The organism is Solwaraspora sp. WMMB762, from assembly GCF_049179115.1.
GTDB lineage: Bacteria > Actinomycetota > Actinomycetes > Mycobacteriales > Micromonosporaceae > Micromonospora_E.
This window is the reverse complement of record NZ_JBMHMD010000001.1, coordinates 3911485-3968508: the sequence shown is the minus strand read 5'-3', so window position 1 is coordinate 3968508 and position 57024 is coordinate 3911485. Positions and strand designations below refer to the sequence as shown.

General features: G+C 71.5%; 55 protein-coding genes, 2 tRNA genes, 1 other RNA gene and 2 pseudogenes (2 of these 60 cut by a window edge). 40 read left to right on the top strand and 20 right to left on the bottom strand.

The window, feature by feature from the left end; all coding sequences use genetic code 11:
- The 4 genes from ACN27J_RS17720 to ACN27J_RS17705 form a co-directional block, all read right to left on the bottom strand.
- Positions 1-2690, bottom strand: partial view of an AAA family ATPase gene (locus ACN27J_RS17720; RefSeq protein WP_421367516.1) — the 5' portion only. It extends 406 nt beyond the left edge of the window; 2690 of the gene's 3096 nt are visible here — the first part of the coding sequence; the start codon lies at positions 2688-2690; its stop codon lies off the left edge, out of view.
- 149 nt (positions 2691-2839) lie between these two features.
- Positions 2840-3058 (bottom strand): hypothetical protein, encoded by a 219-nt coding sequence (locus tag ACN27J_RS17715; RefSeq protein WP_278172148.1) that lies wholly within the window; start codon positions 3056-3058, stop codon positions 2840-2842.
- Positions 3059-3267: 209 nt separating this feature from the next.
- Positions 3268-3978 (bottom strand): vWA domain-containing protein, encoded by a 711-nt coding sequence (locus ACN27J_RS17710; protein ID WP_421367513.1) that lies wholly within the window; start codon positions 3976-3978, stop codon positions 3268-3270.
- Between the two features lie 68 nt (positions 3979-4046).
- Complete coding sequence (locus ACN27J_RS17705) at positions 4047-4622, bottom strand: MarR family winged helix-turn-helix transcriptional regulator (protein WP_421367510.1); 576 nt, start codon at positions 4620-4622, stop codon at positions 4047-4049.
- A gap of 133 nt (positions 4623-4755) precedes the next feature.
- Between ACN27J_RS17705 and ACN27J_RS17700 the strand changes: the two genes are divergently transcribed.
- The 5 genes from ACN27J_RS17700 (at position 4756) to ACN27J_RS17680 (ending at position 8491) form a co-directional block, all read left to right on the top strand.
- Entirely contained in the window at positions 4756-6276 is a 1521-nt protein-coding gene (locus tag ACN27J_RS17700; RefSeq protein ID WP_421367508.1) for an LLM class flavin-dependent oxidoreductase, read from the top strand.
- Positions 6277-6304: 28 nt separating this feature from the next.
- Positions 6305-6769, top strand: a complete 465-nt coding sequence (locus ACN27J_RS17695) for a GNAT family N-acetyltransferase (protein ID WP_421367506.1) — start codon at positions 6305-6307, stop codon at positions 6767-6769.
- Positions 6770-7037: 268 nt separating this feature from the next.
- A complete protein-coding gene (locus ACN27J_RS17690) occupies positions 7038-7412 on the top strand; it encodes a hypothetical protein (RefSeq protein ID WP_421367505.1) in 375 nt (124 codons plus the stop codon).
- Between the two features lie 69 nt (positions 7413-7481).
- Complete coding sequence (locus ACN27J_RS17685) at positions 7482-8012, top strand: SigE family RNA polymerase sigma factor (RefSeq protein WP_421367502.1); 531 nt, start codon at positions 7482-7484, stop codon at positions 8010-8012.
- Positions 8009-8491 carry a hypothetical protein gene (locus tag ACN27J_RS17680; protein ID WP_421367499.1) on the top strand — a complete coding sequence of 161 codons (483 nt, stop codon included), beginning with the start codon at positions 8009-8011 and terminating at the stop codon, positions 8489-8491. The genes ACN27J_RS17685 and ACN27J_RS17680 overlap by 4 nt, the downstream gene beginning before the upstream one ends.
- Before the next feature lie 275 nt (positions 8492-8766).
- Here the strand turns inward: ACN27J_RS17680 and ACN27J_RS17675 are convergent, their stop codons facing one another.
- A complete protein-coding gene (locus ACN27J_RS17675) occupies positions 8767-8958 on the bottom strand; it encodes a hypothetical protein (RefSeq protein ID WP_278172106.1) in 192 nt (63 codons plus the stop codon).
- A gap of 104 nt (positions 8959-9062) precedes the next feature.
- Here ACN27J_RS17675 and ACN27J_RS17670 point away from each other — a divergent pair, with 104 nt between their 5' ends.
- The 4 genes from ACN27J_RS17670 (at position 9063) to ACN27J_RS17655 (ending at position 10754) form a co-directional block, all read left to right on the top strand.
- Positions 9063-9287: a hypothetical protein gene (locus tag ACN27J_RS17670; protein WP_421367497.1), complete on the top strand. Its 225-nt coding sequence runs from the start codon at positions 9063-9065 to the stop codon at positions 9285-9287.
- A gap of 143 nt (positions 9288-9430) precedes the next feature.
- The gene (locus ACN27J_RS17665) at positions 9431-9730 is read left to right on the top strand and encodes a hypothetical protein (protein ID WP_421367495.1); all 300 of its coding nucleotides are present in this window, start codon (positions 9431-9433) and stop codon (positions 9728-9730) included.
- Positions 9731-9742: 12 nt separating this feature from the next.
- Positions 9743-9982, top strand: coding sequence for a hypothetical protein (locus tag ACN27J_RS17660; RefSeq protein ID WP_421367493.1), 240 nt, complete (start codon positions 9743-9745; stop codon positions 9980-9982).
- A 451-nt stretch (positions 9983-10433) separates the two neighbouring features.
- A complete protein-coding gene (locus ACN27J_RS17655) occupies positions 10434-10754 on the top strand; it encodes a hypothetical protein (protein ID WP_421367491.1) in 321 nt (106 codons plus the stop codon).
- Between the two features lie 184 nt (positions 10755-10938).
- On the opposite strand, the gene ACN27J_RS17650 is transcribed toward ACN27J_RS17655, so the two are convergent.
- A tRNA-Ser gene (locus ACN27J_RS17650) sits at positions 10939-11023 on the bottom strand.
- Positions 11024-11110: 87 nt separating this feature from the next.
- On the opposite strand from ACN27J_RS17650, the gene ffs reads away from it, so the two are divergent.
- From ffs to ACN27J_RS17605, 9 genes are all read left to right on the top strand, one after another.
- Positions 11111-11201, top strand: an RNA gene (gene ffs / locus ACN27J_RS17645) — signal recognition particle sRNA small type.
- 112 nt (positions 11202-11313) lie between these two features.
- On the top strand, positions 11314-13707 hold the full coding sequence (locus ACN27J_RS17640; protein WP_421367488.1) for a DNA polymerase III subunit gamma and tau: 2394 nt from the start codon (positions 11314-11316) through the stop codon (positions 13705-13707).
- A 137-nt stretch (positions 13708-13844) separates the two neighbouring features.
- Positions 13845-14153 (top strand): YbaB/EbfC family nucleoid-associated protein, encoded by a 309-nt coding sequence (locus ACN27J_RS17635; protein WP_233606442.1) that lies wholly within the window; start codon positions 13845-13847, stop codon positions 14151-14153.
- Positions 14154-14163: 10 nt separating this feature from the next.
- Positions 14164-14757: a recombination mediator RecR gene (recR, locus tag ACN27J_RS17630; protein WP_123603876.1), complete on the top strand. Its 594-nt coding sequence runs from the start codon at positions 14164-14166 to the stop codon at positions 14755-14757.
- A gap of 238 nt (positions 14758-14995) precedes the next feature.
- Positions 14996-16657, top strand: a complete 1662-nt coding sequence (locus tag ACN27J_RS17625) for an ABC transporter substrate-binding protein (protein WP_421367485.1) — start codon at positions 14996-14998, stop codon at positions 16655-16657.
- A 140-nt stretch (positions 16658-16797) separates the two neighbouring features.
- Complete coding sequence (locus tag ACN27J_RS17620; RefSeq protein WP_123605098.1) at positions 16798-17802, top strand: ABC transporter permease; 1005 nt, start codon at positions 16798-16800, stop codon at positions 17800-17802.
- 73 nt (positions 17803-17875) lie between these two features.
- On the top strand, positions 17876-18847 hold the full coding sequence (locus tag ACN27J_RS17615; RefSeq protein WP_421367481.1) for an ABC transporter permease: 972 nt from the start codon (positions 17876-17878) through the stop codon (positions 18845-18847).
- Between the two features lie 3 nt (positions 18848-18850).
- Complete coding sequence (locus tag ACN27J_RS17610; RefSeq protein ID WP_421367479.1) at positions 18851-19852, top strand: ABC transporter ATP-binding protein; 1002 nt, start codon at positions 18851-18853, stop codon at positions 19850-19852.
- Complete coding sequence (locus ACN27J_RS17605; RefSeq protein ID WP_421367476.1) at positions 19845-20936, top strand: ABC transporter ATP-binding protein; 1092 nt, start codon at positions 19845-19847, stop codon at positions 20934-20936. Before ACN27J_RS17610 ends, ACN27J_RS17605 begins: the two co-directional genes overlap by 8 nt.
- Positions 20937-20941: 5 nt before the next feature.
- Here the strand turns inward: ACN27J_RS17605 and ACN27J_RS17600 are convergent.
- The 4 genes and pseudogenes from ACN27J_RS17600 to ACN27J_RS17585 form a co-directional block, all read right to left on the bottom strand.
- A pseudogene (locus tag ACN27J_RS17600) lies at positions 20942-21352 on the bottom strand (hypothetical protein).
- Complete coding sequence (locus ACN27J_RS17595; RefSeq protein ID WP_421367474.1) at positions 21244-21954, bottom strand: HNH endonuclease family protein; 711 nt, start codon at positions 21952-21954, stop codon at positions 21244-21246. Before ACN27J_RS17595 ends, ACN27J_RS17600 begins: the two are co-directional and overlap by 109 nt.
- A gap of 96 nt (positions 21955-22050) precedes the next feature.
- A complete protein-coding gene (leuA, locus tag ACN27J_RS17590) occupies positions 22051-23748 on the bottom strand; it encodes a 2-isopropylmalate synthase (RefSeq protein WP_421372318.1) in 1698 nt (565 codons plus the stop codon).
- 512 nt (positions 23749-24260) lie between these two features.
- Positions 24261-25094, bottom strand: coding sequence for a hypothetical protein (locus ACN27J_RS17585; protein ID WP_421367472.1), 834 nt, complete (start codon positions 25092-25094; stop codon positions 24261-24263).
- 276 nt (positions 25095-25370) lie between these two features.
- Here ACN27J_RS17585 and ACN27J_RS17580 point away from each other — a divergent pair, with 276 nt between their 5' ends.
- Both ACN27J_RS17580 and ACN27J_RS17575 read left to right on the top strand, forming a co-directional pair.
- Positions 25371-26636 (top strand): aspartate kinase, encoded by a 1266-nt coding sequence (locus tag ACN27J_RS17580; protein WP_421367470.1) that lies wholly within the window; start codon positions 25371-25373, stop codon positions 26634-26636.
- A gap of 6 nt (positions 26637-26642) precedes the next feature.
- Positions 26643-27722: an aspartate-semialdehyde dehydrogenase gene (locus ACN27J_RS17575; RefSeq protein WP_421367467.1), complete on the top strand. Its 1080-nt coding sequence runs from the start codon at positions 26643-26645 to the stop codon at positions 27720-27722.
- A 116-nt stretch (positions 27723-27838) separates the two neighbouring features.
- On the opposite strand, the gene ACN27J_RS17570 is transcribed toward ACN27J_RS17575, so the two are convergent.
- Positions 27839-28039 carry a helix-turn-helix transcriptional regulator gene (locus ACN27J_RS17570; RefSeq protein ID WP_421367465.1) on the bottom strand — a complete coding sequence of 67 codons (201 nt, stop codon included), beginning with the start codon at positions 28037-28039 and terminating at the stop codon, positions 27839-27841.
- A gap of 130 nt (positions 28040-28169) precedes the next feature.
- On the opposite strand from ACN27J_RS17570, the gene ACN27J_RS17565 reads away from it, so the two are divergent.
- From ACN27J_RS17565 to ACN27J_RS17555, 3 genes are all read left to right on the top strand, one after another.
- A complete protein-coding gene (locus ACN27J_RS17565) occupies positions 28170-28493 on the top strand; it encodes a DivIVA domain-containing protein (RefSeq protein ID WP_421367463.1) in 324 nt (107 codons plus the stop codon).
- Entirely contained in the window at positions 28490-28732 is a 243-nt protein-coding gene (locus ACN27J_RS17560) for a hypothetical protein (protein ID WP_421367462.1), read from the top strand. The genes ACN27J_RS17565 and ACN27J_RS17560 overlap by 4 nt, the downstream gene beginning before the upstream one ends.
- A gap of 199 nt (positions 28733-28931) precedes the next feature.
- Entirely contained in the window at positions 28932-29147 is a 216-nt protein-coding gene (locus ACN27J_RS17555) for a flavin reductase (protein WP_421367461.1), read from the top strand.
- 277 nt (positions 29148-29424) lie between these two features.
- Here ACN27J_RS17555 and ACN27J_RS17550 read toward each other — a convergent pair.
- Together ACN27J_RS17550 and ACN27J_RS17545 are read right to left on the bottom strand one after the other, a co-directional pair.
- Positions 29425-29501 (bottom strand) — tRNA-Pro (locus ACN27J_RS17550).
- Positions 29502-29609: 108 nt separating this feature from the next.
- On the bottom strand, positions 29610-30503 hold the full coding sequence (locus ACN27J_RS17545; protein WP_421367460.1) for a metallophosphoesterase: 894 nt from the start codon (positions 30501-30503) through the stop codon (positions 29610-29612).
- Positions 30504-30528: 25 nt separating this feature from the next.
- Here ACN27J_RS17545 and ACN27J_RS17540 point away from each other — a divergent pair, with 25 nt between their 5' ends.
- The gene (locus tag ACN27J_RS17540; protein WP_278172085.1) at positions 30529-30984 is read left to right on the top strand and encodes a GatB/YqeY domain-containing protein; all 456 of its coding nucleotides are present in this window, start codon (positions 30529-30531) and stop codon (positions 30982-30984) included.
- A 161-nt stretch (positions 30985-31145) separates the two neighbouring features.
- Here the strand turns inward: ACN27J_RS17540 and ACN27J_RS17535 are convergent, their stop codons facing one another.
- On the bottom strand, positions 31146-33587 hold the full coding sequence (locus ACN27J_RS17535) for a penicillin-binding protein (RefSeq protein WP_421367457.1): 2442 nt from the start codon (positions 33585-33587) through the stop codon (positions 31146-31148).
- Between the two features lie 394 nt (positions 33588-33981).
- Here ACN27J_RS17535 and ACN27J_RS17530 point away from each other — a divergent pair, with 394 nt between their 5' ends.
- Entirely contained in the window at positions 33982-34278 is a 297-nt protein-coding gene (locus tag ACN27J_RS17530) for a WhiB family transcriptional regulator (protein WP_123603865.1), read from the top strand.
- A 53-nt stretch (positions 34279-34331) separates the two neighbouring features.
- Here ACN27J_RS17530 and ACN27J_RS17525 read toward each other — a convergent pair whose 3' ends face one another.
- The 3 genes from ACN27J_RS17525 to ACN27J_RS17515 are packed head-to-tail and all read right to left on the bottom strand — an operon-like array spanning position 34332 to position 37393.
- On the bottom strand, positions 34332-35477 hold the full coding sequence (locus ACN27J_RS17525) for an ArsA family ATPase (protein ID WP_421367454.1): 1146 nt from the start codon (positions 35475-35477) through the stop codon (positions 34332-34334).
- Positions 35478-35514: 37 nt separating this feature from the next.
- Complete coding sequence (locus tag ACN27J_RS17520) at positions 35515-36525, bottom strand: ArsA family ATPase (protein WP_421367451.1); 1011 nt, start codon at positions 36523-36525, stop codon at positions 35515-35517.
- Between the two features lie 28 nt (positions 36526-36553).
- A complete protein-coding gene (locus ACN27J_RS17515; protein WP_421367448.1) occupies positions 36554-37393 on the bottom strand; it encodes a hypothetical protein in 840 nt (279 codons plus the stop codon).
- 148 nt (positions 37394-37541) lie between these two features.
- Here ACN27J_RS17515 and ACN27J_RS17510 point away from each other — a divergent pair, with 148 nt between their 5' ends.
- The 9 genes and pseudogenes from ACN27J_RS17510 (at position 37542) to ACN27J_RS17470 (ending at position 48371) form a co-directional block, all read left to right on the top strand.
- Positions 37542-37697, top strand: a complete 156-nt coding sequence (locus tag ACN27J_RS17510; RefSeq protein ID WP_123603862.1) for a DUF4177 domain-containing protein — start codon at positions 37542-37544, stop codon at positions 37695-37697.
- Positions 37694-38155: a RidA family protein gene (locus tag ACN27J_RS17505; protein ID WP_421367445.1), complete on the top strand. Its 462-nt coding sequence runs from the start codon at positions 37694-37696 to the stop codon at positions 38153-38155. Before ACN27J_RS17510 ends, ACN27J_RS17505 begins: the two co-directional genes overlap by 4 nt.
- Before the next feature lie 88 nt (positions 38156-38243).
- Positions 38244-39140, top strand: coding sequence for an MBL fold metallo-hydrolase (locus ACN27J_RS17500; RefSeq protein ID WP_421367442.1), 897 nt, complete (start codon positions 38244-38246; stop codon positions 39138-39140).
- Positions 39137-42721, top strand: a pseudogene (locus ACN27J_RS17495) (adenylate/guanylate cyclase domain-containing protein); the annotation flags it as partial. The gene ACN27J_RS17500 and the pseudogene ACN27J_RS17495, both read left to right, overlap by 4 nt.
- Before the next feature lie 142 nt (positions 42722-42863).
- Entirely contained in the window at positions 42864-43316 is a 453-nt protein-coding gene (locus ACN27J_RS17490) for a hypothetical protein (RefSeq protein ID WP_421367440.1), read from the top strand.
- 54 nt (positions 43317-43370) lie between these two features.
- On the top strand, positions 43371-45074 hold the full coding sequence (locus ACN27J_RS17485; RefSeq protein WP_421367438.1) for a protein kinase domain-containing protein: 1704 nt from the start codon (positions 43371-43373) through the stop codon (positions 45072-45074).
- Between the two features lie 91 nt (positions 45075-45165).
- Positions 45166-46176 carry a hypothetical protein gene (locus ACN27J_RS17480; RefSeq protein WP_421367436.1) on the top strand — a complete coding sequence of 337 codons (1011 nt, stop codon included), beginning with the start codon at positions 45166-45168 and terminating at the stop codon, positions 46174-46176.
- Positions 46177-46377: 201 nt separating this feature from the next.
- Positions 46378-47328 carry a transporter substrate-binding domain-containing protein gene (locus ACN27J_RS17475; protein WP_421367434.1) on the top strand — a complete coding sequence of 317 codons (951 nt, stop codon included), beginning with the start codon at positions 46378-46380 and terminating at the stop codon, positions 47326-47328.
- Positions 47325-48371, top strand: a complete 1047-nt coding sequence (locus tag ACN27J_RS17470) for a hypothetical protein (RefSeq protein ID WP_421367432.1) — start codon at positions 47325-47327, stop codon at positions 48369-48371. Before ACN27J_RS17475 ends, ACN27J_RS17470 begins: the two co-directional genes overlap by 4 nt.
- Positions 48372-48428: 57 nt before the next feature.
- On the opposite strand, the gene ACN27J_RS17465 is transcribed toward ACN27J_RS17470, so the two are convergent.
- On the bottom strand, positions 48429-49106 hold the full coding sequence (locus ACN27J_RS17465; RefSeq protein ID WP_123603854.1) for a Crp/Fnr family transcriptional regulator: 678 nt from the start codon (positions 49104-49106) through the stop codon (positions 48429-48431).
- A 218-nt stretch (positions 49107-49324) separates the two neighbouring features.
- Here ACN27J_RS17465 and ACN27J_RS17460 point away from each other — a divergent pair, with 218 nt between their 5' ends.
- The 6 genes from ACN27J_RS17460 (at position 49325) to ACN27J_RS17435 (ending at position 54838) form a co-directional block, all read left to right on the top strand.
- On the top strand, positions 49325-50056 hold the full coding sequence (locus ACN27J_RS17460) for an adenosylcobinamide amidohydrolase (RefSeq protein ID WP_421367429.1): 732 nt from the start codon (positions 49325-49327) through the stop codon (positions 50054-50056).
- A 76-nt stretch (positions 50057-50132) separates the two neighbouring features.
- Entirely contained in the window at positions 50133-51257 is a 1125-nt protein-coding gene (locus ACN27J_RS17455) for a CapA family protein (protein WP_421372316.1), read from the top strand.
- A 92-nt stretch (positions 51258-51349) separates the two neighbouring features.
- Positions 51350-52135: an endonuclease III gene (gene nth / locus ACN27J_RS17450; protein WP_421372314.1), complete on the top strand. Its 786-nt coding sequence runs from the start codon at positions 51350-51352 to the stop codon at positions 52133-52135.
- Positions 52132-52845 carry a TlpA family protein disulfide reductase gene (locus ACN27J_RS17445; RefSeq protein WP_421367427.1) on the top strand — a complete coding sequence of 238 codons (714 nt, stop codon included), beginning with the start codon at positions 52132-52134 and terminating at the stop codon, positions 52843-52845. Before nth ends, ACN27J_RS17445 begins: the two co-directional genes overlap by 4 nt.
- Before the next feature lie 8 nt (positions 52846-52853).
- The gene (locus tag ACN27J_RS17440) at positions 52854-53597 is read left to right on the top strand and encodes an NUDIX hydrolase (protein WP_421372312.1); all 744 of its coding nucleotides are present in this window, start codon (positions 52854-52856) and stop codon (positions 53595-53597) included.
- 62 nt (positions 53598-53659) lie between these two features.
- Complete coding sequence (locus ACN27J_RS17435; protein WP_278172063.1) at positions 53660-54838, top strand: MarP family serine protease; 1179 nt, start codon at positions 53660-53662, stop codon at positions 54836-54838.
- On the opposite strand, the gene mycP is transcribed toward ACN27J_RS17435, so the two are convergent.
- Together mycP and eccCb are read right to left on the bottom strand one after the other, a co-directional pair.
- Positions 54759-56150 (bottom strand): type VII secretion-associated serine protease mycosin, encoded by a 1392-nt coding sequence (gene mycP, locus ACN27J_RS17430; protein WP_421367425.1) that lies wholly within the window; start codon positions 56148-56150, stop codon positions 54759-54761. The genes ACN27J_RS17435 and mycP overlap by 80 nt on opposite strands.
- A gap of 42 nt (positions 56151-56192) precedes the next feature.
- A protein-coding gene (eccCb, locus tag ACN27J_RS17425; RefSeq protein WP_421367422.1) for a type VII secretion protein EccCb crosses the window boundary here: on the bottom strand, positions 56193-57024 show its end. The gene runs 3284 nt beyond the window's last position; the window shows 832 of its 4116 coding nt (coding positions 3285-4116); the start codon falls outside the window, past its right edge; it ends in the stop codon at positions 56193-56195.

Sequence of the window (57024 nt, the reverse complement as noted above, 5' to 3'; positions counted from 1 at the left end):
GTCTCGGCTTCCCGCCAGTAGGCGTAGCCGGCCGGGTAGGACCGACCGAGCATCGACCAGCCACGGGCCACCGCCGCCCAGGCCTCGGGGTCGGCGGTGCCTCGGGCCCGGGCGAGCTCGGCCAGGCAGAGGTCACGCCATACCCGTACCTGTGAAACCCCAGCCTGGTCGGCTGGCGGCGGAGCCGGCTGGTCAGCCTTTGGGAGGTCCGGGCCCTCGGCCGGCACCGCCGCCTGGTCGGCCAACCGTTCGGCGTACGCGACAACCGCCGACAACCGGACCGGGTCGCGCTCGGGTTGCGTGCGCAGCAGCTCGCACTCGTCGGCGGCGGCCCGTAGCCCGACGGCGTACATCCGGGTCAGCTCCAGGACGTTGGCCTGGCCCTCCAGCACGGCCAGGCCGGCTCGCACCGCCTCATCCGCCCCGGTCAGGTCGTCGCGCCACAGGGCGAGCTCCGCCAGACAGGCGTACAGCGGTCCGACGAACCGGGGGTCGGTGGTCGGCCGGTCCACGAGTTGGACGCCGGCCAGCAGATCGGCGGCCGCGTCGAAGGACCCCTGAGCGAGCCGGATCTCGGCCAGGGTCAGCCGGGGGTAGAGGGTGCCCCGCAGCGGCCTGGCCCGCAGCACGTCGTCCAGCACCGCGGCCGCCTCGTCCCATCGGCCGAGCAGTACCAGTGTCGCGGCGGCGTTGTTGGCCAGCACGCCGGCGCCGCGGGCCTGCTCCAGACCGCGTGCGCGGGCCACCTTCAGCCCGTCGAGGGCGACCTGGACCGAGTCGGTCAGCCGCCCCACGTGCTCCAGCGCCACCGCGAGATTGCCGTACGCCCGGAACAGGTCCTCGAGGTGGTCGACCTCCTCGGCGATCCGCAGTGCCTCGCGTACCTTGGCCATGCCGTCGGCGGGCTGGTCGAGCATGGTCAACGCCATGCCGAGGGTGTTGAGCGCGCGGCCCTCCTCGGCCCGAGCCGGCACCGCCCGGGCCAGCTCGACCGCGTGGGCACCTTCCCGCGCGCCCTCGGCGTACCGGCCCTCGCGTACCTCGGCCATCGCCACAGCGGCCAGTACCCGAGCGCTCACCGCGCTCGGCGGCTGCTCGGCCAGCGCCCGCGCCGCCGCCCGGTAGGTCTGTTGCGAATCGCCGTACTCACCGGCTTCCCAGAGGTAGTTGCCGAGGCGTTCGAGCAGTTCACCCGCGTCGCGGGGGGCGGCGTCCCTCTCGGCGATGGCGGCCCGGTCCACCTCGGCGATCGCGGCGCGGATCAGTTCCAGTGCCTGCTCGACCCGACCGCCCCACCGGGCGGCGTCGGCGGCGGCGGCCAGCACCCGCCAACGCGGCTGGCCGGTGCGTCGCTGCGGATCGTCGACCCGCGACCACAGGCTGAGCACCCGCTGGTAGTGCTGTTCGGCTTCGCGGAACGCGTGGACCCGTACCGCCATCTCGCCGGCACGCACGGCGGCGGTCAGCGCCTCCGGTAGTGCTCTGGCCTCGTACCAGTGGTAGGCCAGTTCGGCCGCTGCGGTGAGATCCTCGGCGAGGCTGAACCCCGGGTCCGCGGTGAGGGCGGTGGCGAGCGCGCGGTGCAGCCCGACCCGCTCACCCGGCAGCAGTTCCTGGTAGACCGCCTCGCGCAGCAGGGCATGCCGGAAAACGTACGTGTCGTCGGCGGCGTCGATGGTGAGAACGTGCTGGGCGACGCACTGCCGCAGCGCTTTGATCAGTTGCTGGTCGGGCAGGTCGCAGACGGCTGCCAGCAGCCGGTGGCTCACTCGCCGCCCGGCGACCGCTGCGGCTCGCAGCACGTCGGCCGCGGCGTCGTCGAGCAGTTCGACCCGGGACAGCATGATCTCGCTCAGTGAATTGGGCAGTCGGGTGGACGCGGGATCGGTCAACACCCCGGAGACCACCAGTTCCTCGGCGAAGAACACGTTTCCGTCGGACAGTTCGTAGTACCGGTCCAGCAGCGACCGGTCCACCGGGTCGCCGGCCGACGCGGTCAGGAACCGGTCCAGCTCGGCGCGGGTGAACCGGGCCAGCTCCAGCCAGTGAATCCGGCGGATGAAGTCCGGTTCGGCGAGCAGTGTCCGCAGCGGATGCCGCCGGTCCAGGTCGTTGGACCGGTAGCTGTGCACCAGCAGGATCCGCTCGTCGGTCTGCGCCCGGGCCAGATAGGAGACCAGGTCCAAGGTGGATGGGTCGGCCCAGTGCAGGTCCTCGAAGATCAGTACGGTCGGCGCGTGCGCGCCGAAGTGGTCGAGCATCCGCAGTACCGCGCCGAACACCCGTAGCTGTGCGGTCGACTCGCCGAGGGGCGCGACTCCGGTGAAGTCCGACACCAGTCGGCTGAGTTCGGCGTAGGACGGGCCGCCCAGCTCGCGTACCCGCTGCTCACCGAGTTCCCGGACGATTCGGCGCAGGGCGTCGATCAACGGGGCGTACGGCACCGCGCCGGTGCCCAGGTTGATGCAGGCGCCGCGCAGTACGGTGCGGCCCGCCGAGCGGGCCTCGGCGGCGAACTCCTCGAGCAGCCGGCTCTTTCCGACGCCCGCCTCACCGCCGACGAAGACCGTCGCGGCGGCACCGCCCGCCGCCTCGGTCAGCAGCCCGGTCAGCCGGGCGCGCTCCGCGGCGCGGCCGATGAAAGATCCACCCGCTGCCGGAAACTGCGCAGATGCGTACGCCGTCGCCATGTGTCCATGGTGGCGCGAGTAATGGGGACTGTCAGCAGCCGCCGCGTGTCACATCGTATTCGGTGGCCGATGCTGACTCAGTGGTCACCGGAAAATGCCGGTCCGGTCGGCCGGAGGCGATGGTGTGCCGTTGCGCTGTGTTGTCTGGGCTAACGACAATCGTCGCGGTCGTCCGGCTCCGGAATCGATTCCACGGTACGACGGCGGTCGTCGACGTACTCGGCCAACTCGTCAGGGTCCGCACCGCCGGCCACAGCGGCCTGCCACGCCGCGCCGAACTCGGCGGCGAGTAGTTCGATCATCCGTTGTCGGGTTTCGGCTGGTAGCCCGTCATCGGGCACCGGTCCGCCGGATCGATCGTCGATCATCGAGACCTCCGTCGCGATCGTTGGCCCCGTACTCCGGAATTGGTGTGCCCCTCGGACAATGTCAATAGTTCGGATCATATCCGAACCTGACGGACAGCCGACCTTGGCCGTTCAGTGGACGGCCCGACGACAATCAAGATCACCGTACAAGATCATCGTAGCTGGTCCGAGTCGGGCCGGGCCGCCGTCGCCCGCAGCCGAGGCCACCGTCACCCGAAGTCGGCGGGGTCGAACCGCTGCACCCCGGGCGGCAGATCCGGCCCGTCGGGCAGGACCGGTCCTACGTCGCCGGCCGCGCGATAGCCGGACCGGACGACGCTGGCGACGAGCACCTGTGCGATCCCGGTGATCGTCCGGGCCGGATCGGAGCCGGGCACCATCAGGTACGACGCCATCCGTCCCGATCCGGTCGCCGGATGGGCCAGCGACCGGATGATCCGGGGATCCGCCTCATCCACGCCGCAGGCGATGACGCTCGGGCGGGCGCCGGACGAGGTCAGCTCGGCGAACGCCGCCCGCCAGGCGGACCGCAAGTCGGTGGGCCGGCCATCGCTGATGAACCAGACGGTCGGCCGGTGCGTGCTCTCTCCGCTGGCCGCGAACCGTGCCATGTCCGACTCGATCTCGTCCCGCGTGGTCGTGAACGCCGACTCGTAGCAGGTGCCGCCGCGTACGGTGAGGTTCGGCGAAACCAGCCCGGGAGCCAGCAGGTCACCGAGCGGGAGCCGGACCTCCGCGTGGTCGGAGAAGTCGATCAGCCCGAACCGTACCCGGGCCGCGACGACCGGGTGCAGCGCCAATGCGTCGACGAGCGCCGGCACGATCTCGTTCACCGCCTCCAACTTGCCGTCCGCCGCCATCGACACCGAGACGTCGACGACCAGATAGAACGGCAGCAGGCTGTTGTCTGATCGGCGCATCGATGGGCTCCTCCGTCCGCCATGCTGCAGGTCTGACGGACGGGTGTGGGCCGAGCTGGAGCTGTACCTCAGTGTGGCTGGCCGTCCGTTGGCTCGTGCGGCTGGCCGTCCGTTGGCTCGTGCGGCTGGCCGTCGGCGGCGATGTCGGACACGATCTGGCAGGTGTCGACAACCGGATCGACGGCCTGTGCCTGGTCGGCCAGCTGGAACAGCAGCGACCGCAGTGCCTCGCGATCGGTCGGCCGCAGTGACCCGAGCAGGTGCCCCTCGGCCTGCTCCAGCCGGTCCCGGGTCGCCGACCAGACCTGGTGCCCGCGGTCGGTCGCGACGATGGTCTTGTGCCGGCGGTCGTCCGGGTTGGCCCGCCGCTCGACCAGCCCGGCGCGCTCCAGATCGTCGATCAGGTAGGTCATCACCGTCTTGTCGATGCCCAGCCGACGGGCCAGCGAGATCTGACTCTGCGGCGTGGCCTCGACCGCCGCCGCCAGCACCTGATGGCCGCGCGGCCCGCCGGGCAGGTCGTGCAGCACGGCGCCGCTGCTCTTGACGTACGCCCGGAAGACCACGCCCAGCGCCCAGCCGAGGTCGCCACCGCCAGCGGCGCGGGCCGGACCCGGACCCGTGCGTTCACCGGGACGAGGCATACGCCGAGCTTATCGCCGGCTCGTCTGCACCGACTGACCATCCTCACGTCAGAAGAGTCACAGTGCCGATCGTCTGCTCAGCAGACTATCTTGTGATCCGAACGCATGACTGCTGTCGCGGGGAGCGAACGACATGGCTGACTACGGACACGACCTGCTGTTCGGCACCTTCATCACGCCGGTCGCCGAGCAGGCCGACCGGGCCCTGGCGCTGGCCCAGTTGACCGAGGAGGCCGGGCTCGACCTGGTGACCGTGCAGGACCACCCGTACCAGGCCCGGTTCCTGGACACTTGGACCCTGCTGTCGGTGATTGCCGCCCGCACCACCCGGGTCCGGGTCGCGCCGAACGTCGCCAACCTGCCGCTGCGGCAGCCGGCGATGCTGGCCCGCAGCGCGGCCAGCCTCGACCTGCTCAGCGGCGGCCGAGTCGAGCTGGGCCTCGGGGCCGGTGCCTTCTGGGACGCCATCGCGGCGATGGGCGGTGGCCGGCTCACCCCGGCCGAGAGCGTCGAAGCGCTGGCGGAGGGCATCGAGATCATTCGCTCGGTCTGGGACGCCGACGGCGGCACCGTCAAGGTCGATGGCCGGCACCACCGGGTACGGGGCGTGCACCCGGGGCCGGCGCCCGCCCACCCCATCGGCATCTGGCTGGGTGCGTACAAGAAGCGGATGCTCGGGGTCACCGGTCGGCTTGCCGACGGTTGGCTGCCCAGCAGCCCGTACGCGCCGCCGGAGCAGCTGCCGGCGATGAACGCGGCCATCGACGCGGCGGCCCGGCAGGCGGGGCGGGACCCCGGTGCGGTCCGCCGGCTCTACAACATCAGCGGTACGTTCGGCAGCGGCGACGGATTCCTCACCGGTACGCCGGCCGACTGGGCCGAGCAGCTCGCCGGACTGACCCTGGAGCAGGGCTTCAGCGGCTACCTGCTGGCCAGTGACGATCCGGACATGATCCGCCGGTTCGCCGCCGAGGTGGTGCCGGCGGTCCGCGACCTGGTCGCCGCCGGCCGGAGCGCCGCAGCAGCGGGTTCGGTTCCCGCCGCCCCGGCCGCCGCAGCCGCCGGCATCACCCCCACCCCCGACGACGGGGTACGGCTCAGCGCTGAACGCGTCTGGGACGAGTCGACCCGGCCGACCGCCCCGCCACCCGACCCGACGCTGACCTACAGTCCCGCCCAGCGGGCCGCCGGGCAGCACCTGATCGACGTACACGATCATCTGCGCGAGGAGCTGCGGACCGTGCGTGACCTGATCGACCAGGTCGCGGCCGGCACCATGACCGCCGGCGGTGCCCGAGCGCACATCAACACGATGACCATGCGGCAGAACAACTGGACCCTCGGCGCCTACTGCGAGTCGTACTGCCGGTTGGTGACCACCCACCACACCATCGAGGACATCGGCATGCTGCCGCAGCTGCGCCGCGCCGACCCGGGACTCGCCCCGGTGGTCGACCGGCTGTCGGAGGAACACCACGTCATCCACGGCGTGCTGGAACGGGTCGACCGGGCGCTGGTCGCCCTGGTCAGCGAGCCGGACCGGATCGGCGACGTCAAGGCCGCCGTCGACCTGCTCACCGACACCCTGCTGTCTCACCTGTCCTACGAGGAACGCGAGCTGGTCGAGCCGCTCGCCCGGTTCGGTGTGGGTTGACCGGCACGGGCACGGCAGGATCTCCACCATGCGGCTGAGTATCGAGCGCGCCGACTTCGCTGATCCGGAGCTCGGCGTCTTCCTGCAGGCACATCTCGACGAACTCGCGCCAACGGCGCCTGCCGAGAGCCGACACGCGCTGGATCTTTCCGGGCTGCGGGCACCGGGCGTCCGGCTGTGGGTCGCCCGGATGAGTGGCGAACTGGTGGGCACGGGTGCCCTGGCCGAGGTGGAGCCGGCGCACGAGGAGATCAAGAGCATGCGGACGGATCCGCGACGACGTGGCCAGGGCATCGCCGCGCGCGTCCTCGACCACCTCATCGAGGACGCGCGACGACGCGGCATCCGCCGTATCTCGCTGGAGACCGGAAGCATGGACTTCTTCGTCCCGGCGAGGACGTTGTACGCGAAGGCGGGCTTCGTCCCCTGCCCGCCCTTCGGCGCCTACGTCGACGATCCCAACAGCGCGTTCATGACCCGCGAACTGGCGTGACCTGAGGCGCGTTCCACCTCGCGCGGGGCATCCAACCGCTCTCAACCCGCGCTGGCCGTACGGGGGCGCGCAGGACCGGTACGCCGCCATCTCGCACGCCCGCACGCCATCACGCTATGGCCGGGTCGCAGCCGTCGACACTTCGAGGCTGCGGTTTTCGTGCGTCGACGACGATTGCGGCATGACGTGCAACCTCCCGGGGCGCAGCCGTGTGGGAAAGGGCGGAAGGGGACCGGCAGCCGCCGGTCCGACCGTCAAGGAGGCCACTTTGTCGAAGAAGCCCGTCGTGTTCGCGCTGCTAGGGGTGGCTGCCGCGCTGACCTACGCGGTGCCGGCGATAGCCGCGATGTCCTCCGAGTCATCGGGGCCGCCGCCAAGGCCGACTGTCACGGCCACGTCGGCTCCGCCGGTGTCGGCTCCGCCGGCTGAGGATCCGGCCACGGCGGTGATGGCTCCGCCGGTGGACGTGTCGGCCCCGCCGGTGGCGATTCCGGCCACGCCGCCGCCAGCGGAGGACGCGCCGATCGCGCCGACAGCTGCTCCGGCTCTGCCGGTCGACGTGTCGGCCCCGCCGGTGGAGGTGTCGCCTCCGCCTGCGGCGGCTCCGGTCCCAGCGGCGCCGACGGCAGTTCCCGCCAAGTAGCCCGGTCAGGTCCGTGTCGCGGGACCCGAGCGCAGGATCCGGCGCAGGTCCCCCTGTTCCTGAGGAGAAGTGCTGCCGTTGACGAACGGTTCGCATGAAAAGGACGCCGGGTTCAGCGAGTACGTCGCGACCCACGCAGAGCAGGTGCGCTTCACCGCGTACCTGCTCTGCGGTGACTGGCACGAGGCGGAGGACCTGGCGCAGGCGGCATTCGTCCGCCTGTACCTGGCGTGGGAGCGGGTCGACCGGACGGAACCCATCAACGCCTACGTACGGGAGATCGTCACCCGTACCTATCTGAACGAGCGGCGCAGGCTGTGGCGCAAGCTCGAGCGGCTGACCAGCGCACCTCCCGAGCCGCGGGCTGAGTCACCGCCGGCACCGGAGCAACGGATGCTGATCCTCTGGGCGCTGTCCAAGGTGCCGAGGCGGCAGCGGGCCGCGCTGGTGCTGCGGTACTGGGAGGACCTGAGCCTGGTCGAGGCCGCCGAAGCCCTCGGCTGCTCGGTCGGCACCGTGAAGAGTCAATGCGCTCGCGGCTTGCAGCGAATGCGCGAACTTCTGCCCGACGACTTGGCCGTAGGGGGGCGAAGCCAGTGAACGAATCTGACCTGACCTCAGCGTTCATCGAGGTCCGAGCGGCCGCCGCGCCGCCGCACCGGCTGACCCCACAAGCCCTGATCGCCGCCGGGCAGCGGGCACGCCGCCGCCGTCGGATCGCCGCGACGGCCGGCAGCGGACTGGCCGTGCTCGTGGTCGTGACGCTCGGCATCGGCACGGTGAACGCGTTGTCGTCCGGTCGGCACGAGGCTCCGATCGAACCGGGCTACTCGTCGCCGACTGCCGTACCGGAGCAGCCGGCGACCGCCCCGCCGGTCCCGCCCTCCACCCCGGCACCGGACCGCCCGCCGACGTCGACCCCGTCCACCCCGCCTCGCTCGCCGGCCTCGGCCCCTCCCGGCCCGGCGATCGATGTCTCTTCGTCGGCCGACCCGGCGCTGCCGGTGGAAGTGGAGCCGGGTGTCTCGTCAACGGCGGAGGAGCCACTGGCCGACCCGCCGAGCGCGTCGCCTCGCTGACCCTGCGGACAACTCCGCCGACGCTGAGACCAATAACCGAGACGAAGAGCGCGAAGCAGTGATCCACAGCGTCTCTTCGACTCGACACGCCGCGGCCTGACCAGCTGGAGTGCTGTGGATCATGGTGCCCCGTGGCTGTCGGAGTCGTAGGCGGGCTAAGTGGGCGAAGGCGCCGCTGCGGGCGTGCTCGTGGTTGACCCGCATGGCGCTGGTCCAACTCGGCGGCTATAGCTGGCCGATGTCAGCACATGGCCGACCACGCACGTCGGGAATCGTCAAAGCGCTTCTTCTTGAAACGGCCGGTTCTGTTTGATCCAGGCGACGACCTCTTCGCGTGCCCAGATCCGGCCGACGGTGAGCGTATCGAGTGGCTTCGGGAAGTCTGGCCGGTTGACGATGGTCTGGGTGCGCTGACGGCTGATGCCACCCATGAGCGCCTGGATCTCGCCCAAAGCCACCAGTCTCATGCCGCGAACGCTACTCTGTCAAGCTTAGCAATGGCAGCAACTTGTACCCGTTGCTACCGTTGACATGTTTGATGGTCGTGGCCCACTCTTGAAGCATGACGCCGATGGATGAGGATCGCTGGACTGGGCCCGGTCCAAGCGCCGCCGACGACGCTGACGTCACCCGTGAGTGCGGGACCGATGAAGCGGCCGAGGTGGCTCTCACGCTGCGGTGGAGTTTCGAGGATCTGAAGGCCGAGCACGGTGAGGTCGGTGCCCGCCGGATCCTTGCCGAGGTCCTTGCCCGGTGGCAGGCCAACGGCGGCGAGCCGGTGGCGTTCGACGACTGACGACGCGTGACCGATCGGAAAGGTCTTCCCTTGCGAGAGGAATCCATCGATGTGGGATGTCGGGGCGCTGTTCAGCGCGGCGCTGCTGGGCTTCTGCGCCGGGCTGTGGTCGTTCAAGGTCAAGTCTCGATGGTGTCCGGACTGTGGGCGTACGACGTACCCGTTGGCGGATCGGCGTGGCGGGTAGTAGTCGGCTGCTCCGTACGCCCGAGCCGAGGCCGGGTGACGTGCTGGTGGTCGGCGGTGAGGCCAGTGTGCAGTTCGCTGGTGAGCGCAGGCTGCGGTTCCGGGTCATCTCGGTCGACCCCAAGCCGACGTACGAGGGCTGGCTCTGGGTCACGGGTTACGTGATCGACAAATCCGGCGATGCCGCCGAGCGGCGGGAGATATTCGTGCAACGCCAGGGACTTTTTCGACTGCCCCGGCGCGGAGAACAACCTTGAGTGGAGAGAGCAGTGATTGTCGAGATGTTTCGTGAGCTGGTGGTGCGGTGGCGGGAGCGGCGGGACGGGCGGTCGGCGGCGTCGAAGCGGCTGGCCGGGCTGGCCCGGGAGCGTGCGGCGGCCCGGGAGCGGCGGTTGGACGGCAACCGTGGGCATCGGTGGTCGTCGGAGCCGACGATGCTCACTCCGACGCTGCGTCCGCTGATGACCTATGGTCAGCTGCTCGGCTACCGCGTACCGGCGGGGTCGTGACCTGACCCGGCAGCAGGGTCGGATGCTGATACTCCAGACGAAGAGCTGTGCGAACGCCGCTGGCCGGTCCCGTGCGGGCAGCAGCTACGAAACCTGCTGAGTAGGCTCATGAACCACTGCGCTCCATCGACGCGACACGCCGGAGACGGTCAGCTGGGACGCATCCGATCATGTGCCTGCAGCCGCCGGTGGCACGAGCTTGTCGAGCCGGCTGAGAAGGGTGGGCCTAAAGTCGACCAGTGTGGAGTGGGGCGAGTCGCGCACCAGGGTGTCGGTCTGGTTAGCCGTCGGCGGTGCGCTGCTGGTGCCGGCTGCGGCTCTCACCAGGGTGGCTGCGTACCGGTCCCTGAGCGATGACGCATCGAGGGCGGCAACCAACGCAGAGTTGTTTGATCTGGCAGCGGTGCACCATCGGACCGCGTGGTGGGCCTTGCTACTTGCGGGTATGGGCGTGACCGCCGCACTGGTCGGCCTACTGCTGCTGACCGGGCCCGGCGAGGTGGTCGCCGATCCTCGGTTGCTGGGCTGGGTGGTGGTCAGTGTGCTGATGGTTGGCTACGTCTGTTGGCTGGCGGTCCAGGCGTTCCTGCCCACCGTCGGGCTCCATGAGCTCATCGTGGCGGATGCCGCGCCGACGCAACGGCGGGTTCTCGCCCTGGTCGAGAGTGCTCGGATGTACCCCTACCCGGTGATCGGTCGCACCGGCGGACTGGCGGTGACGGCCTGGGCCGCCGTACATTTGTGGGTCGTGGCGCGACTGCCAGTCTGGTGAACCGATTCCGCCGCAGACCAGGCGGCAGGGTCACCCGCGACACGGACCATGCACGGAATGATCTTGAACGTCGGTGGCTGAGTTCGTCGTGCAGCAGCAGGCAGTGCCCAGACGAAGAGGTGTACGAACGCCGTTGGCCGGTCCCCTCAGGGACCGGCCAACGGCGTTGTGGCTGCTCAGTGAGCGGAGGATACGAGATTCGAACTCGTGAGGGTGTGAACCCAACACGCTTTCCAAGCGTGCGCCCTAGGCCTCTAGGCGAATCCTCCGCACGACACGATACAGGCTGCGGACGTGGCGGTCAGCACGGGCCGGGGTCGCCGACGGCCGCCCACCGCCCGGGGTACAGTGGGGCCAACCCCTCGTGCGGCGTGCATCTCGTGAACCTCCCCAGGGCCGGAAGGCAGCAAGGATAAGCGAGCTCTGGCGGGTGCACGGGGGGCCCTTTCGTCTCCGGGCTGGCAGGGGGACCCGCACCCCCGGGGGTGGCGGTCGCCGCCCCGCCCGCGCAGAATGGCTCCCGGCGTGGAACCTGCCTGGTCGAGAGGAGGCGGTGAGGGTGGCACTGGCGCTCTACCGCAAGTACCGGCCGAGGACGTTCGCCGAGGTCATCGGTCAGGAGCACGTCACCGAGCCGCTGTCGCAGGCGTTGCGGACCGGGCGGCTCAACCACGCGTACCTCTTCTCCGGGCCGCGCGGTTGCGGCAAGACCTCCAGCGCCCGGATCCTGGCCCGCTCGCTCAACTGCGAGCAGGGGCCGACGCCGGAGCCGTGCGGCAAGTGCGACTCGTGCCGCGCCCTGGCTGCCGACGGCGGCGGCTCGATCGACGTCATCGAGATCGACGCGGCCAGCCACGGCGGCGTTGACGACGCCCGTGAGCTGCGCGAACGCGCCTTCTTCGCGCCGGCCAGCAGCCGGTTCAAGATCTACGTCATCGACGAGGCGCACATGGTCTCGTCGGCTGGCTTCAACGCGCTGCTCAAGCTGGTCGAGGAGCCGCCGGACTACGTCAAGTTCATCTTCGCCACCACCGAGCCGGAGAAGGTCCTCGGCACGATCAAGTCGCGGACCCACCACTACCCGTTCCGGCTGATCCCGCCGGGGGTGCTGCGGCCGTACCTGGAGCAGCTCTGCTCCGCCGAGGGCGTCAAGGTCGACCCGGCGGTCTTTCCGCTGGTGGTGCGGGCCGGCGGCGGCAGCGCCCGGGACAGCCTCTCGGTGCTCGACCAGTTGATCGCCGGTGCCGGCCCGGAGGGGGTCAGCTACCCACGGGCGGTGGCCCTGCTCGGCGTCACCGACAGCGCCCTGCTGGACGAGATGTGCGACGCCCTCGCCGCCGGCGACGGTGCCGCCGCCTACGCGACCGTCGACCGGGTCGCCGAGGCCGGGCACGATCCCCGCCGCTTCGCCTCCGACCTGTTGGAGCGGTTGCGGGACCTGATCGTGTTGCAGCAGGTGCCGGACGCGGTCAGCAAGGGGCTGATCGACGGGCCGCCCGACCAGATCGACCGGATGACCGCCCAGGCTGAGCGGCTCGGCCCGGCGACGCTGTCGCGGTGCGCCGACACGGTGCACAACGGCCTGGTGGAGATGCGCGGCACCACCGCCCCACGGCTGCTGCTGGAGCTGGTCTGCGCTCGGATGCTGCTGCCCGGGGCCGAGGAGTCGACCGGGGCGCTGCTGCAGCGGATGGAGCGGATGGAGCGTCGGCTGGCAGCCGGCGTGCCGGTGGCCGCCGCTCCCGCTGCCGCGCCGCCGGTCGCCGCCGCAGCTGCACCGGCGGCGCCGTCGGCGGCACCCGCCGCACCGCCTGCCGCTCCCGCCGCACCGCCGCCCGCTGCTGAGGTGCCGGCCGCGCCGCCGGCGGTTGAGCGACCACTGGCCGCCGCGCCGGCCGTACCGCCGGAAGCGGTGATGCCCGACCCGGCCGTCGCCGAACCGCAGCCGGCCCCGGCCGCGCCGGGCGCGCTCGACGCGGCAACCGTCCGGCGGTCCTGGGACCAGATCCTCGCCATGGTCGGCAACCGGAGCAAGCGGGCCGCCGCAGTGGTCCGGGAGGCGACGGTACGCGAGGTCGACGGCGACGTGCTGGTGCTCACCTTCCGGCACAGCGTGCACGCCACCATGCTGTCCGCCTCGCCGGACCTGCTGCTCGAAGCCGTCTACGAGACGCTCGGGGTCCGGTGGCAGATCCGCTGCGAAACCGCCGGTGCGGCGTCCGGTCCGGCCCGGGCCAGCGCCGCCCGGTCGGGCCCGGTGTCGCCGGCTGCCGGCCCACCTGCCAACGGTCCGGCCACCGCCGGTCCGCCGGCCGCCACCCGGTCGGCGGCGGCCAGCGCTGCCCGCGCGGCGGCGTCGGGTGGCGGGGCTGCCGGCCGGCCGGGTGCGAGCCGCCCGGGTGGTCGCCAGCCGGCCGGCGGCGGTGACGACTCCGACTGGCCCGAACCGGCCCGACCGGGCGGCGGCAACGCCCCGCCGGTGAACGACGGCCCGTCCGGTAGTGGCCCACCGCCGGGCGGCACCCGGCAGGCCGCTAACGGCGCCCGGCCGGGTGGTGGGGGCGCGTCCACCGGCCCTGGGCCGGGACAACGGTCGGCACCGACGCAGCAGAGCGGCCCGGGGCAGCAGAACGGCCCGGCGTCGCGGTCGGTCGGTCGGCCGGCGACCGCGACGGCGGGCCGACCGGCACCGTCGGCGGGGGGCGGTGTCTGGGCCGACGGGTCGTCCGCCGAGGAGCCGCCGTACGACCCGGACTACGACGGGCCGGTGCGGTCCGGCGCCGCGTCCGGTCCGCCGCGCGGCCCCGTCTATGAGGGCTTCGACCCGGGTGACGAGCCGCTGGACGAGGTGGTGGACGAGCAGACCGCCCGGCAGAGCAGCGAGGAGCAGGCGATGCAGTTGCTGCGTCAGGCGCTCGGCGCGGAAAAGATCGGCGAGATCGATTCGCGGTGACCAAGACGGATTCGCGGTGACCAGGTGTGCGGCTTTCGTGCCGGGCGCTGCGGATTCGGCGGGACGGACTAGGCTGGCCACGGTCCGGCCACACTGATCGAAGGAGCGGTGCCGTGCGCCCCGGTGGACAGCCCAACATGCAGCAGATGCTGAAGCAGGCGCAGAAGATGCAGCAGCAGATGGCGACCGCCCAGGCCGAGTTGGCCGAGGCGGAGGTCACCGGTGTGGCCGGCGGGGGGCTGGTCACGGTGACCCTTTCCGGCGTCGGCGAGATCCGGTCGATCAAGATCGACCCCAGTGCGGTGGACCCGGCGGACGTGGAGACGCTGGAGGATCTGGTGCTGGCCGCGGTCCGTAACGGCAACGACGAGGTCCGCAAGCTGACCGAGGAGAAGATGGGCCCGGTCACGGGCGGCCTCGGCGGTCTCGGGCTACCCGGGTTCTGAGCCGCCGCAGATGTACGAAGGCGCTATCCAGGACCTGATCGACGAGCTGGGCCGGTTGCCCGGCGTGGGGCCGAAGAGCGCCCAGCGGATCGCGTTCCACATTCTCTCCGCCGACCCGGCGGACGTCACCCGGCTGGCCACCGCGCTGCGCCGGGTCAAGGACCTGGTCAAGTTCTGCACGGTGTGTTTCAACGTGGCCGAGACCGAGCACTGCCGGATCTGCCGTGACCAGCGGCGCAGTGACGACGTGCTGTGTGTGGTCGAGGAGCCGAAGGACGTCGTGGCGATCGAGCGCACCGGTGAGTTCCGGGGGCGCTACCACGTGCTCGGTGGGGCGATCAATCCGTTGGAGGGGGTCGGCCCGGACAACCTGCGGATCCGTGAGCTGATGCTGCGGTTGGGCTCGGGGACCGTCAAGGAGCTGATCCTGGCCACCGACCCGAACACCGAGGGTGAGGCGACCGCAACCTATCTCGCGCTGATGGTGAAGCCGATGGGGATCGCGGTGTCCCGGTTGGCCAGTGGCCTGCCGGTCGGCGGCGACCTGGAGTACGCCGACGAGATCACCTTGGGCCGGGCGTTCGAAGGCCGACGTTCGGTCTGACACCGGGCCGGCGAAACACACGAAACATGTAACAACTTGGTATAGCCCAATTTTGGACATATCTGGCCTATCATCGGCGCTGTAAGGTTCGATCGTCGTTGACGGGACAGTTAAGACACGATCCGGTACCAACCGCGTTCCGGCTGGTTTCCGGTCGCGCCGAACCCCGGCTAAGGTCTCGCCATCGGTGACCCCCGTCACTACGTTGTCCGTACCCAAAGGACGAGGTGAAGCACCCATGCGTGCACCCAGGCCGAAGGCCGCCATCGCGGCCGTCGCGGTCGCGGCGCTGGCCCTAGCCGGCTGCGCCGAGAGCGAGCGTGACGACTCCGGCGACTCCAGTGATGCCACCCTGGTCTTCGGCGTAGCCGGTGACCCGAAGGTCCTCGACCCCAGCTTCGCCAGCGACGGCGAGTCGCTGCGGGTGGCCCGGCAGATGTTCGAGACCCTGGTCCGTCCCGAGGAGGGCGGTACGGCGATCACACCTGGTCTGGCCGAGAGCTGGACGCCGGACGAAACCGGTACAGTGTGGACGTTCAAGTTGAAGTCCGGCGTCAAGTTCCACGACGGCACCGACTTCAACGCCGAGGCGGTCTGTGTCAACTTCGACCGCTGGTACAACGCGACCGGCCTGATGCAGAGCCCCGACGTCACCGCCTACTGGCAGGACGTGATGGGCGGCTTCGCCAACAACGAGAGCGAAGACCTGCCGGAGAGCCTGTTCAAGTCGTGCACCGTGGTCGACGACACCACCGTGGACCTGGCGTTCACCCGGGTGTCCAGCAAGATCCCGGCGGCCCTGATGCTGCCGTCGTTCTCCATCCACTCGCCGGCGGCGCTGGAGGAGCACAACGCCAGCGACGTGACCGGCAGCGCCGACGACATCTCCTACCCGGCGTACGCGTTGGAGCACCCCACCGGCACCGGGCCGTTCAAGTTCGACAGCTGGGACATCGCCAACAAGACCCTCACCCTGGTCCGCAACGACGACTACGCCGGTGAGAAGGCGAAGGTCAAGACGCTGATCTTCCGGACCATCTCCGACGAGAACGCCCGCAAGCAGGAGCTGCGCAACGGCGGCATCCAGGGCTACGACCTGGTCGGCCCGGCCGACGTGCAGCCGCTCAAGGACGACGGCTTCAACGTGCTCACCCGCCCGGCGTTCAACGTTCTCTACCTGGCGATGAACCAGCAGGGCAACCCGGCGCTGGCCGACATCCGGGTCCGGCAGGCGATCGCCCACGCGCTGAACCGTCAGGCGCTGGTCGACTCGAAGATGCCGCCGGGGGCCGAGGTCGCCACCCAGTTCGTCCCGCCGACCATCGAGGGCTGGAACTCCGGCGTCACCACCTACGACTACGACGTGGCGAAGGCCAAGGAGCTGCTGGCCGAGGCCGGCCACTCGGACCTGACGCTGCGGTTCCACTACCCGACCGAGGTCACCCGGCCGTACATGCCGAACCCGAAGGACATCTTCGAGCTGCTTGCCGCAGACCTGCGGGAGGCCGGGATCACCGTCGAACCGATCCCGCTGAAGTGGTCGCCGGACTATCTCAACGCCACCACCTCCGGTAACGCGCACGACCTGCACCTGCTCGGCTGGACCGGTGACTACGGCGACGCCTACAACTTCATCGGTACGTTCTTCGACCGGCCGAAGGACGAGTGGGGCTACGACAACCCGGACCTGTTCGCCAAGTTCGTCGAGGCCGACGGCACCGCCAACATCGAGGCCCGCTACGAGCTGTACCAGGACCTGAACGCCGACATCATGGAGTTCCTGCCGGGTGTGCCGGTCTCGCACTCCCCGCCGGCGATCGTCTTCGCTGAGGACGTGATCGGGGTGCAGGCCAGCCCGCTCACCGACGAGCGGTTCGCCACCGCCGAGTTCAAGTCCTGAAATCCACGAGTGAACTAGCAAAGATCCACGAGTGAACTAGCGAACGGAACGAGGGCGGGCGTCAGCCGCCACCCGGGCCACCAGTCCGGGTGGCGGCGGCGCCCGCCCACGCGACCCTCCACACCCCCTGCCGAGGCACCGTGTTCCGCTTCATCGTCCGACGACTGCTCCAACTCGTACCCACGCTGTTCGGTCTCTCCCTGCTGCTGTTCATCTGGCTGCACCGACTGCCCGGCGGCCCGGAGTCCGCGATCCTCGGCGAACGCGGCACCCCGGAGATGCGCGCGGCGATCCGCCGCAACCTCGGGCTCGACGAGCCGATCCTGATCCAGTACGGCCGGTTCATGAAGCGGCTGCTGCAGTTCGACCTCGGCACCTCGATCTCCACCAAACGTGAGGTCACCACCGAGTTCCTGCAGCGCTTCCCGGGCACCGTGGAGCTGACCGCCGCGGCCATGCTGATCGCGATCGGGGTCGGCATCCCGCTCGGCTACCTGGCCGCCCGCCGCCGCGGCACCCTGCTCGACCATGGATCGGTCGCCGGCTCGCTGATCGGCATCTGCGTCCCGGTCTTCTTCCTGGCGTACGTGCTGAAGGCGATCTTCGCGGTGAACCTCGGCTGGTTCCCGTCCAGCGGCCGGCAGGACCCCCGCATCGACGCCACCCGGGTGACCAACTTCTTCGTGCTGGACGGCCTGCTCACCCGGGAGTGGGACGCCTCGCTCAACGCGTTGTGGCACCTGGTGCTGCCGGGTCTCGCGCTGGCCAGCATCCCGCTGGCGATCATCGTCCGGATCACCCGGGCCAGCGTGCTGGAAGTGCTCGGCGAGGACTTCGTCCGCACCGCCCAGGCCAAGGGCCTGACCGGCCGGGTGATCCGCCGCCGGCACGTGCTGCGCAACGCGATGCTGCCGGTGGCCACCAGCATCGGCCTGCTCACCGGCGGGCTGCTGTCCGGCGCGGTACTGACCGAGACCGTGTTCGCCTTCGGCGGCATCGGAGCCTTCGTCGCCGACGCGATCAGCCAGCGGGACTACCCCGTACTGCAGGGTTTCATCCTGATCATCGCGTTGGTCTACGTACTGGTGAACCTGTTGGTGGACATCTCCTACACCTTCATCGACCCGAGGGTGCGGGTCCGGTGAGCGGGCGGCTGGTCGGTACGGGTGAACAGGACTGCGGCGAGCGCGGCGCGCAGCCGCGGACGGAGGCGGCCCGATGAGTGACCTACTGAGCCCGGGACGGAAGAAGGCGAAGCTCGACCGGCTCGCCGAGCTGTCCGCCGCGCACGACGACGAACGCGGTGTCAGCCTCTGGCAGGAGGCGTTCCGCCGGCTGCGCCGCAACCCGGCGGCGATCGTCGGCACCGTCATCCTCGGCGTCTTCCTGCTGATCGCCCTGGTCGGCCCGTTCCTGGTGCCGTACGACCCGGCGGCGCAGCTGTGGAAGGACGAGATCCGCGAGGCGCAGGCCTTCTACCCGGGCCCGCGTGCGGAGAACTGGTTCGGTGTGGACCATCTCGGCCGCGACGAGTTCAGCCGGATGATCGTCGGCGCCCGGCAGACCCTGCTGGTCGGCGTCGTCGCCACTCTGATCGGGCTGACCGTCGGCACGTTGATCGGTGGCCTGGCCGGAGCCGCCGCCGGCCTCGGCGGACGGTGGGGCCGCTGGGTGGACACCGTGCTGATGCGGATCGTCGACATGCTGCTGGCGCTGCCCAGCCTGCTGCTGGCGATCAGCATCGCGGCGCTGCTCGGGGCCAGCCTGACCACCGTCATGATCGCGGTCGGCATGGTCTCGGTGCCGATCTTCGCCCGGCTGCTGCGCGGCTCGATGCTCGCCCAGTCGAACAGCGACTACGTCCTCGCCGCCACCTCCCTGGGGGTCCGGCGAAGCAAGGTGGCGCTGACGCACATCCTGCCGAACTCACTCGCACCGGTGATCGTGCAGTCCACCCTCACCCTGGCCACCGCGATCATCGAGGTGGCCGCGCTGTCGTTCCTGGGGCTGGGCAACCCGGACGCGTCGATCCCGGAATGGGGGGTGATGCTGGCCGACGCGCAGCGCTACCTGGACGCCGCGCCCCGGCTGGCGATCCTGCCCGCGCTGGGCATCATCATCACCGCGTTGGGCTTCACCCTGCTGGGCGAGGCGATGCGCGAAGCCCTCGACCCGAAACTGCGGAAGTGAGCCATGGCGCTGCTCGACGTGGATGAACTGGCGGTCACCTTCGCCCGGCGAGGGCAGCGGACCGTGCACGCCGTCGACGGGGTGTCCTTCTCGGTCGACGCCGGTGAGGTGACCGGGCTGGTCGGCGAGTCCGGCTGCGGCAAGAGCGTCACCTCGTTGGCGATCATGGGGTTGCTGCCGGCCGGCAAGGGCGTACGGGTCCAGGGCAAGGCCGCGTTCGACGGCACCGACCTGCTGCAGCTCGATCCCCGGGCGATGCGGGACGTACGGGGCCGCGACGTGGCGATGATCTTCCAGGATCCGCTCTCCTCACTGAACCCGGTGGTGCCGATCGGGGTGCAGGTCACCGAGGTGCTGGTCCGGCACCGGGGGATGCGCGGCGAGGCCGCCCGGCTCGAAGCCGAGCACCTGCTGGACCGGGTCGGCATCCCGGACCCCACCCGCCGGTTGAAGGAGTACCCGCACCAGCTCTCCGGCGGGATGCGGCAGCGGGCGCTGATCGCAATGGCGGTCGCCTGCAAACCCCGGCTGCTGATCGCCGACGAGCCGACGACCGCGCTGGACGTGACGATCCAGGCGCAGATCCTGGAACTGCTCAAGGACCTGGTGCGCGAGTCCGGCACCGCGCTGGTGATGATCACCCACGATCTGGGGGTGGTGGCCGGCATGTGCGACACGATCAACGTGCTGTACGGCGGTCGGGTGGTCGAGACAGCCCGCCGACGTCCACTGTTCGCGGCACCGCGCCACCCGTACACGGTGGGTCTGCTCGGCTCGATTCCCCGGCTCGACGCGGGCCACGGTCGGCGACTGCGACCCATCCCCGGATCGGTCCGGGACCTGCTGCCCTGGCCGGACGGCTGCGCCTTCGCGCCGCGCTGCGCCCGCCAGGTGGACGCCTGCCTCGGCACCCCGCCGCAGCTGCGCCGGGAGCCGGACGGGCACGCGTTCCGCTGCGTCAATCCGCCCGAGACCGACGACACGGGGGAGGCCGCCGGTGAATGAGCCACTGGTCGAGGTCCGCGACCTCAAGGTGCACTTTCCGATCACCCGGGGTGTCCTGCTGGACCGGGTGGTCGGGCACGTCCGGGCGGTCGACGGGGTGGACCTGCGGATCGCCCGGGGCGAGACGTACGGCCTGGTGGGCGAATCGGGCTGCGGCAAGTCGACGCTCGGCCGGGCCATCCTGCAGCTGACCCCGCCGACCGGCGGCGAGGTGGTCTTCGACGGAGTGACGTTGAACCGGCTGCCGGCGGCCAAGCTCCGCACCATGCGCCGCCGCTTCCAGATGATCTTCCAGGATCCGATGTCTAGCCTGGACCCCCGGCAGAACGTCGAGTCGATCCTGGTCGAAGGGCTGCAGGCGCACGACATCGGCGCCGACCGCACCGAGCGCCGGCGGATCGTCGGCGAAGCGCTCGACGCGGTCGGCCTGCCCCGCTGGGCGCTGTCCCGCTACCCGCACGAGTTCTCCGGCGGCCAGCGTCAGCGGATCGGCATCGCCCGCGCGCTGGTTCTCGGCCCGGAGCTGATCGTCGCCGACGAACCGGTCTCCGCCCTGGACGTGTCGATCCAGGCCCAGGTGATCAACCTGCTGGACGAGCTGCAGATCGAACGCGGCCTCACCTACCTGGTGATCGCCCACGACCTGGCGGTGGTCCGCCACATCTCGGACACCATCGGGGTGATGTACCTCGGCGCGCTGGTCGAGGAGGCACCCGGGGACCAGCTCTACCGTGAGCCGCTGCACCCGTACACCCGGGCGTTGCTGTCGGCCGTGCCGGTGCCGGACCCGGAGGTGGAGGACCGGCGGGAGCGGATTCTGCTGGCCGGGGACCTGCCGTCGCCGGCGAACCCGCCGGCTGGCTGCCGGTTCCACACCCGGTGCCCGTGGGCGCAGCCGACCCGCTGCGCCGACGAGCGGCCGGTGCTGCGCGAGGTCGGCCCGTCCCGGGTGGCCTGCCACTGGGCCGAGCAGATCGCCGCCGGGTCGCTGCGCCCACACCGGACGAGTCCGGAAGCGGTCGCCCCCGCCGGTGCCGGCAGTGCGCCGGCCACCGTCTCCGCCCCGCACGAACCGTTGCCCTAGGGGATTCAGCCGTCCGGGCGGTGCAGCAGGCCGACCGCGATGGCGTGTACGGCGTCCAGGCCGGCCGGGTCGGCCAGGTCGGCCCGGCCGCCGGTCACCACGTACCACTCCGCGGCATCCTTGTACTGGACGTGGAGGGTGACCTGGCCGGCGGCGAACTCGGTGCGCAGCGTCAACTCACCGGTGATCACACCGACCTCGTCGGTCATCACCCCACCCGGCCCGGCGACGATGTCCCGGGTACGGCTGTTCTCCGGCGGGTCACCCACAGTCTGCTCCTGTCTTCAGCCTGCGCCATGCGACGCGGTCACGGACAGCTGGTCAGCATGTCGGCCAGCGCCGCCTTCTCCGGCTCGGTGACCGACAGCTCCCAGTAGTGCTTGACCGTGATCCAGTCCTGGGCGTACTGGCACCAGTAGTCCCGGTTCGGCGGCTTCCACTGCGACGGGTCCTGGTCACCCTTTGCCCGGTTGGTCGACGCGGAAACCGCGATCAACTGCGGGCGGTCCAGGTCGTTGGCGAACTCGCGGCGCTGGTCGTCGTCCCACTCGTCGGCACCGGAGCGCCAGGCGTTGGCCAGCGGGACGATGTGGTCGATGTCGAGGTCGCCGGGGTCGGTGAAGGACTCGCCGTCGAACGCGCTGAGCCACTGCCCGCCGACCACGTTGCAGCCGTCCAGCTCGATCGCCGTACCGTCGCGTTCCAGCACGGTGTCCCGCACGTCGCAGTTGCTGCCGGCGGAGCTCCAGTGCGGGAAGTGGTCCCGGCTGTAGCCCCGCATGGAGCCGGCGGAGGCCACGGTCAGCTGGTCGAGCAACGCGGACGCCTGACCAGCGGAGCCGTCGCCGGAGCCGTCTGCCGACCCATCGGGCGGCGCGGCGGTGGGGGAGCCGACGGTGATGTCGACGGACTCGCAGCCGGCGGTCGCGACGAGCGCCAGGGCGGCGGCTACCGCGACCGCCGCCCGGCGCGGGTCGAATCGGATGGTCCAGGGACGCTGTCGAAGAGGGGTTCGCACCCGTCCAGCTTGCGGGTGCCGGGCGGCCAGCGCCAGGCACCCGCCGTCCCGGCGTTTCGCCGGAACCTAAGTGGATCTTGACTTGGTGCCGCCGGCTCAGCCGGCGCGCCGACTGCGGTTCACCGCGCTGGTCACCGCCCGCACCGAGGCGATCACGATGTTCGAGTCCAGCCCGACACCCCAGACCGTACGGTCGCCGACCTCGCACTCCACGTACGCGGCCGCCTGCGCGTCGCCGCCGGCGGAGAGCGCGTGCTCGTGATAGTCCAGCACCCGCACGCCGACGTTCACCGCCCGCAGCGCGTTGACGTACGCGTCGATTGGGCCGTTGCCCGCCGAATCGAGGGTGTGCCGGACGCCGTCGACCACGACCACCGAGGTCGCTTCCACCTTGCCGTCGACCGTGCTTGTCGCATACGACTCCAGGGTCACCGCCGGTTCGGTCCGCTGACCGCCGAGGTACTCGTCGGCGAAGATGTCCCACATCCGCTGCGGCTCGATCTCGCCGCCGGAGTCGTCGGTGACGGCCTGCACCACGCCGGAGAACTCGATCTGCAGCCGCCGGGGCAGGTCCAGGTTGTGTTCCTGGCGCATCACGTACGCCACCCCGCCCTTGCCGGACTGGGAGTTGACCCGGATCACCGCCTCGTAGGTACGGCCCACGTCACGCGGGTCGATCGGCAGGTACGGCACCCCCCACGAGTGGTCGTCGACCTGGACCCCGGCTGCGTCGGCGTCGACCGCCAGCGCGTCGAAGCCCTTCTTGATGGCATCCTGGTGGGAGCCGGAGAACGCGGTGTAGACCAGGTCCCCGGCGTACGGGTGCCGCTCGTGCACCGGCAGCTGGTTGCAGTACTCGACGGTCCGCTTGATCTCGTCGATCCGGCTGAAATCGATCTGCGGGTCGACACCCTGGCTGAACAGGTTCAGCCCCAGAGTGACCAGGTCGACGTTGCCGGTGCGTTCCCCGTTGCCGAACAGGCAGCCCTCGATCCGGTCCGCGCCGGCCAGCAGACCCAGCTCGGCGGCGGCCACGGCGGTGCCCCGGTCGTTGTGCGGATGCAGCGACAGCACGACGCTCTCCCGCCGCGGCAGCCGCCGGTGCATCCACTCGATCGAGTCGGCGTACACGTTGGGGGTGGCCATTTCGACGGTCGCCGGCAGGTTGATGATCAGCGGCCGGTCCGGGGTGGGCGCGATCACGTCGATGACCGCACTGCACACCTCCAGCGCGTAGTCCAGCTCGGTGCCGGTGTACGACTCGGGGGAGTACTCGTAGAAGATGTCGGTGTCCGGGGTGTGGATCTCGGCGTACTTCTGGCACAGCCGCGCCCCGGTGGTGGCGATGTCGGTGATCCCGGCCTTGTCCAGGCCGAAGACCACCCGGCGCTGCAGCACCGACGTCGAGTTGTAGAAGTGCACGATGGCCCGCTTCGCGCCGCGCAGCGACTCGAAGGTCCGGTCGATCAGATGCTCCCGGCACTGGGTCAGCACCTGGATCGTGACGTCCTCGGGGATCAGGTCCTGCTCGATCAGCTGCCGGACGAACTCGAAATCGGTCTGGCTGGCCGCCGGGAAGCCGACCTCGATCTCCTTGTAGCCCATCTGCACCAGCAGCTGGAACATCCGGCGTTTGCGGTCCGGCGACATCGGGTCGATCAGCGCCTGGTTGCCGTCACGCAGGTCGACGGCACACCACCGGGGCGGCTGCTCGATGCGGCGGGTTGGCCACTGCCGGTCGGGTACGTCGACGGCGAACTGCTGGTGGTAGGGCAGGTAACGCTGGTACGCCATCCGGCTCGGCTGCTGCCGGGCGATCGGATCGGTGGTGGGCTGGTCGGTGGCGACCGGATCGGTGGTGGGCTGGACGTCGGCGGACTGCCGTGCTGGGCCGGCGGTTGGCTGTGCCATGGTGCGATCTCCTGGTCTGAGGAAGGTCCCGCGCTGTCGGGTCCGTCGGCCGGCGCCGGCACCTCGGCCCGGGGCGGCCGGCAGGTCCCGGCGGCGAGCCGGTGACGGTGGCTGCGTCGGTCGCGGTGGCCGGGTCGGTCGCGGTGGCCGGGTCGGTACGGCGAAGGCAGCGGCCCGGTTCGGTCAGCTGGGCGGCGCGCTCGCACAGGTGCGGCGAACGGTGCCGGAGCGGCTGGACAGCGTGGGCGCGGATGGGGTCAAGGCGGCGCGGGTCAACTCCGCGACGAGGTGCCGGCCTCGGGGGCCTCGTCGCGGCAGCGAAGGAGGAGCGCCTGCCACATGACGGCTCTCACCCTACGTGGTGATCGCGGGTTGGCAAAGCCCGGCCGGAAATCTCAGCCGGTGCCGGTCGTGGATCCGCTGCTCGTCGGCGGGGTGCCGGCCGAGCCCGGCGGCACCCCGGTGGTCACCGGGCCCGGCAGCGTGACCGACGGCGGGGCCGCGCCCGGCTGGCCCGCCAACAGCAGCGTCCCGAGCTCCAGCCGTGCGCCGGTGAGGGTGCCGTCCGGGCGGTAGCAGTAGATGCCCACGTCCAGCGGAGGCTGCAACGAGGTGGTGGTCGACTCCACGGAGAAGCAGGTGCCGTCGGCGCCGTCGAGTGGTTCGGTCACCGACACCGCCAGCGGGGCCCGCCGGTCGGCCAGCACCGCCCGCCAGTCGGCGAACAGGTGGTGCAGTCGAGGGTCGAGCGCCGGATCGACCACTGCGTCCGGGTCGCCCAGCCGGACACAGTACGGCGTCACCGGGTTGGCGGCCGACGGCAGCGCACACCGGAACAGGCCGTCGGCGTTCTGCGCCATCGCGACATCGCCCGTACCGTCCGTACCGCCCGCGCTACCTGGGGCGCCGCCCGGAATGTCCACCCGCCACCCGCCGTCCTCGGCCAGGGTCACCGCCACCGTCCGGTCCGGCCGACCCGGTGTCTGCAACGTGTAGAACGCCGTCATCCGCAGGTCGCTGGCGGCGGCGGCCGCCGCCGCCAACTGTGCCCGTGGCTCGGCCGGCGGGGCGCTCCCCGGCGCCGACGGCGAGTGCTCGCCGGTCGGCGTGCCCTGCGGCGATGTCACCGGATCGGTCGAATCGCAGCCCAGCAGGGACAACGTGACGAACGCCACGCAAGCCAGCGCGGCAGGCGACTTTCGCGACGCTACGGCACCCCGGGAACGCATCCGCCCATTCTGCGTACCCGGTCGGGTTTTGCGGCCGGGCGGCCCACGGACACGCCGATTTCCGTCGCCGGCCCGCCGACGACCTGCGGCCTTACGGTCCGACGGCGGGCCGTCGGCGTGTCGCGAACCGGGCCGGGCCGAACGACCGGCCGCCCCCGACGGACACGGGCGGTGACCGCACCCGGCCGGATCGTGGGAACGGCTGTCTGCGCGGGCTCCGGACGCCGGTACCCTGATGCCGGCAGGTTGGCAGCAGCTGGAGGGGAGTGGACCGCCGTGGCACTGGTGGTGCAGAAGTACGGCGGGTCCTCGGTCGCCGACGCCGAACGCATCAAGCGGGTCGCCGAGCGGATCGTCGCGGCCCGCAAGTCCGGCGACGACGTCGTGGTGGTCGTCTCCGCGATGGGCGACACCACCGACGAGCTGCTCGACCTCGCCGGGCAGATCAGTCCGCTGCCGCCCGGCCGGGAGCTGGACATGCTGCTCACCTCCGGCGAGCGAATCTCGATGGCGTTGCTCGCCATGGCCATCCACAACCTGGGCTACGAGGCCCGGTCCTACACCGGCTCGCAGGCCGGTGTGCTGACCACCTCGGTGCACGGCCGGGCCCGGATCATCGACGTCACCCCGGGCCGGTTGCAGGGCGCCCTGGACGAGGGCTCGGTGGCGATCGTGGCCGGTTTCCAGGGCGTGTCCCAGGACACCAAGGACATCACCACGCTGGGCCGCGGTGGTTCGGACACCACGGCGGTGGCGCTCGCCGCCGCGCTGCAGGCCGACGTCTGCGAGATCTACACCGACGTCGACGGGGTGTTCACCGCCGACCCCCGGATCGTGTCGAACGCCCGGCACATCAAGCAGATCACCTACGAGGAGATGCTGGAGCTGGCCGCTTGCGGGGCGAAGGTGCTGCACCTGCGCAGCGTCGAGTACGCCCGCCGGGCCGGCCTGCCGATCCACGTCCGCTCGTCGTACTCGACCAACACCGGCACCATGGTGACCGGATCGATGGAGGATCTTTCCGTGGAGCAAGCACTCATCACCGGAGTCGCCCACGACCGGAGCGAGGCGAAGATCACCATCGTCGGCGTTCCCGACGAGCCGGGCGCCGCCGCCCGCATCTTCGAGACGGTGGCCAACGCGGAGACCAACATCGACATGATCGTGCAGAACGTGTCGACCGAGGGCACCGGCCGCACCGACGTCTCCTTCACCCTGCCGAAGGCGGACGGCCCGACCGCGATGGCGGCGCTGGGCAAGGAGCAGGAGCGGATCGCCTTCAAGGGCCTGCTCTACGACGACCACGTCGGCAAGGTGTCGCTGATCGGTGCCGGGATGCGTTCGCACCCGGGCGTGGCCGCCAACTTCTTCGCCGCTCTCGCCGACGCCGGCGTCAACATCGAGATGATCTCCACCTCGGAGATCCGGGTCTCGGTCGTCTGCCGGGACACCGACCTGGACGCGGCGGTACGCGCGGTGCACGCCGCCTTCGACCTCGGCGGTACGGAGGAGGCGGTGGTCTACGCAGGCACCGGCCGGTGAGCCCCGGTGCCTGACGCCAGGGCACGCCAGCTGCCCACCCTCGCGGTGCTCGGTGCGACCGGAGCCGTCGGTGCCGTCATGTGCGAACTGCTCACCTCACGGGCCAACGTCTGGGGCGAGATCCGGTTGCTGGCCTCACCCCGCTCCGCAGGACGGCTGGTGCGCTGCCGGGGCGAGGAGCTGCCGGTGCATCAGGTCAGCCCGGAAGCCTTCGACGAGGTCGATGTCGTCATGGTGGACGTGCCGGACGACGTGTCCCGGCAGTGGACACCGGTCGCCACCGGGCGCGGCGCGACCGTGGTGGACAACTCGGGTGCGTTCCGGATGGACCCCGGCGTACCGCTGGTCGTGCCGGAGATCAACGCCGAGCAGGTACGTCGCCGGCCGCGCCGGATCGTCTCCAACGCCAACTGCACCGTCCTGGCCATGATCGTCGCGATCGCCCCGCTGCACCGCGAGTACGGCCTGCGTGAGCTGGTGCTGGCCAGCTACCAGTCGGTCTCCGGCGCCGGGCGGTTCGGCGTGGACCTGCTGCACAGCCAGCTGACCAGGGCGGCCAGCGACCGTACGCTCGGCTCCCGGCCCGGCGACGTACGCCAGGCGGTGGGTGACGACCTCGGCCCGTTCCCGGCCCCGCTGGCGCTCAACGTGGTGCCGTTCACCGGCGAGCTGGCCGACGCCGGCTGGTCCACCGAGGAGCTGAAACTCCGCGACGAATCCCGCAAGATCCTCGGGCTGCCGGATCTGAAGGTCTCCTCAACCTGTGTGCGGGTGCCGGTGGTGACCGGGCACTCGGTCGCCGTACACGCGGTCTTCGGCAGTGAGGTGACCGCTGACGGCGCCCGCGAGGTGCTGCGCAACGCGCCCGGGGTGATCGTGGTCGACGACCCGGCGAACGCCGAGTTCCCGATGCCGATCGACGCGGTCGGCACCGAGCCGTCCTGGGTCGGCCGGATTCGCCGGTCGGTGGACGACCCCCGGGCCATCGATTTCTTCGTCACCGGCGACAACCTGCGCAAGGGTTCGGCGCTGAACACCATCCAGATCGCCGAACTGATCGCCCGGGACCTCACCAAGCAGCGCTGACGCATCGGGCCGGCCACTGAGGCAGTCGAAAGAGTAAACCCGGCCCACGAAGGGGCCGGGCGGTCTGTCTGAAGTATGGCATGGGGCTACGCGCCGATGTTCGGAGCCGCCTGCGATCACTCTTCGGTGTCGTGGAGGTCCGGTCGGTGCTGCTTGATCCATTGTTCGACGTCATCGGTACGCCAGATCCGGCCGACGGACAACACCGCCACCGGGTCAGGGAACGACTTCGAGTTGGTGATCTGGTAAGCGCGGGTACGCGAGACGCTGAGCATCTCCTGTACCTCCTGGCTCGCCACCAGCCGAAGCTCTCCCACGTAGCCACAGTAGGAGCATGCGAACTGAACACATGTTCTCTGCACAGATGTACTCTTCATGTGACCCCTAAGCATGTAGACTCTTCGCCTGAGTGGTTCCTGACGTTCAAGAGCCGAGGGGGAGGAAGTCGTGGAGCAGCGGAGCAGGCGGGGGCGGGTGGTGCCTCGGCAGGGCGTACTCGTGGAGCCGTGGCAGGTCAGGGCGGTGCAGTTCGAGACGCAGTGGCGTGGGCTTGACCCAGCGGCGGTGTACGCGTACCTGCGCGACGTCGCCGACGAGCTGGACCGGCTCACCCGGCAGGCCGCCGTCGACCGGGCCGAGGCCGACCGGCTACGCGAAGGGCTGCGGCAGTGGCGGCAACGCCACGTCGGCTGCCGGTTCAACGACCCGCCCGCCGGCGTCTACCAATCGGAGCACCTGCGCCAGACTGGCGGCAACGGAGGCCACTGGTGAGCGACGAACCGCGCTGGACCATCCACCTGCCGACCCGGCTCACCAGCATCGAAGCCGCCGCCCGGTTCGCCGCCGCGTTGCGGGACTCGCTGGCCCACCTCGACGTCGTCGACTTCGCCGACACCACGCTGTCGGCCACCGACCGCCCGTCGTTGCGTACCCGGGTATGGGGTGACGTCGACCCCGACCCGGCCGGCGGCGACCTGGTCAGCGACCGCACCGCGCCGGCCGATGACTGACCCCGTCCCCCGCCAGGTCGAGATCGACCACCTGACGGAGCTGGTCGACCGGCACGCGCCGCGCGCCGCGCGCCGACGACTGCGCCTGCGGCGACCCGCTCACCGCCGCCGGTCGGTGCTGGCGGGCCGACGTCGCGCTCACCCGGCTGCATGACCTCGGCGTGCACGTCGCCGCCGTCGACCAGCCGGAGAACGCCGGATGAGCATGCACGTCCCCACCCGCCCGAGCTGGGTCTGCGCCGGCTGCGGGCATGCCTGGCCGTGCCTGGACAGCCGGCGGCAACTCACGATCGAGTACGCCGACGCCCGCGTCTCCCTGTCGGTCTACCTCGCCACCAACCTGATCGAGGCGATGACCGACCTGCCGACCGGGCACGGCGGCGACCTCTACTGGCGATTTCTCGGCTGGCTGTGATGTCGATTTTGCGCCCCGGCGACGAACCGATGCACTACGACGACGGCTCACACCGCTGGATCCCGCCCGACCCCGACTACGACCAGGAGATCTGGGAGAACCAGGTGCGTGAACACCAACACGAGCATCGCGGGCGTCCGGACCCACCCCGCCCCGCTACCGCCTCATCCGGCGATCCGCCGCCAGGTGAGAAACTCGACTGCACCAGCCAGGGCGCTCAGACACGCAGTTGGACATGCGAAGGGCCATGTCGATGTGATCGACATGGCCCTTGACCTGGTCGGGGTGGCCGGATTTGAACCGACGACCTCTTCGTCCCGAACGAAGCGCGCTACCAAACTGCGCCACACCCCGAGGTCCGCTGGGCAATACTAGCCCACCGGCCCGGCAGGGCAAATCCGGTATCCCCGGTGCGCCGCCGACGCCCGGGGCGTCGCGTCACCGGACGCCGGCTGACCTGCGTCAGCGTGCGATCAGGGTCAGCAGGGTGGCCTCCGGCGGACAGGCGAACCGGACCGGTGCGGTCGGATGGGTGCCCAGCCCGGCCGAGACGTGCAGCCACGAGTCGGTGCCCGGCCACCGGTGCAGGCCCTTGGCCATCGACCGGGGCAGGTCGCAGTTGGTGACCAGGGCGCCGACGAACGGCATGCAGACCTGCCCGCCGTGGGTGTGCCCGGCGAGCAGCAGATCGAGCCCGTCGGCGGCCATCTCGTCCAGCACCCGGGGCTCGGGGGAGTGGGTCAGGCCGAGACTCAGGTCGGCCTCCGGCGAAGGCCGGCCGGCGACGGCGGTGTAGTCGTCGCGTTCGATGTGCGGGTCGTCGACGCCGGCCGCGTCGATCAGCCGGCCGCCGGCCTTGAACGACGCCCGGCGGTTGTTCAGATCGTGCCAGCCGGCGCCGACCAGCACCTCGCGCAGCTCCTCGAACGGCAGGTCCGGGCCGGGCCGGTAGTCCCGCTCGGGCAGCAGGTAGCCCAGCGGGTTCTTCCATACCGGGCCGGTGTAGTCGTTGGACCCGAAGACGAACGCGCCGGGCAGGTCCAGCAACGGCTGCAGGGCGCGCAGCGCGCCCGGTACGGCGTCCGGGTGGGCCAGGTTGTCGCCGGTGACCACGACCAGGTCCGGGTCCAGCCCGGCCAGCGCCGCCACCCAGGCCTGTTTGCGTCGCTGGTCGGGCATCATGTGCATGTCCGACAGGTGCAGGATGCGCAGCGGTTCCGCGTCCGGCGCGAGCACCGGCACGTCGAACCGGCGCAGGGTGAACATGTTGCGCTCGATGAGCGAGGCGTACGCCAGGGTGGCGGCGCCGAGTGCTGCGGTGCCGGCGGCGAGCCGGAATACGGTGCGCTTTCGCATGCCGACCAGGGTAGTTTGGCCACTCATGAGCACCGTGAAGGACCGCCTGACCGCTGACATGCGGGCCGCGTTGAAGGCCCGGGACGAGCTGACCACCTCCACCCTGCGGATGGCGCTGGCCGCGATCGGCAACGCCGAGGTCGCTGGCAAGGCCAAGCGGGAGCTCTCCGACGAGGAGGCCCTGGCCGTGTTGACCAAGGAGGCGAAGAAGCGTCGGGAGGCGGCTGCCGCTTTCGCCGACGCCGGCCGGGTCGACCAGGCAGCCAAGGAGCGGGCCGAGGGCGAGGTGCTGGACCGCTACCTGCCGCGTCAGCTGGACGACGCCGCGCTGACCGAGATCGTCAGCCGGGCGCTGGCCGAGGGTGGGTTCACCGGCAAGGCGCAGATGGGCCCGGCCATGAAGGCGGCCCAGGCCGCGGTGGCCGGCCAGGCCGAGGGTGGCCGGGTGGCAGCCGAGGTACGCCGCCAGCTCGGACTGTGAGCGTCGGCTGACGCTGTACGCATGCATGATCCGATGCGCCTCATCTGATACCCGCCCGGCGTGTCGCGTCGATGAGACGCATCTGATCACGAAGTAACGAAAGGGGGCGGGCACCGATGAGGATCGGTGCCCGCCCCCCTTGGTGTTGCGCCTCGTGCCGGTCAGTCGTCCGGGTTGCCGGGGTTGCCGGGACGGCCCGGTCCGTTGCCCGGCCCACCGGGACCGTCATCGTCGTCCGGGCTGGGCTGGGCACCCTGGCCGTTGCTGACCCGGATGATCACCACGCCGCCCTTGATGGTGCGGCCGCTGGGGCTGGTGCCGGCGGCGGTGCCGGCCGGGCAGGTGGAGTCGACCGCACCGGAACGGTCCACCTCGACCTCGAATCCGGCACCGGACAGTCGGGACCGCGCGTTGTCGATCGACTGGCACTGCACGCCCGGGATGGAGCGCTGCTCGCCGCGGACCAGTTTGCCGCTCGGTGCCTTGAACTGCTGCTTCTCCTTGCCCTTCATCGCGTCCCGCAGCGTCTCGTAGACCGCCGGGTTGACGATGTTGTGCGACATGGTGGCGTTGGTGTCGGCCCAGTCCGGGTCGGCCAGCACCCCGGCGACGGCGAGCTGTTTGGTGGTCACCACCATGGTGGCGGTCTTCTCGGCGTCGGTGGTGCCGGTCTTGCCGGCCACCGGGTGCCCGACGATGCTGCGCACGCCGTTGGCGGTGCGGCCCCGGCACCGCGACGTCGACGAGTTGTCGCCGACCGGGCAGCGCGCCGCGTCGATCGCGGCGCGGGCCACCTCGGTGGAGACCACCTGCTTGCACTGCGGCTGGGCGATGTCCAGGCTGTTGCCGTCCTGGTCGCGGATCTCCTTCACCGGGATCGGCTTGCAGTACTTGCCGTCGGCGGCGAGGGTGGCGTACGCGTTCGCCATCTCCAGCGGCGTGGTGCTGGACACGCCGAGGGTGAAGGCGCCCCACTGGTTGGCACCCTCCGGATCGGCGGCGAACCGGGCGTCGTTGGAGGCCCGGAAGGTGATGCCGAGGCGCTGCGCCACATCGACGGCGGAGGCCGCGCCGACCCGCTCCTGCAGCGGCACGAAGTACGTGTTGACCGAGGCGCCGAAGGCGCTCCACATGTTGTGTACGCCGTTCATGCTGGAGCTGGCATTCTTCGGGCAGTACTTGTTGGTGCCCGCGCAGGCGGCCGGGCTGCCCCGTTCGACGATGTACTTCGACTCGTACGGGCTCTTCGCGTTGATCGTGTACTCCAGCGGGTAGCCCTTCTCGAGGGCCGCCACCAGCGGGAAGATCTTGAACGTCGAGCCGAACTGGTAGCCGGTGATGTCACCGCCACCGGTCAGCAACGGGTTCGTGGTGTTCGGGTAGGTGCCCCGGATGCCCTTGTCGGCTTTCTTCGGGTCGCTGGAGAGCTTGTTCTTCGGGTTGTCCGGGTCGTCGAGCTTGTAGTTGCGGTTGACCGCCATGCCGCGCACGTACCCGGTGCCCGGCTCGACCGCCGCCACCATCAGCGCGTGCTTGCTGCCGGTCTTCAGCGCGTCCTCGACGGCGTTCTTCGCCGCGTCCTGCGTCTGCAGGTCGAGGCTGGTGACGATGTGGTAGCCGCCGCTCTTGAGTCGCCGCTCCCGGTCGTAGCTGGTGGCGCCGAACGTCTCCTGCTCCATCCACCAGCGGTAGAAGAAGTCGCAGAAGAAGCCCCAGTGGTTCTTGTTGGCGGCGACGCAGCCGTTCGGCGCGCGCTTGCCGTTGACGACCAGCTCGACGGCCTTGGCCTCGTCGGCTTCCTCCTGGGTGATCGCCCCGGTCTTCACCATGTTGTCGATGACGTAGTTGCGTCGGTCGACGGCCTGCGGGTAGCCGCCCGGCGTGGTCGGGTCGAACGCCGTCGGGGCCTTGACCAGGCCGGCGAGCATGGCGGCCTCGTCGATGGTGAGGTCCGCCGGCTGCTTGCTGAAGTAGACCTGGCTGGCCGCGAAGACGCCGTACGCGCCGTTGCCGAACGGGGCGATGTTGAGGTAGCGCTCCAGCACCTCGTCCTTGGTCATCTCCTTGGTGAGCTGCATCGCGTACTTCATCTCGCGCAGCTTCCGGGCGTTGGTGTCCTCGGTGGCGGCGATCACGTCCTCCGGGTGGGTCGCCGAGTAGGCGATGGCCAGCCGGACGTACTGCATGGTCAGCGTCGAGGCACCCTGGGTGGTCTCGCCGGCGCCCTGGTTGGCGACGAAGGCCCGGGCGACGCCCTTGACGTCGACACCGTTGTGCTCGTAGAAGTTGTGGTCCTCGGCCGCGATGATCGCCGCCCGCATGATCGGTGCGACGTCCTTGATCGGGACGTCGCGGCGGTTCTCGTCGTACATCGCTGCGAGCGTGGTCTTGCCGTCGGCGGCGTACAGGTAGCTGATCTGCGGCGCCCGTTTGACGGTCAGCTCGCTGGGCAGCTTGTCGAAGGTCTCCGCGCCTGCCTTGGCTGCCAGGCCCGACATCGCCACCGCGGGGAACGCGGCAGCAGCGACCACCACGCCGGCCAGCAGCCCGCAGATCAGCAGCGATGCGGCGTTGGTCAGTGGGTTGTGGTCTCGCTTCCGCATCCAGGTCACCCAGTCAGGGTACGTGAGGGACTGAAGAGGTCGCCGTGTGGCGTACCTGTGCATTTCCTGCCGGCTCCGGCCTCGTTGTGCTAAACGCAGAGACCTGTCCGGCGGTTGTGGTCTCCGCCGCCTCCTTTCCCCCGGGAAGGTGTGGGTGGTGGGGTTTCCCCGTTTCCGCCTCGGGTACCCCTGCTCGGCAGAGCGCCCGGGAAGGGTGTTGTGTCCGGATAAGTGGATTTCGTCAATAACGTTGCGTAATCACCCAACTACAGAACATGATGGTCCGGCGAGGATCGCACGGCGGCGTGCTGCGGGGGAAAGCAGCGTCAGCCGCCCGGCTTGCCGACTGACTCCACCGGTTGCAAGCGGAAATTGCTAGGGGGGACGTGGAACGATGGGCATGATCGCTGATTGGCCCAGCCTGGCGGCGTGCCAGAGCGGAGACCCGGACGCGTTGTTCGTGCAGGGCGCTGAGCAGAACGTGGCCAAGCGCATCTGCCGGGGTTGCCCGGTCCGGTACGAGTGCCTGGCCGACGCACTCGACAACCGGATCGAATTCGGGGTCTGGGGCGGCATGACCGAGCGGGAACGGCGGGCTCTGCTGCGCCGGCACCCGCAGGTGGCGAGCTGGCGCAAAATGTTCGAAGCAGCCATGCGGGACCGCGAAAAGGTGCTCGTCGCCACCAAGTGATCCGCTGAACCGGGAAGCTGTGCGGGACCAGAGGGAGCCGCGCGGGGTCAGGCTCAGCCGGCGACCGCGTGACCGATCGTCCGTAGCCCGTCGATGTCGTGCACGTCGGCGGGCCGCGCGCGGACGGTCGCTACCGGTACCTGCGGGAACGCGTCGGTGAACATCGCCGCCACCCGGCGCTCCCGCGCCGACTGCTGTGCCACCGCGGCGTGCACCCGCAGCACCTCGGCCGTCGCCGGATGCCCGCCGTCGCGGTCCAGCTCCCGCGCGGCGGTCAGGCTCCGCTCGGCGGACAACCCGGGTACGGCCGGCTCGTGCACCCGGTTGAGCACCAGCCCGGCCAGCGGCATCCGCTCCGCGCCGAGCCGACCGGCGAAGTACGCCGCCTCCCGTACCGCGTCCGGCTCCGGCGCCGCGACCAGCAGGAACGCCGTCTCGTCGGCTTGCAGGACCCGGTACGTCTGCTCGGCCCGCTGCCGGAAACCGCCGAACATCGAGTCCAGCGCCGCCACGAAACCGGACAGGTCACTGAGCAACTGGGCACCGAGGATCTTCTGCACCGCCCGGGAGAACACCCCGAACGACGCGGTCACCAGGCTGAACATGCTCCGACCGCCGGCCCGGGCCGGTGCCAGCAGCAGCCGGAGCATCCGGCCGTCCAGAAAGCGCGCCAACCGGGCCGGCGCGTCCAGGAAATCCAGCGCGGACCGCGACGGCGGCGTGTCGACCACGATCAGATCCCACTCGCCACCGGCGTGCAGCTGGCCCAGCTTCTCCATCGCCATGTACTCCTGCGTACCGGCGAAGGTTGAGCTCATGGCCTGGTAGAACGGGTTCGCGAAGATCTCGGCGGCCTTGTCCGTGTCGGTGTGCGCGAGCACCACCTCGTCGAAGGTGCGCTTCATGTCCAGCATCATGGCGTGCAACTCGCCGCCGCTGGCCTCCACCTCGATGCCCTTGACCTGTCGGGGAGTGTTGTCCAGCTCGGTCAGGCCCAGTGACTGCGCCAGCCGGCGGGCCGGGTCGATGGTGAGCACCACGGTGCGCCGGCCGTGCCGCTCGGCGGCGCGCAGCGCCAGGGCCGCCGCGGTCGTCGTCTTGCCCACCCCACCGGCACCGCAGCAGACCACGATCCGTACGCCCGGATCCGCCAGGATCCGGTCGACGTCCAGCGGTGGCGCTGCGTGATCAGGAGGCACCTGTCGAGCGTATCGGGGTCGGCCCAGGATTCGCCGATCAAGTCGCTGTGAGGTCGCTTCCAGCAGCTGGCCCGGTGCCGGTCAGCAACGCTGCGGCCAGCGTGTCCAGGCCCTCGCGGGTGACCCCGTCCGGCAGCAGCGGCAGCCGGACGATCGGCCGGCCCAACTCGACCAGGTCGGTCAGCAGCGAGTCCTCCAGCGCGCGGCGGGTGAGGTGCTCCTGTGCCTCGGCCCGCAGGCCGGTCACCGTCTCCCGGTCGGTCGGCAGCCCGGCTGCGGCCAGCCCACGCCGCAGCTGCGTCTGGCCGACCGGCCCGTCGGCGAGCAACGGCGGCCGGGCCGAGTTGACGATCACATTGCCCACCGGGATGCCCAGCGCCGTCAGGTCGCCGACCGCGTCGAGGGTCTCCTGCACCGGCATCTCCTCCAACAGGGTCACCACGTGCACCGCCGTGATCGGCGAGCGCAGCAGTACCGCGACGCCCTCGCTCTGGGTCTTGATCGGGCCGACCTTGGCCAGCCGGGCAGCCTCGGCGGTCACGTTCAGGAACCGGCCGATCCGCCCGGTGGGCGGTGCGTCGAGCACCACCGCGTCGTAGACCCGCCGCCGGTCCACCATCCTGGTGGTGGCCTCCTTCACCTTGCCGGTGAGCAGGACGTCGCGTAGCCCGGGAGCGATGGTGGTGGCGAAGTCGATGGCACCCAGGCGCCGCAGCGCCCGCCCGGCCGCGCCCAGCTTGTAGAACATGTCGAGGTACTCCAGCAGCGCCTCCTCCGGGTCCACCGCCAGGGCGCGGACCTCGCCTCCGGCGGCCGAGGCGGTGATCCGGCGCTCCTGGTACGGCAGCGGCCCGATGTCGAACAGCTGTGCGATGCCCTGGCGGCCCTCCACCTCGGCGAGCAGGGTGCGCTTGCCCGAGCCGGCCAGGGCGAGCGCCAACGCGGCGGCGACACTGGTCTTGCCGGTCCCGCCCTTGCCGGTCACCACATGCAACCGGGACGGCCAGCCGGGTACGGCGGCGACAGGTGACTGCTCGGTGACCCCCACGTCCAACCAGACTAGTGCGCGGCGCGGCTCAGTTGACGTCGCAGACGAACCAGCCGGACTTCTGCACCACCACGAAGCTGAGATCCTGCTCCGCGCTGCGCTCGTCCTCGGTGATCATGCGCACGGTGACCGAGACGACGGCCCGCTCCTCGTCCTGCTCGTCGACGGTCGGCACGTTCCACTCGAACTGCGGGTTGCGGTACGTCGACGAGTAGCCCTCGATCTCCTCCACCTTCTCGATCAGCGCGGACTCGTCCCGGGCCTCCCGGCAGACCAGGTCGGCCGCGGCCGTGACGTCCCGGTCGGTGTACACGGCGTGGAGAAACTCGTCCACGGCGGCGACCGGTTCGGCCGCGCCGCTACCTGTCTCCAGATTGTTGATCACCAGGAACGCCGCGATGCCACCACCACCGCAGAGCAGCAGCACCACACCGAGCACCACCGAGGTGATAAGCAGGCCGCGTCGGCGGCCGGCGGCGGGCGCTGCCGGTGAGCCGGGAGCCGGCGGTACGGGCTGGCCGGGGGGTAACGGCTGTCCCGGTGACACCGGCTGGCCGGGCGGCGGCGGCGCGGGCTGCCCTGGTGGCGGCGCGGGCTGCCCCGGCGGCGGCGGGAACGGCGGGCCACCCGGTGCCGCCGCGAACGGTGCGCCGGCCGGCGGCGGAGCGTACGGCGACCGGTCCGGCGGCGGAGCGAACGGTGCAGCGGTGGGACGCTGCCAGGGCGGCGGCGGGATCGACTGCCCCGGCCCTGTCGGCTGCGCCCCTGTCGGCTGCGCCCCTGTCGGCTGCGCCTCGGTCGGCTGTGCGTCCGGCGCCGGTGGCTGTGCGTCCGGTGGCTGTGCCTCGCCACTGGGCGGTTGCGTCATCCTCATCCTCAGGTTTCAGGTCTCGTCGTCGGCGGACAGTAGCCGCCGCCAGACGGTCAGGGTATCTGGCCGACGCACCCGGCTCACCGTCCCGGCCGTGGCCGTAGGCTGTGGCGGTTGGCGAATCAGAGCTAGGAGCCGTAACGAGATGCAGAAGTGGGAGTACGTCACCGTGCCGCTGCTGGTGCATGCCACCAAGCAGATCCTCGACAACTGGGGTGAGGACGGCTGGGAACTGGTCACCGTGATTCCCGGTCCCAACCCGGACCAGCTGGTGGCGTACCTGAAGCGGCCGAAGTCGTGACCGTCGGCCCGCACGCCCGCCTCACCGAACTGGGGCTGAGCCTGCCGACCGTGGTCCCGCCGGTGGCCGCCTACGTTCCGGCGGTCCGCTCCGGTCAGCACGTCTACGTCTCCGGCCAGCTGCCGATGGCCGACGGAGCACTGCTCGCCGTCGGCAAGGTCGGCGCCGAGGTGACCCCCGAACAGGGCAGGGAACTTGCCGGTCGGTGTGCACTGAACGCGCTCGCCGCGATCGACGCCCTGGTCGGTCTGGACGCCGTGACCCGGATCGTCAAGGTCACCGGGTTCGTCGCCTCGGCCGCCGGGTTCACCGGCCAGCCCGCCGTGATCAACGGCGCATCCGAGCTGTTCGGCGAGGTCTTCGGCGACGCCGGCCGGCACGCCCGCAGCGCCGTCGGGGTGGCCGAGCTTCCGCTCGGCGCGCCGGTCGAGGTGGAGGTCGTCGTCGAGGTCTCCTGACCGGTCCGTGTCGGCCGAGCGCAGGCCGGCACCCGAGCGGGCTGAAGAAGTCTCGGCGAAGTCACCGCGCGGCCGTACCATCGCAGCCATGACCGCGCACGTCACCACCCCTGCCGCGGCCCTGGCCAGTGATCTGCCGGGCTGGGCGACCCTGGTGCGGGCACCCAATCCCGGGCCGATGACGCTGGACGGCACCAACACCTGGGTGCTGCGTCGGCCGGGCGAGCGGTACGGCGTTCTCGTCGACCCGGGTCCGGCCGACGCCGGCCACCTCGACCGGCTGGCGGCGCACGGCCCGTACTCGATGATCCTGGTGACCCACGGGCACCCGGACCACGTCGAGGCGGTGCCTGCGGCCGCCGAGCGGTTCCAGGCCCCGGTCCGCGGCCCGGCCGCCGACGAACGGGGCGAGGCCGCCGACCGCGACGGGGAAGCCCTCGACCGGCGGGCGGCGGAGCCGGCCCGGCTCGGCGACGGGACCGTGCTGGACGTCGCCGGGCTGACCGTCACCGTGCTGGCCACCCCCGGCCACACCGCCGACTCGGCCTGCTTCCTGGTCGCCGGGCCGGACGGGCGGCAGGCCGTGCTGACCGGTGACACCATCCTCGGCCGGGGCACCACCGTGGTCGCCTGGCCCGACGGCGACCTCGGCGACTACCTGGCCAGCCTGCGACGACTCGCGGCGTACGACCAGGTCACGGCGCTGCCGGGGCACGGCCCGGCGCTGACCGACTGCGCCGCCGCCGCCCGGTTCTACCTGGCCCACCGGCAGGCCCGGCTGGACCAGGTCCGCCAGGTGGTGGCCCGGGGCGTGACCGAACCGGCGGCCGTCGTCGCCGAGGTTTACGCCAGCGTCGACCGGGCGCTGTGGCCGGCCGCCGAGTGGTCGGTCCGGGCGCAGCTCGCCTACCTGGGCGCCTCGACCGACGACACGGGCGGTGACCGGGAATCGACACCGGGGCGGACCGGGTTGGACCGCCAGTGACCTGCCCGGTGTGCGGAACCGTCGCGGTACCCGGCGCGCGGTTCTGCCACAACTGTGGCGGCGCGCTGCCGGCCGCCGCCTTCCTGCCGGCCGCCGAGCGCCGGGTGGTCACCGTACTCTTCGGTGATTTGTCCGACTTCACCTCCTGGTCGGAGGATCTCGACCCGGAACGGGTTGGTGCCGTCACCGACCGGGTGCTCGCCGCCCTGGCCGGGGCGGTCAAGACGTTCGGCGGGCATGTCGACAAGCTGACCGGCGACGGGATCATGGCGGTCTTCGGCGCCCCGGTCGCCCACGAGGACGACGCCGAGCGTGCGGTACGGGCCGCGCTCAGCATGCAGCGTGCGGTGCGCCGGGTGCTCGACGACGAGCGCGGCGGCGGCGCGCCGCTCGGCCTGCGGGTCGGCCTGAACACCGGTGACGTGGTCGCCGGCATCCAGGCGGCCATCGAGTACACGGTGATCGGTGACACGGTCAACACCGCCGCGCGGCTCGCCGACGCTGCGGCGGTCGGCGCGGTGTACGCCGGGGCCGGCACCGTCACCGGCACCCGGCACGTCGCCGCCTGGCGGCAGCTGCGCCCGCTGCGGCTCAAAGGCAAACGCGCCCCGGTCGAGGCGTACGAGCTGCTCGGTCTGCACGACGCGCCCGGCACCCGGTCGGGCATCGGCGACCAGGCCCCGTTCGTCGGGCGGGAGGCCGAGATCGGCCGGCTGGCCGGCCGGCTCACCGAGGTGATCGACCACGGCGACCCGCGGGTGCTGGTGCTCACCGCGGAGGCCGGCATCGGCAAGTCCCGGTTCGCCGTCGAGGTCGAGCGGTACGCCGCCGGCTACGACGTCGGCACCGGGCGGTACGCGGCGCCCACCGGCGCGCGGGTGCTCTCGGTCCGCTGCGCCGCCTTCGGCGAGCGGCGTCGGCTGGCCCCGCTGGCCGACCTGGTACGGATCGCGGCCGGGCTGCCCCGGGACAGCTCCACCGCGGTCACCCGCCCGGTCGTCGAGGAACGGCTGCGCCGCCTCGGGCAACGACTGGCCCGGGTCCGTCCGGAGCCGCCGCCGCTCTCCGTCGACCTGCTGCTGACCCTGCTCGGGTACGCGGATCCACCGGCCGCCGCGCACCCGTCGTCGGGCCCGGCCGACCTGACCACGGACGCTCCGGTACTCGACGCCGAGGCGATCCCGAGCGCGGTGGCCGACCTGCTCAGCGCCCTGGCCCGGGAGGCGCCGCTGCTGATCGTGGTCGACGACCTGCACGACGCCCTGCCGGACACCGTCGAGGTGCTCGGCGAGACGTTGTCCCGACTCACCGGTCCGGTGCTGGTGCTGCTGCTCGGCCGACCCGAGCTGGTGCGTACCGCCGGGGTGCTGACCGGGGTGGCCGACGCCGAAGTGCACCCGTTGCCGCCGCTGCGCGGCGCCGACGCGGCCCGGCTGCTCACCTCGTACCTCGGCGGTGGGCGGCTGCCGCAACCGGACGTGGACCGGCTGCTGGCCACCGCCCAGGGCAACCCGTTCTACCTGGCCGAGCTGGTCACCCTGCTGATCGAGCGGGGCGCGCTGACCCGGACCGGTCCGTCGGCCGACGCCGCCGGCGGCGACAGCGCGGACTGGCGGCTGGCACCCGGGTCGCTGAGCAGCCGGCTGCTCTCCCGGGACCTGGCCGCGGTGCTGGCCGCCCGGATCGACGCGTTGCCGGCCGACGCCCGGTCGGTGCTGCGTGACGCCGCGGTGGTCGGCGACGTGGTGCCGGACGGCACCCTGGAGTCGTTGCGGGACCGGCGGGACGGTCGGCCGGCGGCGGTGGTGGCGGTCGAGCTCGACCGGGCCGTCGAAGAGTTGCTGCAGCGCCGCATGCTGCACCGCACCCGGGTCGGCTTCGCCTTCCCGACCCCGCTGATGCGGGAGGCCGCCTATGCCGGGATCGGCAAGGCCGACCTGGCGGAACGGCACGCGTGCCTGGCCCGGTGGGCGGCCGGGGCCGACGCGCCGGCGGCGGTCGGCACCGGCCCGGCGAGCGGTGGGCCGGGCGGGATGAGCCCGGCGCTGCGGGACGTGTTCGTCGCCGATCACGTCGAACGGGCGGTCGGCCTGGCCGAGGCGGTCGGGCTGCGCCCGGACTCGGCGGCCCGTGCCGTCGGGCCGCTGGGAGTCGCGGCGCTGGGCCGGGCGGCCCGACGGTCGATCGCGGTCGGTGAACCGGAGTTGGCCGTGGAGTACGCCGAGCGGGCGTCCGCGCTCGGCGGGGACGCGGTGCCGAAGGCCGACCGGCTGGTCTACGCCCGGGCGCTGCTGCAGACCGGGCGGCCGGCCGAGGCGCTGGCCACCGCCGAGAAGGTGCTCGCCAACGCCGGTGAGGATGCCGCGGCCCGGGCCGGTGCCCTGCTGGTGTCCGGTCGGGCCCACCGGGCGGTGGGCGACGCCGCCCGTGCGGTGGCGGTGTGGCGTGAGGCGTTGCAGGTGGCCACCGACGTAGGGCTGCCCGCCGAGCGGGCGGAGGCGATGCGCCGACTCGGGATGGCCGACTTCCTGGCCGGCCGACTCAGCCGGGCGAGCAGCCGGTTCGCTGCGGCGTACCAGGTGAACCTGGCAGCTGGCGACCGGCGTGGGCAGGCCTGGTCGTTGCAGAGCCTGGCGTGGGTGACCACGATGCGCGGCGACTTCGCCGGCGCCGACGCGGTGCTGAACCGAGCGGCGCGGCTGTTCGTCGAGCTGGACGACCCGGTGGGGCGGGCCTGGCTGCGGGGCACCACCGCGTTCGCCCGGCTGCTCTCCGGCCGGTTGGCCGACGCCCGCCGGTTGGCCCGGGTGTTCCTGCCGTTCGGCGAGCGGGTGGGGGAGGCGTGGGCGGTCGGCACGCTGCGGGCGGTCGAGGCGTTCGCCGCGGCCGAGTTGGGTGAGTTGGCCGAGGCGGACCAGTCGGCGCGGCGCGCGTACCGGGATTTCGACAGCGCGGCCGACGACTGGGGTCGGGGCTTCGCGTTGCTGGCGCGGGGGGTGGTGGCGCGCGGGCTCGGCCAGTGGGAACACGCCGCCGATCTGCTCTCCGACGCGCTGGCCCAGGGGGAGCGGATCGATCACCCATTGCTGATCGGAATGGCCGGGACGCTGCGCGGCTTCGTCGCCCTGGAGTGCGGTGACGTGGCCGGTGCCGAGCGGTTGGCGCAGTCGGTGCTGACGTCGGTCGAGCCGCACAACCCGTTGGCCGCCGTCCAGGTGGCGCCACGGGTGCTGCTCGCCTCGGCGCGGCTGGCGGCGGGTGACCCACCGACCGCGGTCGGGCTGCTGGCACCGGTCGCGACCGCCATGGACAGCCCGGCGGTGTTGTTCTCCCGACGACAGACGTTGGCCCGGTACGCGGCGGCGTTGCTCGCCGACGGGCAGCCGGGGACGGCGCTGCACTGGGCCCGGCGGGCGCTGGACGCGCCGGCGGAGGACGTCCGCAGCCAGGTCGCCGGGTTCGGTGTGCTGGCCACCGTGCTGGCCGCCAACGGCGAGCGGGTGGCGGCGCGGCAGGCAGCCGACCGGGCGGTCGGTCTCGCGTACGGCACCGAGCAGGTCAGCGAGCGGGCCGCCGCCGACGCGATCAGGTCTGCTGTGGATGACAGTGGCCTGGTCGGTGGGGTGGATCATGGCGGACCCGGGGATGCCGGCCGGGCGGCGCGCTCGCTAGCCTGACCCCCACGGTGCTCCACCGTGGGCGCACTGTGGCCGGAGGAACCCGATGAAGCTGCCCCGTTCGGTATCCGGGTGGACCGTCGCCGTGTTCGGGGCGATGGCCCTGCTGCTGGGCGCGGTCGGCCTGGCTCAGCCCGACGTCCTGCTCGTACTGCTCGGCTTCGACACGCTGCCCACCGGGGAGCGGGCGGCCGGCGACTACACCCGTACGTTCATGGCGGCGTCGTCGATGGCCTCGTTCAACATGGGCGTCTACTACCTGCTGGCGGCGGTCACCGACTGGCGGCCGTTCTTTCTGTTCTCGGTGATCTTTCGACTGGTCACCACGGTGGTCTTCACCGTGGTCGTGGCAGCCGAGGTGGCTCCGGTGCGGTTCGTCGGGGTGGCGGCCTGGGAAGGGCTGGGCGCGGTGGTGACCGGGGTGGCGTTGCTGACCGAACGTCGCCGCCGGGTGGGCGTACCGTCGCCCGGCACCGGCCGGTCGGCTGGCGACGGCTGACCCGGGGGCCCGGGGTCGCCCCGGCTGTCCGGGGTCTTGGGTACCGTTTACCGTGTGAACGACAGACTGCCGAGCGCGCTGCCGTTCCCCACAGTGCCTGGACTGTCAGATTTGTCGGTCTTTGCCAGAGGCGGCTACGCCACCGTCTACCGTGCGGTCCAGGAGTCGGTCGGCCGGGAGGTCGCCGTCAAGGTGGAGAACCGGGCTCTGGACAACGAGCGGGACCAGCGCCGGTTCATGCGGGAGGCGCGTGCCGCCGGGCGGATGTCGTCCCATCCGCACGTGGTGGACCTCTTCGACGTCGGCGTCACCGGGGATCTCCATCCGTACCTGATCATGGAGATGTGCGACGGCTCGTACGCCGACCGGATGCGCACCTCCCCGCTGGACGCCTTCGAGGCACGTGACGTCGGGGTCAAGATCGCTGACGCGCTCGCCGACGCCCACCATCTCGGCGTCCTGCACCGCGACGTCAAACCGGCCAACATCCTCTACTCCCGGTTCAACGAGCCGGCCCTGGCCGACTTCGGCCTGGCCGTGCTGGTCGAGCACCGCGATGCCTCGGTCACCCTGGAGGTGCTGACCCCGGCGTACGCGCCACCCGAGTCGTTCCAGCACCGTCCGCCGTCGGCCGCCGCCGACGTCTACGCGCTCTGCGCCACCCTGTACGCCATCATGCGCGGCAAGCCGCCCCGCTGGGACGACGAGCGCAACCCGAGCCTGGTGGCCCTCCTGGAGATGTTCGACCGGCCGCTGCCGGACCTGCCCGGGGTCAATCCGGCGCTCACCGACGTACTACGCCAGGGAATGGCGAACGATCCCGCCGCCCGACCTCCGGCGGTCGTGCTGCGGGACATGCTGGCGGCGGTGCCGCTCGGTCAGCACTGGAGCCCGGCCGCCCCGCACCGGCCGCCGTTCTCGATCGCCCCGGTCTCCGGCGGGCCACCGACCGGGTCGAACAGCTGGGCCGACCCGACGACCCCGGTGCCGTCCCGGCCGGAGCGCAACGCGTCCTGGAGCGTCCCGGTGCCGCCCCCGCCGGAGCCGGGCCAGGTGCCCGGGCAACGCCCCGGCCCGCCGCCGTCGGCTGCCGGCCCGTCTGCTGCCAACCCGTCGGCTGCCGGCCCGCCGGCCGGCCGACCGGGCACCTCGCCCGACAACGCCGTCCGTTCCTGGCTGCGGACCCTTGCCGGCGGGCTCGGCCTGCTGGTGCTGCTCGCGATGACCAGCCTGGGCACCTGGATCGTGGCCAAGGGCTCCGGTCCCGCCACGTTTCCCCCGATCACCGGAGCCGACCAGCGGACGACCGGTGCGGTGGCCAGTGAGAGCCCTGCCAGCGACCCCACCGGCGGCGGTCCGGCGGGCGCGGCGCTGCCGAACTGCCACCTGACGCTGCGACCGGAGCTGCGCTGTCCGGACGATCTCGAATGCTTCAACGGCCGGGTGTCGAACTCTCCGCGTACCCTGACCGCGACCGCCTGCACCGGCCGGCACACCTGGGAGACGTTCGCGGTCGGTGAGCTGCCGACCCGGTTGCGGGCTGCGGACCATGCCGCGATCCGGTCCGACCCGGCCGTCGTCGAGGCCTGCGGGGCGGAGAGCTTCCGGCTGTTCACCCTGCGGATGGACGCCAACGACTGGCAGTACGCAGTGCTGCTGCCGGAACCGGCGGACCTCGCCGCCGGTGACCACCAGTACCGGTGCCTGGCGGGCAAGGGGCCCGGTCAACTGTTCGGCCCGACCCTGGCCGCCCGGTAACCGGCATTTGGTGCAAGTCTCGGCTGTCCGAGTATCCGGGTGGTTAGCCTGACCTGGCAGTTGCGCAACCGCCGAGCGGCCGAGGTGACCGATGGAGCAGCCGGAACCGGGGCAGCCGACCCGGCTCAGCCGGTGTCTCGTGACCGGTGCCAGCCTGGCCGCCGTCGCCACCCTGATCATGGTCGCCTTCACCTGGCCGGCGGTCTACGCCGAGCCGCGCGGCGTACCCGTCGGTCTGGTGGCCGCGCAGCCGGAGTCGACGACGATCGTCGCGGCGCTGGAGCAGGTTCGGCCGCACGAGTTCACCGTCCGTCGGTACGCCGACCGCGACGCGGCGGTGCAGGGCATCCGACACCGCGAGGTGTACGGCGCCGTGGTGGTCGACGGCGGCCCGGAACTGCTGGTCGCCTCCGGCGCCAGCCCCATCGCCAGTCAGTTGATCGGCGCGCTTACCGGCGTGCTGAACCCGGCCGGGCAGACCACGGCCGACCGGCCACCGGTCACCGATGTCGTTCCGCTCTCCCCGCACGACGAGCGGGGTGCCGGACTCAGCGCCTTCTTCTTTCCGCTGCTGCTCGGTGGTCTCAAGGGCGGCATCTTCATCGCGATCGGCATCCAGGGCACCGCTCGACGGTTGCTCACCCTGGCCGTTCTCACCGTGATCGCCGGTACGGCGGTCGCGGTGGTCGGTCAGTACGCGTTCCGGATCCTGAGCGGATCCTTTCCGCTCAACGCGGTCGCGAGCGGGTTGACCGTGGCGGCCATCGCGGCAACGGTGGTCGGCCTGCGTAACCTGTTCGGGTTGCACGGCGTCGGCGTCGGCACCGTGCTGATCATGCTGGTCGGCAGCCCGATCTCCGCGGCCACACTGCCGGTCGAATTCCTGCCCCGGCCATGGGGCACCATCGGCCAGTTCTTTCCACCCGGGGCGTCCGTCTCGTTGATTCGCGGCATCTCGTATTTTCCGGACGCCCCGACCCTGCCGCAGTGGTCGGTGCTCTGTGCCTGGACGCTGGCCGGCTGCCTGCTGGCGCTGCTGACCCGCAACCGCCCGTCGGCCCGGACCCGGTCGACGACTCCGCCCAGCACGAAGATCGCCTGATCCCGCCCAGCACGAAGATCGCCTGATCCCGCCCAGCACGAAGATCGCCTGATCCCGCCCGGTACGGAGATCACCTGTTGCCGCGCGGCGCAACTCAGCGGTGTCAGGTATTGCCGGGAGCCACTACATTGAGCGGAGCCGGCAATGTGGACGGCTGCCCGACACGCAATCGATCCTGACTGCCGCAGTCGTGAGGTTGCCATGACTGAGAAATCCACCAGGTTCCGCACATATGTCGACCACCGCACCAGGCAGACGATGACCACGCTGGCGGTCGCCGCCACGATGGTCCTGGTCGCTCTCGTCGCCTGTGAGGACAACCAGCCGCCGGACCGGCCGACCGTACGTGACCTCCGGGAGGCCTCGACGATCAGCGAGCGGACCGAGTTGCGTATCGGCGTCAATGTTGATTTGCCGCTGATGTCGTACCGGCGGAACAACGCGTACCACGGGTTCGACATCGAGATCGCCCGCTACATCGCCGACTCCCTCGGCTTCGGCGACAAGAGCATCAGGTGGGTGCCGCTGGACACCGAGGACCGGATCGAGAAGCTGCGCAGCGGCGAGGTCGACATCGTCGTCGCCAGCTTCTCCATCACCGAGGAACGTGAGAAGCGGGTCGGGTTCGCCGGTCCCTACCTGATCACCACACCCGAGGTGCTCGTCGCCACCGAGTACGTCGACGAGATCACCACGATCACCGATCTGAACAGGGAGGAGTACACCGTCTGCGTCGCCGGCGGCTCCACCACCGAGATGATGCTCAGGGAACGCGGGATCCCGCACCAGCAGGCCGACAACCCGGCCGCCTGCCGGGACGGCATCCTCGCAGGCGACTTCCAGGCGATGGTCTCCGACGAGACCATCCTCGCCGGACTCCGTTCGGAGAACCCCGACGAACTCGCCATCGTCGACATGCCGTTCGGCGTCGAGGAGGAGTTGGGCATCGGCGTGCCCGTCGAGGATGAGAACCTCCGTGACCTGGTCCGCTACTTCCTGGACAAGAGCTACCAGCGGGACCAACGGGACGAGGCGAACGCCTGGGAGACGGCGTACAACAACCATCTGGGCCAGTGGCTCGGCGAGGCCAGTCAGCCACGGCCGGACGGCGCGCCCGACCTGGTGGACCACGACGACAAGAACCGGCGGTGACCGCCGCAGAGCGCCCGGTCGACGAGGCGGACCGGCGGAACCGGGCGGCGCAGCAGTTCTGGAGCGTGGTGGTCGGTGCCCCGGCGATCATCTCGGTGCTCCGGCTGGTCGTCGAGGCCGGCGGCGAGCTGCAGACCACCCTGCTGCTGGCCGCCAACGTCAACCCGGTCAACCTGGTCGCCGCCTTCGTCAGCACCGCGAGCCGGGTGGTCTCCGGTGCGATGGTGGCCCTCTTTGCGATCAGCGCGGTGCTGACCGTAAGCGTCGACAACGACCAGCGGCGATGGGCGCGTCGAGGACCGCCGCTGCTGGTCCGCTGGATGCGGGTGGTGCCCGTCTGGTTCTTGATCGTCACCCTGCTGGTCGCGCTGGTGACCTGGAAGATCCTCTATCTGCCGCTGCTGCTGCCGGCGATCGCGGCCACCGCCCAGCTGCTCACCCGTACGGTGGACGAGCGCCGCACGGCCGGGGAACCGCCCGGCGGTCGCCGGCCGGCCCGGCTGACCCTGTTCGCCCTGCTGCTGCTCGGCTACTACGGCCTGCTCGCACCGACCCTGGTCGAGGCCGCGACCACCGGCGAGTGGTTCGTGGTGCTGATCCTGGCCGTGCCGCCGCTGCTGGCCCTCGTGGTGACCGGCCCGGTGTTGCCCGGCACGGTGCACCTGCTGGTCGCGTCCGGTCAGCTCACCGTCATGATCGCGCTGGCCTGGACGTCGTACTCGGTGGCCACCGCGCCGGTGTTGCCCAGCACGGTGACCACCGTCGAGGTGCCGGGCGGGGAGACCGAGCACATCCGGGGCAGTGTGATCGCGGTCGACGACGCGAGCGTTGCCATCCTGCAGGAACAGGGCGGTGTCCGGTACGTGCCGACCGATGACGTCGACGCGCAGGTGCTCTGCCCGAGCGAGGCGGATCTGCCGCGCTACCGTCTCTGGGTGCACGGGTTCCATGTCGAGGACTCGCTGCTGCAGGCGTTGGGGCGGGAGGTCCGCCCGGTCACCCCGGTGGACGCGGTCTGCCGGGCGACCGCCTCGGTGCGGTGAGTCAACCGTTGCCCGGTCCGGGGGCGGATCGGTCGGTCTCCGGCGGATCGGTCGGTCTCACACCCGGGCGCGCCGGGCGAGTCGCTCGGGGTCGAGGATGATGATGCTCTTGCCGTCGAGCCGCAGCCAGCCCCGGGAGGCGAAGTCGGCCAGCGCCTTGTTGACCGTCTCCCGGGACGCCCCGACCAGCTGGGCGATCTCCTCCTGGGTGAGATCGTGGGTCACCCGCAGCACCCCACCGTCGCGGGTGCCGAACCGGCCGGCCATCTGCAGCAGGTTCTTGGCGACCCGTCCCGGTACGTCGGTGAAGATCAGGTCGGCGAGGGCGTCGTTGGTCCGGCGCAGCCGTCGGGCAAGCACCCGCAGCAGCTGTTCGGCGATCTCCGGCCGATTGTTCAGCCAGGGCCGCAGCGCCTGCTTGCGCAGCCGGGCGAGGCGGGTGTCGGTGACGGCGGTCGCGGTGGCGGTACGCGGCCCGGGGTCGAACAGCGACAGCTCGCCGACCATGTCCGACGGGCCCATCACGGCGATCAGGTTCTGCCGCCCGTCGGCCGCCCGTCGGCCGACCTTGATCTTGCCGGTGAGCACGATGTACAGGCTGTCACCCGGCTCACCCTCGTTGAAGACGACCTCGCCCTTGCGGGCCTCGATCGTCTCCATCTCCTTGGCGAGTGCCTCCGCGGCCTCCGGGTCCACGCCCTGGAAGATCCCGCTACGAGCCAGCACCTCGTCCATCGCGCACCTCCGCCTGCGCGGCGTCCGTTCCCCGGCACCCCAGCCGTGACCAGCCGCGCGCAGTCAGTCTAGGTGCACTCCGCCCCTGGCCGGATGCGCACCCTCCGAATCTTGATCCAGGAGCGTAACCCAACAGGGTGGATCCGTCGTTAATATGCGGCACCACGCACGCCGACCGGTCACCGCCGTGCGACCGGCGGACGCCGTATCGTCGACCGGTGTCTCCCGACGTCGCCCGACCATGGTTCACCACCCGCACCGAGGACGGTCGGACCCTGCCGTACGCCTGCTGGGCGCTCACCGAGCCGCTGCTGGCCATCAGTTCCGCCCCGCTCGGCGGCGGGATCGGGCTGCGCTGGTGGGTGATCAACGCGACCGTGCCGATGTCGTACCACCGCGACGACCCCGACACCCACCTCGTCGATCTGGCCGAGCAGGCGGACCTGCGCGGACCCGGCGTCGGCCTGCTCACCGGGGTGGACGTGCGTCGGATGGTGACCCGCGACGAGGCCGGCGTGCAGGTGTGGGCGACCGTGGGGCTCGGCACCCCGGTGCTGGCCGCCGCGCCGAGCGCCGCCGGCCCCGCACCGCCGCCGGCCGGGACGATCAACATCGTTGCGGCGCTTCCGGTACGGCTCGGTGAGGCCGCCCTGGTGAACGCGGTCGCCACCATCACCGAGGCGAAGACCCAGGCGCTGGTCGAGCTCGGATTGCGGGCCACCGGCACGGCGACCGACGCGGTGGTGGTGCTCTGCCCGCCCGACGGGCCGGAGCAGCGGTACGGCGGTCCCCGGTCGACGTGGGGCGCGCGGCTCGCCCGGGTGGCGCACGCGGCGGTACGCGGCGGCGCTTCCCGGCATGGTGGCGGGGCGGACTCGCAAAGACGGCAAATCGGACACAGCGACAAACCAGCCGGACGGTTGTCGTCGCCGGCGACCCCCGGCCGGTAGGGTCACGCCAGTGAGTGACGCCCAGCGTGCCGCCCGGGGGCGCCGGCGGCAGGAGCCCGCCGCAGGCCGACCCGTCCTGTCGATCGTCGTGCTGACCGCCGTTCTGCTCGGTGCCGTGCTGATCGGCATCGTCGCGCTCGGCGGGATCGGCCGGTCCGGAACCGAACCGCAGTGGCAGTCGGCTGCCTCGCCGACGGTGGCGTCGCCGACCGCCACCGCGTCGCCGGAGCCGCAGGCGATCTCGATGTCGGCCACCGGCGACATCGTGCTCGGCAACGCCCCCGACCGGCTGCCGCCCGACGGCGGTGCCGGCTTCTTCGACTCGGTGGCCGAGGCCCTCGCCGCCGACCTGGTGATGGGCAACCTGGAGGAGCCGCTGACGGTCGACACCGGCACCGGCAAGTGCGCCCCGGGCGCCGCCCAGTGCCACCAGTTCCGGGCCCCACCCGAGTACGCGGCCCACCTGCGTGACGCCGGGTTCATGCTGCTCAACCAGGCCAACAACCACGGGTACGACTACGGCGAGGCCGGATACCGCAACACCCAGCAGACGCTGGAGGAGCACGGTATGCGGCACACCGGCGCACTCGACCAGATCACCGTGCTGGACGTCGAGGGGGTCAGCGTCGCGGTGGCCGGCTTCTCCTCGTACTCCCCGCCGAACAACAGTCTGATCAACCTGGACGCCGCTGCGGAGGTGGTCCGGCGCGCCGACGAGCAGGCCGACCTGGTCGTCGTGCAGGTCCACATGGGTGCCGAGGGAGCGGAGATGACCCGGGTCACCCCGGGCACGGAGCTGTTCGCCGGAGAGAACCGTGGCGACCCGATGGCCTTCGGCCGGGCGATGATCGACGCCGGGGCGGACCTGATCGTCGGCCACGGCCCGCACGTGCTGCGCGGCATGGAGTTCTACCAGGGCCGGCTGATCGCGTACAGCCTCGGCAACTTCGCCGGTGGCGGCGGCACGTTGAACAACAGCGGCCGGCTGGGTTGGGGCGGGGTGCTGAAGGTGACCCTCGACCCGGACGGCGACTGGGTCGACGGTGAGTTCGTCGCTACCTACATGAACGGCAACGGGCTGCCCGTCGTTGACGAGCAACGCCGCGGGCTCGACCTGGTCCGGGAGCTGAGCGGGTCGGACTTTCCGCAGACCGGCGCCCAGTTCGACGACGACGGCACCATCTCACCACCGTCGGACTGACCCGCCGACGTAGGCTGGCCGGTGTGACACCGCCAGCCCCCCGAGCCGCGACCGCCCCGGCTGCGGCCACCGGAACCGCAGCCACCGGGCCCGTGGCGGTCCGGGCCGTGCGCACCGAGACCGACCTGGGGCGCAAACGTCGTGCCCGGCGGATGGCGCGGCTGCTGGCGCAGATCCATCCGGACGCGCACTGCGAGCTCGACCACGACGGTCCGCTGCAGTTGGCGGTCGCCACCATTCTGTCCGCGCAGTGCACCGACAAGCGGGTCAACGAGGTCACCCCGAAGCTGTTCGCCCGCTACCCGACGGCCGCCGACTACGCCGCCGCCGACCGGGCCGAGCTGGAGGAGCTGATCCGGCCGACCGGCTTCTTCCGCAACAAGGCCGGCTCGCTGATCCGGCTCGGTCAGGCCTTGACCGAGCGGTACGCGGGCGCGGTACCGCGCCGTCTGCCGCAGCTGGTCGAGCTGCCCGGGATCGGCCGCAAGACCGCGAACGTCATCCTCGGTAACGCGTTCGACGTCCCCGGCATCACCGTCGACACGCACTTTCAACGGCTGGTCCGCCGCTGGGCGTGGACCGATGAGTCCGATCCGGTGAAGATCGAACACGCGGTCGGCGCGTTGATCGAGCGCCGGGACTGGACGATGCTGTCCCACCGGGTGATCTTCCACGGCCGACGGGTCTGCCACGCCCGTAGACCGGCCTGCGGCGCGTGTACGCTCGCCCCGCTCTGCCCGGCGTACGGCACCGGTCCGACCGCTTCGGCCGAGGCGGTGAAGCTGCTCAAGGGCCCCCGCGCGAGGGAGCTGGCCGAGCAGGCCGGAATCCCCGCCGACCTGGTGCCGGCGGCGGCCGTCGCCGCCGAGGTGCCATGAGCGCCGGCCGCCCGTCGGGGCCCGGCCGGTGGCTGGGGCTTGGCCGCTGGCTCAGGCCGGGGTCCTGGTTCGCCGCCGCCCTGGTGCCGTTGCTGCTGGTGGCGTCCGGTTGCACCACCGATCCGGGTGCTGCGGCGGGCGACGCTGCCGGAGCGTCCGGACCGGTCCCGTTCGCCGACTGCGCCGGCCTGACCGCGCCGCCCGCTGCGGCGGCCGTCGCCGCGCCGCAACCGTCGACCGGTGGTGCCGCGCCGCAACCGTCGACCGACGTCGGTACGCCGGGCGGCGGCACCCCGCTGCCCGATGTCAGCCTGGCCTGCTTCGCCGACGGGACGGTCATAGACGTCGCGGCGGTACGCGGACCCGCCGTGATCAACTTCTGGGGCTCCTGGTGCCAGCCCTGCCGGGAGGAGCTGCCGGCGCTGCAACGCCTCGCCGACCGTACCGCCGGGCAGCTGCACCTGATCGGCGTCAACACCTACGACGACCGGGATCCCGCCGTCGCCGTCGCCGAGGATCTGGGGCTGCGGTTCCCGAGCCTGGTCGACCGGGACCGGCAGCTGCTGCTGGCGGTCGAGCGGGTCGGCCTGCCGCTGACCCTGTTCGTCGACGGAGACGGCGAGATCCGTCGGACGTACGAGGGCACCGTCGACGACGCCACGCTCGCCGACCTGGTCGAGCGCGAGCTGGGCCTGACGGTGGCCCGGTGACCGACCCACTGTCCTCCGAACCGTTGCCGGCCTGGTGGCAGCCGTTGCTCACCCGGGTACGCTCCGCCCGTACCGCCGATTTCACCCGGGTGGCGACCCCGGCCCGGGGTGGTCGGCCGAGCGCGGTGCTGGTCCTGCTCGGCGAGCATCGGCCGGGTGAGCCCGACGTGCTGCTGCTGCAGCGGGCCGCGACCATGCGCAACCATGCCGGGCAGCCCGCGTTCCCGGGTGGCGCGGCCGATCCGGGCGACCGGGACGCGCGGGCGACCGCGCTGCGGGAAGCCGAGGAGGAGGTCGGGCTGGACCCGGGCAGCGTCACCGTGCTCGCCCAACTGCCCCGGCTGTGGATCCCGGTGAGCGGCTTCGTGGTCACCCCGGTGCTCGGCTGGTGGCATCGGCCACATCCGGTGCATCCCCGACAACCGGAAGAAGTGGCACATGTCACTCGATTGCCGGTCGATGAGCTGGTGGACCCGGACAACCGACTCCAGGTACGCCACCCGAGCGGCTGGGTGTCACCAGCCTTCCAGGTGCGCGGCATGCTGGTCTGGGGATTCACCGCCGGGGTGCTGTCCGCCCTGCTGGACATGGCCGGCTGGGCCGGCGCCTGGCCGACCGGCCGGATCATCGACCTGCCGCCCGAGCCGTCGCCCGGTGGCGATCCGTCGGCCGCCGGTCTGCCCGACACGCTCGGTGACCGGGCCGGCGGCGATGCGGCAACTGTGGACGGCTCCGCCGGCCTGCCGGGCTGACCGCCGGCCGCCACGTCCGTCTGCCGGCCGGGCCGCTCGCCCGGTGCCCGTAGTCTTGACGGGTGTCCGCCGTCGACGTCGTGCTGCTGCTGCTCATGTTGGTATTCGCGATCAGCGGTTACCGCCAGGGATTCCTGATCGGGGTGCTGTCCTTCGCCGGGTTCATCGGCGGCGCACTGGTCGGTCTGCAGCTCGGGCCGCTGCTGGCTGAACAGTTCGTCGACACTGTGGCCCGGGTCGTGGTGTCACTGGTCGCGGTGTTCGGCCTCGCCGTCCTCGGCCAGGCACTGGCCGGCTGGGCCGGCTCCCGGCTGCGGCACGCCATCACCAGCCCGGTGGGGCGCCGAGCCGACGACCTGGGCGGGGCGGCGATCTCGCTGGTGGCGGTGCTGCTCGTGGCCTGGCTGGTCGCGGTGCCACTGGGCTCCTCCGCGATGCCCGGCCTGGCCGGGGCGGTACGCAACAGCGCCCTGCTCAACGGCATCGACCGGGTGATGCCACCGCAGGCGCAGGCGTTGTCCAACGCGCTGCGGGACACCGTCGACACCCGCGGCTTCCCGAACGTCTTCGGCGGGCTCACCCCGACCCGGGTCCGCGAGGTGCCGGCCCCGGACCCGGCGCTGGCCGGTTCCGAGGTGGTGGCGAACGCCCAGCGGTCGGTGGTCAAGGTGCTCGGCTCCGCGCCCCGCTGCTCCCGCCGGATCGAAGGCTCCGGGTTCGTCTACGCCGAGGACCGGGTGATGACCAATGCGCATGTGGTCGCCGGTACGCAGACCGTCGCGGTGGAGGTTCTGGGCGAGCGGCACAACGGCCGAGTGGTGGTCTACGACCCGGAGCGGGACCTGGCGGTCATCTACGTGCCGAACCTGCCGGCTCCGGTGATGCCGTTCGCCGACCGTCCGGCCCCGTCCGGTGCCGACGCGATCGTGCTCGGCTTCCCATTGGACGGGCCGTACGACGCGCAGTCCGCCCGGGTCCGCGACGTCGGACCGATCACCGGCCCGAACATCTATGACGACGGTGAGGTCCTCCGCGAGGTCTACACGATCCGTGCGCTGGTCCGTTCCGGCAATTCCGGAGGCCCGCTGGTCGCGGCCAACGGACTCGTCCTCGGGGTGATCTTCGCGGCGGCGGCGGACGACCCGAACACCGGATTCGCGGTCACCGCCGAGGAGGCGTCGGCGGCGGCGGTTTTGGGAGTACGGAGTACCCGCCGGACCGCCACCGGCGAGTGTGCCTGACGTCGCTGCGGGCAGCCGCCGTCGTCATCCGCATCCGCCGGGCCAGCCAGGTGCCGATTACAGCCGTGACCAGCAGCAGACCACTGCTGAGCAGCCCTTGGCCGCCTTCGCTGCGCTGTCCGCTGATCGGCCCGATCGCCCATCCGGCGCCTTGGTCGCCGGTGTCCTGACCGCCCATCCGGGTCGAGCCGCCGGCCAACGTCGGCGCTGCGGACTCCAGACCGGGAGCCGGGCCGAAGCCGACCACACCCGGGGTCCGGTTGTCGTCGAGCGGATTGCGCGGCACCGCGTCGACCCCGCCGGTCAGCGCGGCTACCGGATCGACCAGGCCGAAGCCGTAGCGGTCGTCCCGGCCCGGCGCGCCCAGGTCACGGGCGGTCTCGATGAGCCGGGTGACCACCGTGCCCGCCGACATCTCCGGGAACCGGGACCGGATCAGTGCCGCGGTCGCGGCCACCAGCGGCGCGGCGAAGCTGGTGCCCTGCACCTGCCAGTAGCCGTCCGGTCGGGCACCGATCAGCCCGGTGGCGGGTGCCGCGAGGACCGTCTCCGGCCCGGTGATCGAACCGGCCCACAGTTGCTCGCCACCCCGGTCCATCCCGGCGACGGCGACGACGCCTGGCTCCCGGGCCGGATACCAGACCCGCGACGTGCCGTTGGCCGAAACGTTGCCGGTGCAGGCGACCACGACGACGTCGCTGGCGAACGCGTAGTCCAGCGCGGCGGCCAGCGCCGGGCTGTCGCCGCTGCCGCCCAGCGACAGGTTGATCACCCGGGCCCCGTTGTCGACCGCCCAGCGGACCGCCTTGGCGACGACCAGCGCGTCGTCGTAGCGGTTCTCCTCGTCGAGCACCCGGACCGGCAGAATCCGGGCGTCCGGGGCGAGCCCGAGCACCCCGTCCTCGTCGTCGTCACGGCCGGCGATCAGCGCGGCGACGGTGGTGCCGTGCCCGACCGGGTCGGACCAGCCGTCACCGTCGTCGACGAAGTCGATCCCGGGTAGTACCTGGCCAGCGAGGTCGATGTGGCTGGCGTCCACCCCGGAATCGATCACCGCGACGGTGATCCCGGCACCGGTGGCGTACTGCCAGGCGGTGGTCGCCGACAACTCCCGCAACTGCCACTGTTCGTCCCGGATCGGGTCGTACCGGACGGGAAGCGCGGCGCTCGCCGCCGCTGCGGAACCCGGGCCGGTGCGTTCCGGCTCGGGCCCGGGTGGCGCGGCCGGGCCGCTGACGGCGGTCACCAGCACCAGCGCCGCCCCGACGAGCCAACGGGCGGCGCTGCGTGGATGGCGCGGCAACGACGTCACAATCTGGCCTTCTCACCCCAGCAGACACTTGCTGCACGGAGGTTACCGCGATTCTGCACTGTCAGAAGCAGTCTTGGGGGAAGCCGATAGCCGGTTCGCGCCGCCCGTGGGCCCGGTCGGATCGGCCGCCGGCAGGTACGCCAGTTGCACCAGACGGATGCCGTCCCGGCGGGTGACCAGCCGACCTCGGCCGGGCGGTAGCGGCGCCGCGCGGACCCCGCCGACAAGTTGCCCCTCGTCAGGGTCGCCGGAGAGCACCAGGCCGGCGGCGGACGACTCGCGCAACTGCTGGACGACGGGCTCGTACAGGGCCCGCCCGGCACCCCCGACGCGGCGGGCGAGCACCAGGTGCAGGCCGACGTCCCTGGCGTGCACCAGATACTCCAACAGCGGCTGGATCGGGTTCACCGACCCGGCCGCGACCAGGTCGTAGTCGTCGACCAGGACGAACAGCTCGGGCCCGGTCCACCAGGATCGGCCGGCCAGCTGCGCGGCGGTGACGTCCGGTCCGGGCAGCCGCCGACGCAGATGATCCGCGGCCGAGTCGATCAGGTCGGTGGTATGCGACGCGGTGCCGCCGTAACCGATCAGGTGGTCGGTGTCCACCGCGCCGAGCAGGCCGCGGCGGTAGTCGACAATGATCAACCGGGCCTGCTCGGGGGCGAACCGACCGGCGACGGTGGTGGCGAGGGCGCGCAGGAAACTCGACTTGCCGGTCTCCGCGTCGCCGAACAGCAGCAGGTGCGGATCCGCGGCGAAGTCGATCGACACCGGTCGCAGGTCCGACTCGGCCAGCCCGATCGGCAGCCGGAGCCCGGCCGTGCTGGTCCGGTCCAGTGCGGCGTACGGCAGCAGGTCCGGTAGCAGCCGGATC

Coding starts and splice junctions, on each gene's coding strand:
- ACN27J_RS17610 (WP_421367479.1), top strand. CDS start 18,851: ATGGCGCTGCTCGACGTGGATGAACTGGCGGTCACCTTCGCCCGGCGA.
- ACN27J_RS17555 (WP_421367461.1), top strand. CDS start 28,932: ATGAGCATGCACGTCCCCACCCGCCCGAGCTGGGTCTGCGCCGGCTGC.
- ACN27J_RS17480 (WP_421367436.1), top strand. CDS start 45,166: ATGGAGCAGCCGGAACCGGGGCAGCCGACCCGGCTCAGCCGGTGTCTC.
- ACN27J_RS17675 (WP_278172106.1), bottom strand. CDS start 8,958: ATGAGACTGGTGGCTTTGGGCGAGATCCAGGCGCTCATGGGTGGCATC.
- ACN27J_RS17670 (WP_421367497.1), top strand. CDS start 9,063: ATGGATGAGGATCGCTGGACTGGGCCCGGTCCAAGCGCCGCCGACGAC.
- ACN27J_RS17700 (WP_421367508.1), top strand. CDS start 4,756: ATGGCTGACTACGGACACGACCTGCTGTTCGGCACCTTCATCACGCCG.
- ACN27J_RS17545 (WP_421367460.1), bottom strand. CDS start 30,503: ATGCGAAAGCGCACCGTATTCCGGCTCGCCGCCGGCACCGCAGCACTC.
- ACN27J_RS17615 (WP_421367481.1), top strand. CDS start 17,876: ATGAGTGACCTACTGAGCCCGGGACGGAAGAAGGCGAAGCTCGACCGG.
- ACN27J_RS17625 (WP_421367485.1), top strand. CDS start 14,996: ATGCGTGCACCCAGGCCGAAGGCCGCCATCGCGGCCGTCGCGGTCGCG.
- ACN27J_RS17535 (WP_421367457.1), bottom strand. CDS start 33,587: ATGCGGAAGCGAGACCACAACCCACTGACCAACGCCGCATCGCTGCTG.
- ACN27J_RS17710 (WP_421367513.1), bottom strand. CDS start 3,978: ATGCGCCGATCAGACAACAGCCTGCTGCCGTTCTATCTGGTCGTCGAC.
- ACN27J_RS17585 (WP_421367472.1), bottom strand. CDS start 25,094: ATGCGTTCCCGGGGTGCCGTAGCGTCGCGAAAGTCGCCTGCCGCGCTG.
- ACN27J_RS17540 (WP_278172085.1), top strand. CDS start 30,529: ATGAGCACCGTGAAGGACCGCCTGACCGCTGACATGCGGGCCGCGTTG.
- recR (WP_123603876.1), top strand. CDS start 14,164: ATGTACGAAGGCGCTATCCAGGACCTGATCGACGAGCTGGGCCGGTTG.
- ACN27J_RS17530 (WP_123603865.1), top strand. CDS start 33,982: ATGGGCATGATCGCTGATTGGCCCAGCCTGGCGGCGTGCCAGAGCGGA.
- ACN27J_RS17500 (WP_421367442.1), top strand. CDS start 38,244: ATGACCGCGCACGTCACCACCCCTGCCGCGGCCCTGGCCAGTGATCTG.
- ACN27J_RS17705 (WP_421367510.1), bottom strand. CDS start 4,622: ATGCCTCGTCCCGGTGAACGCACGGGTCCGGGTCCGGCCCGCGCCGCT.
- ACN27J_RS17490 (WP_421367440.1), top strand. CDS start 42,864: ATGAAGCTGCCCCGTTCGGTATCCGGGTGGACCGTCGCCGTGTTCGGG.
- ACN27J_RS17715 (WP_278172148.1), bottom strand. CDS start 3,058: ATGATCGACGATCGATCCGGCGGACCGGTGCCCGATGACGGGCTACCA.
- ACN27J_RS17475 (WP_421367434.1), top strand. CDS start 46,378: ATGACTGAGAAATCCACCAGGTTCCGCACATATGTCGACCACCGCACC.
- ACN27J_RS17635 (WP_233606442.1), top strand. CDS start 13,845: ATGCAGCAGATGCTGAAGCAGGCGCAGAAGATGCAGCAGCAGATGGCG.
- ACN27J_RS17515 (WP_421367448.1), bottom strand. CDS start 37,393: ATGACGCAACCGCCCAGTGGCGAGGCACAGCCACCGGACGCACAGCCA.
- leuA (WP_421372318.1), bottom strand. CDS start 23,748: ATGGCGTACCAGCGTTACCTGCCCTACCACCAGCAGTTCGCCGTCGAC.
- ACN27J_RS17445 (WP_421367427.1), top strand. CDS start 52,132: ATGAGCGCCGGCCGCCCGTCGGGGCCCGGCCGGTGGCTGGGGCTTGGC.
- ACN27J_RS17510 (WP_123603862.1), top strand. CDS start 37,542: ATGCAGAAGTGGGAGTACGTCACCGTGCCGCTGCTGGTGCATGCCACC.
- ACN27J_RS17465 (WP_123603854.1), bottom strand. CDS start 49,106: ATGGACGAGGTGCTGGCTCGTAGCGGGATCTTCCAGGGCGTGGACCCG.
- ACN27J_RS17695 (WP_421367506.1), top strand. CDS start 6,305: ATGCGGCTGAGTATCGAGCGCGCCGACTTCGCTGATCCGGAGCTCGGC.